At 70.1% G+C, this 54,539-nt stretch carries 55 protein-coding genes and 1 pseudogene (2 of these 56 cut by a window edge); 28 read left to right on the forward strand and 28 right to left on the reverse strand.

Annotation, left to right across the window (positions count from 1 at the left end):
• A protein-coding gene (locus ACIA8X_RS11360) for a MarR family winged helix-turn-helix transcriptional regulator (RefSeq protein WP_393448694.1) crosses the window boundary here: on the reverse strand, positions 1–281 show its 5' portion. The gene continues 244 nt to the left of window position 1, outside the view; 281 of the gene's 525 nt are visible here — the first part of the coding sequence; the start codon lies at positions 279–281; the stop codon falls past the left edge of the window.
• Between the two features lie 262 nt (positions 282–543).
• Here ACIA8X_RS11360 and ACIA8X_RS11365 point away from each other — a divergent pair, with 262 nt between their 5' ends.
• Positions 544–1,377 (forward strand): lysozyme, encoded by an 834-nt coding sequence (locus ACIA8X_RS11365; RefSeq protein WP_399458228.1) that lies wholly within the window; start codon positions 544–546, stop codon positions 1,375–1,377.
• Positions 1,378–1,437: 60 nt separating this feature from the next.
• Here the strand turns inward: ACIA8X_RS11365 and lon are convergent, their stop codons facing one another.
• Complete coding sequence (gene lon / locus ACIA8X_RS11370; RefSeq protein ID WP_393448688.1) at positions 1,438–3,852, reverse strand: endopeptidase La; 2,415 nt, start codon at positions 3,850–3,852, stop codon at positions 1,438–1,440.
• Positions 3,853–4,022: 170 nt separating this feature from the next.
• Here lon and ACIA8X_RS11375 point away from each other — a divergent pair, with 170 nt between their 5' ends.
• Entirely contained in the window at positions 4,023–4,817 is a 795-nt protein-coding gene (locus tag ACIA8X_RS11375) for a GNAT family N-acetyltransferase (RefSeq protein ID WP_393448685.1), read from the forward strand.
• Here ACIA8X_RS11375 and ACIA8X_RS11380 read toward each other — a convergent pair.
• Positions 4,800–5,666, reverse strand: coding sequence for a rhomboid-like protein (locus ACIA8X_RS11380; protein WP_399458229.1), 867 nt, complete (start codon positions 5,664–5,666; stop codon positions 4,800–4,802). The genes ACIA8X_RS11375 and ACIA8X_RS11380 overlap by 18 nt on opposite strands.
• A 211-nt stretch (positions 5,667–5,877) precedes the next feature.
• On the opposite strand from ACIA8X_RS11380, the gene ACIA8X_RS11385 reads away from it, so the two are divergent.
• From ACIA8X_RS11385 to ACIA8X_RS11405, 5 genes are all read left to right on the forward strand, one after another.
• Positions 5,878–6,555, forward strand: a complete 678-nt coding sequence (locus ACIA8X_RS11385; RefSeq protein ID WP_399458230.1) for a spermidine synthase — start codon at positions 5,878–5,880, stop codon at positions 6,553–6,555.
• 132 nt (positions 6,556–6,687) lie between these two features.
• Positions 6,688–7,425: a response regulator transcription factor gene (locus ACIA8X_RS11390; protein ID WP_003997964.1), complete on the forward strand. Its 738-nt coding sequence runs from the start codon at positions 6,688–6,690 to the stop codon at positions 7,423–7,425.
• A complete protein-coding gene (locus ACIA8X_RS11395; RefSeq protein WP_393448675.1) occupies positions 7,422–8,528 on the forward strand; it encodes an ATP-binding protein in 1,107 nt (368 codons plus the stop codon). Before ACIA8X_RS11390 ends, ACIA8X_RS11395 begins: the two co-directional genes overlap by 4 nt.
• A 293-nt stretch (positions 8,529–8,821) precedes the next feature.
• Complete coding sequence (locus ACIA8X_RS11400; RefSeq protein WP_399458231.1) at positions 8,822–12,622, forward strand: multifunctional oxoglutarate decarboxylase/oxoglutarate dehydrogenase thiamine pyrophosphate-binding subunit/dihydrolipoyllysine-residue succinyltransferase subunit; 3,801 nt, start codon at positions 8,822–8,824, stop codon at positions 12,620–12,622.
• A gap of 149 nt (positions 12,623–12,771) precedes the next feature.
• Entirely contained in the window at positions 12,772–13,104 is a 333-nt protein-coding gene (locus tag ACIA8X_RS11405) for a CU044_2847 family protein (protein WP_393448669.1), read from the forward strand.
• A gap of 119 nt (positions 13,105–13,223) precedes the next feature.
• Here the strand turns inward: ACIA8X_RS11405 and ACIA8X_RS11410 are convergent, their stop codons facing one another.
• The gene (locus ACIA8X_RS11410) at positions 13,224–14,213 is read right to left on the reverse strand and encodes a hypothetical protein (protein ID WP_399458232.1); all 990 of its coding nucleotides are present in this window, start codon (positions 14,211–14,213) and stop codon (positions 13,224–13,226) included.
• Positions 14,214–14,339: 126 nt separating this feature from the next.
• Between ACIA8X_RS11410 and ACIA8X_RS11415 the strand changes: the two genes are divergently transcribed.
• A complete protein-coding gene (locus tag ACIA8X_RS11415; protein WP_003997970.1) occupies positions 14,340–14,522 on the forward strand; it encodes a DUF6104 family protein in 183 nt (60 codons plus the stop codon).
• Between the two features lie 145 nt (positions 14,523–14,667).
• Here ACIA8X_RS11415 and ACIA8X_RS11420 read toward each other — a convergent pair whose 3' ends face one another.
• On the reverse strand, positions 14,668–15,510 hold the full coding sequence (locus ACIA8X_RS11420; protein WP_399458233.1) for a hypothetical protein: 843 nt from the start codon (positions 15,508–15,510) through the stop codon (positions 14,668–14,670).
• A 170-nt stretch (positions 15,511–15,680) separates the two neighbouring features.
• On the opposite strand from ACIA8X_RS11420, the gene ACIA8X_RS11425 reads away from it, so the two are divergent.
• The gene (locus ACIA8X_RS11425) at positions 15,681–16,661 is read left to right on the forward strand and encodes a DUF4097 domain-containing protein (protein WP_393448660.1); all 981 of its coding nucleotides are present in this window, start codon (positions 15,681–15,683) and stop codon (positions 16,659–16,661) included.
• 1 nt (position 16,662) lies between these two features.
• Positions 16,663–17,712, forward strand: coding sequence for a helix-turn-helix transcriptional regulator (locus tag ACIA8X_RS11430; protein ID WP_393448657.1), 1,050 nt, complete (start codon positions 16,663–16,665; stop codon positions 17,710–17,712).
• Positions 17,713–17,999: 287 nt separating this feature from the next.
• Here the strand turns inward: ACIA8X_RS11430 and ACIA8X_RS11435 are convergent, their stop codons facing one another.
• From ACIA8X_RS11435 to ACIA8X_RS11445, 3 genes are all read right to left on the reverse strand, one after another.
• Positions 18,000–18,563: a Clp protease N-terminal domain-containing protein gene (locus ACIA8X_RS11435; protein WP_393448654.1), complete on the reverse strand. Its 564-nt coding sequence runs from the start codon at positions 18,561–18,563 to the stop codon at positions 18,000–18,002.
• Positions 18,563–18,772 (reverse strand): helix-turn-helix domain-containing protein, encoded by a 210-nt coding sequence (locus ACIA8X_RS11440; protein WP_003997975.1) that lies wholly within the window; start codon positions 18,770–18,772, stop codon positions 18,563–18,565. The genes ACIA8X_RS11435 and ACIA8X_RS11440 overlap by 1 nt, the downstream gene beginning before the upstream one ends.
• 112 nt (positions 18,773–18,884) lie before the next feature.
• Positions 18,885–19,847, reverse strand: a complete 963-nt coding sequence (locus ACIA8X_RS11445) for a zinc-binding dehydrogenase (RefSeq protein ID WP_393448650.1) — start codon at positions 19,845–19,847, stop codon at positions 18,885–18,887.
• Between the two features lie 297 nt (positions 19,848–20,144).
• On the opposite strand from ACIA8X_RS11445, the pseudogene ACIA8X_RS11450 reads away from it, so the two are divergent.
• Positions 20,145–20,448, forward strand: a pseudogene (locus ACIA8X_RS11450) (transposase); the annotation flags it as partial.
• Between the two features lie 44 nt (positions 20,449–20,492).
• Here ACIA8X_RS11450 and ACIA8X_RS11455 read toward each other — a convergent pair.
• Both ACIA8X_RS11455 and ACIA8X_RS11460 read right to left on the reverse strand, forming a co-directional pair.
• The gene (locus ACIA8X_RS11455; protein ID WP_399458234.1) at positions 20,493–21,239 is read right to left on the reverse strand and encodes a phosphotransferase family protein; all 747 of its coding nucleotides are present in this window, start codon (positions 21,237–21,239) and stop codon (positions 20,493–20,495) included.
• Positions 21,240–21,593: 354 nt separating this feature from the next.
• Positions 21,594–22,817 carry an NADP-dependent malic enzyme gene (locus ACIA8X_RS11460; RefSeq protein ID WP_393448644.1) on the reverse strand — a complete coding sequence of 408 codons (1,224 nt, stop codon included), beginning with the start codon at positions 22,815–22,817 and terminating at the stop codon, positions 21,594–21,596.
• Positions 22,818–23,461: 644 nt separating this feature from the next.
• On the opposite strand from ACIA8X_RS11460, the gene ACIA8X_RS11465 reads away from it, so the two are divergent.
• The 3 genes from ACIA8X_RS11465 to ACIA8X_RS11475 are packed head-to-tail and all read left to right on the forward strand — an operon-like array spanning position 23,462 to position 26,182.
• Positions 23,462–24,427 (forward strand): ABC transporter substrate-binding protein, encoded by a 966-nt coding sequence (locus ACIA8X_RS11465; RefSeq protein ID WP_393448641.1) that lies wholly within the window; start codon positions 23,462–23,464, stop codon positions 24,425–24,427.
• 32 nt (positions 24,428–24,459) lie between these two features.
• On the forward strand, positions 24,460–25,419 hold the full coding sequence (locus tag ACIA8X_RS11470) for an amino acid ABC transporter permease (protein ID WP_393448638.1): 960 nt from the start codon (positions 24,460–24,462) through the stop codon (positions 25,417–25,419).
• 1 nt (position 25,420) lies between these two features.
• The gene (locus ACIA8X_RS11475) at positions 25,421–26,182 is read left to right on the forward strand and encodes an amino acid ABC transporter ATP-binding protein (RefSeq protein WP_393448635.1); all 762 of its coding nucleotides are present in this window, start codon (positions 25,421–25,423) and stop codon (positions 26,180–26,182) included.
• A 114-nt stretch (positions 26,183–26,296) separates the two neighbouring features.
• Here ACIA8X_RS11475 and ACIA8X_RS11480 read toward each other — a convergent pair whose 3' ends face one another.
• Positions 26,297–27,067, reverse strand: a complete 771-nt coding sequence (locus tag ACIA8X_RS11480; RefSeq protein WP_399458235.1) for a class I SAM-dependent methyltransferase — start codon at positions 27,065–27,067, stop codon at positions 26,297–26,299.
• Positions 27,068–27,165: 98 nt separating this feature from the next.
• Here ACIA8X_RS11480 and ACIA8X_RS11485 point away from each other — a divergent pair, with 98 nt between their 5' ends.
• Positions 27,166–27,795, forward strand: a complete 630-nt coding sequence (locus ACIA8X_RS11485) for a CGNR zinc finger domain-containing protein (RefSeq protein WP_393448629.1) — start codon at positions 27,166–27,168, stop codon at positions 27,793–27,795.
• Here ACIA8X_RS11485 and sodX read toward each other — a convergent pair.
• Positions 27,699–28,133, reverse strand: a complete 435-nt coding sequence (sodX, locus tag ACIA8X_RS11490; protein ID WP_393449004.1) for a nickel-type superoxide dismutase maturation protease — start codon at positions 28,131–28,133, stop codon at positions 27,699–27,701. The genes ACIA8X_RS11485 and sodX overlap by 97 nt on opposite strands.
• Before the next feature lie 145 nt (positions 28,134–28,278).
• On the opposite strand from sodX, the gene sodN reads away from it, so the two are divergent.
• Positions 28,279–28,674, forward strand: coding sequence for a superoxide dismutase, Ni (gene sodN, locus ACIA8X_RS11495; RefSeq protein WP_005480378.1), 396 nt, complete (start codon positions 28,279–28,281; stop codon positions 28,672–28,674).
• 374 nt (positions 28,675–29,048) lie between these two features.
• Positions 29,049–30,509 (forward strand): hypothetical protein, encoded by a 1,461-nt coding sequence (locus tag ACIA8X_RS11500; protein ID WP_399458236.1) that lies wholly within the window; start codon positions 29,049–29,051, stop codon positions 30,507–30,509.
• Between the two features lie 111 nt (positions 30,510–30,620).
• Here ACIA8X_RS11500 and ACIA8X_RS11505 read toward each other — a convergent pair whose 3' ends face one another.
• A complete protein-coding gene (locus ACIA8X_RS11505) occupies positions 30,621–30,851 on the reverse strand; it encodes a hypothetical protein (RefSeq protein WP_393448625.1) in 231 nt (76 codons plus the stop codon).
• Positions 30,852–30,880: 29 nt separating this feature from the next.
• Positions 30,881–32,035, reverse strand: coding sequence for an anion permease (locus tag ACIA8X_RS11510; protein ID WP_393448622.1), 1,155 nt, complete (start codon positions 32,033–32,035; stop codon positions 30,881–30,883).
• A gap of 193 nt (positions 32,036–32,228) precedes the next feature.
• On the opposite strand from ACIA8X_RS11510, the gene ACIA8X_RS11515 reads away from it, so the two are divergent.
• Positions 32,229–32,978, forward strand: coding sequence for a VOC family protein (locus ACIA8X_RS11515; protein WP_399458237.1), 750 nt, complete (start codon positions 32,229–32,231; stop codon positions 32,976–32,978).
• 18 nt (positions 32,979–32,996) lie between these two features.
• On the opposite strand, the gene ACIA8X_RS11520 is transcribed toward ACIA8X_RS11515, so the two are convergent.
• The 6 genes from ACIA8X_RS11520 to ACIA8X_RS11545 all read right to left on the reverse strand — a co-directional run bounded on the left by ACIA8X_RS11520 (position 32,997) and on the right by ACIA8X_RS11545 (position 36,207).
• A complete protein-coding gene (locus ACIA8X_RS11520) occupies positions 32,997–33,230 on the reverse strand; it encodes a hypothetical protein (RefSeq protein WP_399458238.1) in 234 nt (77 codons plus the stop codon).
• Positions 33,227–33,559, reverse strand: coding sequence for a DUF952 domain-containing protein (locus tag ACIA8X_RS11525; protein WP_399458239.1), 333 nt, complete (start codon positions 33,557–33,559; stop codon positions 33,227–33,229). Before ACIA8X_RS11525 ends, ACIA8X_RS11520 begins: the two co-directional genes overlap by 4 nt.
• 9 nt (positions 33,560–33,568) lie before the next feature.
• Positions 33,569–34,795: an RNA polymerase sigma factor gene (locus ACIA8X_RS11530; RefSeq protein WP_399458240.1), complete on the reverse strand. Its 1,227-nt coding sequence runs from the start codon at positions 34,793–34,795 to the stop codon at positions 33,569–33,571.
• A 25-nt stretch (positions 34,796–34,820) separates the two neighbouring features.
• Entirely contained in the window at positions 34,821–35,234 is a 414-nt protein-coding gene (locus ACIA8X_RS11535) for a YciI family protein (protein ID WP_393448607.1), read from the reverse strand.
• Positions 35,235–35,329: 95 nt separating this feature from the next.
• Positions 35,330–35,596, reverse strand: coding sequence for a hypothetical protein (locus ACIA8X_RS11540; RefSeq protein ID WP_399458241.1), 267 nt, complete (start codon positions 35,594–35,596; stop codon positions 35,330–35,332).
• 26 nt (positions 35,597–35,622) lie between these two features.
• A complete protein-coding gene (locus ACIA8X_RS11545) occupies positions 35,623–36,207 on the reverse strand; it encodes a dihydrofolate reductase family protein (RefSeq protein WP_393448601.1) in 585 nt (194 codons plus the stop codon).
• 132 nt (positions 36,208–36,339) lie between these two features.
• On the opposite strand from ACIA8X_RS11545, the gene ACIA8X_RS11550 reads away from it, so the two are divergent.
• A complete protein-coding gene (locus ACIA8X_RS11550; protein ID WP_393448598.1) occupies positions 36,340–36,930 on the forward strand; it encodes a TetR/AcrR family transcriptional regulator in 591 nt (196 codons plus the stop codon).
• A 163-nt stretch (positions 36,931–37,093) separates the two neighbouring features.
• Here ACIA8X_RS11550 and ACIA8X_RS11555 read toward each other — a convergent pair whose 3' ends face one another.
• The 3 genes from ACIA8X_RS11555 to ACIA8X_RS11565 form a co-directional block, all read right to left on the reverse strand.
• Complete coding sequence (locus ACIA8X_RS11555; RefSeq protein ID WP_393448595.1) at positions 37,094–37,702, reverse strand: GNAT family N-acetyltransferase; 609 nt, start codon at positions 37,700–37,702, stop codon at positions 37,094–37,096.
• Positions 37,703–38,214: 512 nt separating this feature from the next.
• Positions 38,215–39,300, reverse strand: a complete 1,086-nt coding sequence (locus ACIA8X_RS11560; RefSeq protein WP_399458242.1) for a family 2 encapsulin nanocompartment cargo protein polyprenyl transferase — start codon at positions 39,298–39,300, stop codon at positions 38,215–38,217.
• A 113-nt stretch (positions 39,301–39,413) separates the two neighbouring features.
• A complete protein-coding gene (locus tag ACIA8X_RS11565) occupies positions 39,414–40,820 on the reverse strand; it encodes a family 2B encapsulin nanocompartment shell protein (protein ID WP_393448589.1) in 1,407 nt (468 codons plus the stop codon).
• A 303-nt stretch (positions 40,821–41,123) separates the two neighbouring features.
• Here ACIA8X_RS11565 and ACIA8X_RS11570 point away from each other — a divergent pair, with 303 nt between their 5' ends.
• A complete protein-coding gene (locus ACIA8X_RS11570) occupies positions 41,124–41,714 on the forward strand; it encodes an N-acetylmuramoyl-L-alanine amidase (protein WP_393448586.1) in 591 nt (196 codons plus the stop codon).
• Positions 41,715–41,787: 73 nt separating this feature from the next.
• The gene (locus ACIA8X_RS11575) at positions 41,788–42,705 is read left to right on the forward strand and encodes a 1-aminocyclopropane-1-carboxylate deaminase/D-cysteine desulfhydrase (RefSeq protein ID WP_393448583.1); all 918 of its coding nucleotides are present in this window, start codon (positions 41,788–41,790) and stop codon (positions 42,703–42,705) included.
• A gap of 33 nt (positions 42,706–42,738) precedes the next feature.
• Here ACIA8X_RS11575 and ACIA8X_RS11580 read toward each other — a convergent pair whose 3' ends face one another.
• Positions 42,739–44,334, reverse strand: coding sequence for a Na+/H+ antiporter (locus ACIA8X_RS11580; RefSeq protein ID WP_393448580.1), 1,596 nt, complete (start codon positions 44,332–44,334; stop codon positions 42,739–42,741).
• A gap of 150 nt (positions 44,335–44,484) precedes the next feature.
• Between ACIA8X_RS11580 and ACIA8X_RS11585 the strand changes: the two genes are divergently transcribed.
• From ACIA8X_RS11585 to ACIA8X_RS11595, 3 genes are all read left to right on the forward strand, one after another.
• Entirely contained in the window at positions 44,485–44,745 is a 261-nt protein-coding gene (locus ACIA8X_RS11585; protein ID WP_393448577.1) for a UBP-type zinc finger domain-containing protein, read from the forward strand.
• Positions 44,746–45,015: 270 nt separating this feature from the next.
• Entirely contained in the window at positions 45,016–45,429 is a 414-nt protein-coding gene (locus tag ACIA8X_RS11590; RefSeq protein WP_004925829.1) for an anti-sigma regulatory factor, read from the forward strand.
• A gap of 17 nt (positions 45,430–45,446) precedes the next feature.
• Positions 45,447–46,577 carry an RNA polymerase sigma factor SigF gene (locus tag ACIA8X_RS11595; RefSeq protein ID WP_393448574.1) on the forward strand — a complete coding sequence of 377 codons (1,131 nt, stop codon included), beginning with the start codon at positions 45,447–45,449 and terminating at the stop codon, positions 46,575–46,577.
• A gap of 43 nt (positions 46,578–46,620) precedes the next feature.
• On the opposite strand, the gene ACIA8X_RS11600 is transcribed toward ACIA8X_RS11595, so the two are convergent.
• Positions 46,621–47,070: a hypothetical protein gene (locus tag ACIA8X_RS11600; protein WP_393448571.1), complete on the reverse strand. Its 450-nt coding sequence runs from the start codon at positions 47,068–47,070 to the stop codon at positions 46,621–46,623.
• A 300-nt stretch (positions 47,071–47,370) separates the two neighbouring features.
• Here ACIA8X_RS11600 and ACIA8X_RS11605 point away from each other — a divergent pair, with 300 nt between their 5' ends.
• Positions 47,371–48,339 carry a diacylglycerol/lipid kinase family protein gene (locus ACIA8X_RS11605; protein WP_393448568.1) on the forward strand — a complete coding sequence of 323 codons (969 nt, stop codon included), beginning with the start codon at positions 47,371–47,373 and terminating at the stop codon, positions 48,337–48,339.
• A gap of 319 nt (positions 48,340–48,658) precedes the next feature.
• Positions 48,659–48,916 (forward strand): WhiB family transcriptional regulator, encoded by a 258-nt coding sequence (locus ACIA8X_RS11610; protein ID WP_016639615.1) that lies wholly within the window; start codon positions 48,659–48,661, stop codon positions 48,914–48,916.
• A gap of 276 nt (positions 48,917–49,192) precedes the next feature.
• Here ACIA8X_RS11610 and ACIA8X_RS11615 read toward each other — a convergent pair whose 3' ends face one another.
• Positions 49,193–50,659 (reverse strand): sensor histidine kinase, encoded by a 1,467-nt coding sequence (locus tag ACIA8X_RS11615; RefSeq protein ID WP_393448998.1) that lies wholly within the window; start codon positions 50,657–50,659, stop codon positions 49,193–49,195.
• A gap of 432 nt (positions 50,660–51,091) precedes the next feature.
• Entirely contained in the window at positions 51,092–51,733 is a 642-nt protein-coding gene (locus ACIA8X_RS11620) for a TetR/AcrR family transcriptional regulator (protein ID WP_393448565.1), read from the reverse strand.
• A 97-nt stretch (positions 51,734–51,830) separates the two neighbouring features.
• Between ACIA8X_RS11620 and ACIA8X_RS11625 the strand changes: the two genes are divergently transcribed.
• Positions 51,831–52,583: an SDR family oxidoreductase gene (locus ACIA8X_RS11625; protein ID WP_393448563.1), complete on the forward strand. Its 753-nt coding sequence runs from the start codon at positions 51,831–51,833 to the stop codon at positions 52,581–52,583.
• 226 nt (positions 52,584–52,809) lie between these two features.
• Here ACIA8X_RS11625 and ACIA8X_RS11630 read toward each other — a convergent pair whose 3' ends face one another.
• On the reverse strand, positions 52,810–53,898 hold the full coding sequence (locus ACIA8X_RS11630) for an SIS domain-containing protein (protein ID WP_393448560.1): 1,089 nt from the start codon (positions 53,896–53,898) through the stop codon (positions 52,810–52,812).
• A gap of 473 nt (positions 53,899–54,371) precedes the next feature.
• On the opposite strand from ACIA8X_RS11630, the gene nagB reads away from it, so the two are divergent.
• A protein-coding gene (gene nagB, locus ACIA8X_RS11635) for a glucosamine-6-phosphate deaminase (protein ID WP_393448557.1) crosses the window boundary here: on the forward strand, positions 54,372–54,539 show its start. It continues 618 nt past the right edge of the window; 168 of the gene's 786 nt are visible here — the first part of the coding sequence; it begins with the start codon at positions 54,372–54,374; its stop codon lies off the right edge, out of view.

Below are 54,539 nucleotides of genomic sequence, written 5' to 3' on the forward strand. Positions count from 1 at the left end.
CCGACCCCGATATAGGCGGCGAGCTCGGTGGCCCGCTGACGCCCGCTTTCACCCAGCCGGACCAACAGCCCGTACGCCGCTGACTCCAGATCCGGATGGACCTCGCGGGCCATCTCGCCCTGCTTGGCCCTGGCGCGTCGGAAGAGGACCGTCAACTCGCGTTCCAGGTCGAGGAATTCGGGCCGGCCCGGGCCACTGTCGGACCCTCCTCCAGTGGGAGCGCCCCCAGATTCGACTCGCGGCCCGTCGCCGATTCCGTCGCCGATTCCGTCTTCGTGCACGTCAGCCCCTGCCTCGTGTTTCCGGTCCGGTTTCCCGGTCCGGAAAGTTTCCGCCCACCGCCGTCATCGCCGCAGCTCCGCCAGTATTTCGCAGGCTCAGACCAAAGGCAGCCTCCGGACCCCCTTCCACCTGCGCTTCTCCATGCCTAGCTTGCCTGACAGAGGTTTACTGGCATGCACACGCCGTGATCACGGACCGCAACGGCAGCCGCACCACCGCGCGTTTCCCCACCGAGCACCACCGAGCCTGCGGAGGCACGCTATGCCCGTGCACAGATCCGAACAGCTCCGTCCCCGGCGCCCGCACCTCACCGGGCTCCTCCTCACCGCGATCCTCTCCCTCACCCTCGCCGGCCAGCCGTCCCCCGCGTCCGCCGGCGACGACACCCCGCCCCGCGGCTCCGCCCACATGGGCATGGGCGTCGCAGCCCACGACGGCGTGCACGGCCTGCCCAACGACACCCTGGCCACCCAGACGGAGGGCGTCGACGTCTCCAGCCACCAGGGCAACGTCGCCTGGTCGACGCTGTGGAAGAGCGGGGTGAAGTGGGCCTATACGAAGGCCACCGAGGGGACCTACTACACGAACCCGTACTTCGCCCAGCAGTACAAGGGCTCCTACAACATCGGCATGATCCGCGGCGCCTACCACTTCGCGACCCCGGACACCACCAATGGAGCAACCCAGGCCAACTACTTCGTCGACCACGGCGGCGGCTGGTCCCGCGACGGCAAGACCCTGCCCGGCGTCCTCGACATCGAGTGGAACCCGTACGGCGACGCCTGCTACGGCAAGACCCAGAGCCAGATGGTCACCTGGATCCGCGACTTCCTGAACCGGTACAAGGTCCGCACCGGCCGTGCCGCCGTCATCTATACGGCGACGAGCTGGTGGAAGCAGTGCACCGGCAACCACAGCGGCTTCGCCACCGTCAACCCCCTGTGGATCGCCCGGTACGCCGCGGAGGTGGGGGAACTGCCTGCGGGCTGGAGCTACCACACCATGTGGCAGTACACGTCCTCCGGACCGACCGTCGGGGACCACAACCGGTTCAACGGGGCGCTCGACAGGGTCGTGGCGCTCGCCAAGGGATAGCACGGCGAAGGCCCAGGCCTCCCTCACGGGACCCGGGCCCTGCCTGTCCGGTCGCGTCCGTCACGCCGCGATCGGAACCTCGGTGGCCGCGCCGTCGGTGGCCGGCGACAGGGCCAGTTCCAGGACCTGGCGGACGTCGGTCACGGCGTGGACGTCGAGCTTGTCCAGCACCTCCGCGGGGACGTCGTCCAGGTCGGGCTCGTTGCGCTTGGGGATGACGACGGTCGTGACGCCCGCCCGGTGGGCCGCCAGCAGCTTCTGCTTGACGCCGCCGATCGGCAGCACCCGGCCGGTCAGCGAGACTTCGCCCGTCATCGCCACGTCCGTGCGGACCAGGCGGCCCGACAGCAGCGACGCGAGGGCCGTCGTCATCGTGACGCCGGCGCTCGGGCCGTCCTTGGGCACCGCGCCCGCCGGGAAGTGGATGTGCACGCCCCGGTCCTTCAGGTCGGCGACCGGCAGCTCCAGTTCGGCGCCGTGCGAGCGGAGGAAGGACAGGGCGATCTGCGCGCTCTCCTTCATCACGTCACCCAGCTGGCCGGTCAGCGTCAGGCCCGCCGCGCCCGTCTCCGGGTCGGCCAGCGACGCCTCCACGAACAGCACGTCTCCGCCGGCTCCCGTGACCGCGAGGCCGGTCGCCACGCCCGGCACCGCCGTACGGCGCTCCGCCGGGTCCTGGGCAGACTCGGGCACGTGGTGCGGCCTGCCGATCAGGGAGCGCAGGTCGGCGTCCGTGACCGTGAACGGCAGCTCGCGCTCGCCCAGTTCGTGCTGGGCCGCGACCTTGCGCAGCAGCCGCGCGACGGACCGCTCCAGGTTCCGCACGCCCGCCTCGCGTGTGTACTCGCCGGCGAGCTTGCGCAGCGCGCTCTCGTCGAGGGCGACCTCGTCCTTGTTCAGACCCGCCCGCTCCAGCTGGCGCGGGAGCAGGTGGTCACGGGCGATGACGACCTTCTCGTCCTCGGTGTAGCCGTCCAGGCGGACCAGTTCCATACGGTCGAGCAGGGCCTCGGGGATGGCCTCCAGGACGTTGGCGGTGGCCAGGAAGACCACGTCCGACAGGTCCAGCTCCACCTCCAGGTAGTGGTCCCGGAAGGTGTGGTTCTGTGCCGGGTCCAGCACCTCCAGCAGGGCGGCCGCCGGATCGCCCCGGAAGTCCGACCCCACCTTGTCGATCTCGTCGAGCAGGACCACCGGGTTCATCGACCCGGCCTCCTTGATGGCCCGCACGATCCGGCCGGGCAGCGCGCCGACGTAGGTACGGCGGTGGCCGCGGATCTCGGCCTCGTCGCGGACGCCGCCGAGGGCGACCCGGACGAACTTGCGGCCCATGGCGTGGGCGACGGACTCGCCGAGCGAGGTCTTGCCGACGCCGGGCGGGCCGACGAGGGCCAGGACGGCACCGCCACGGCGGCCTCCCACGACCCCCAGCCCCCGGTCGCTGCGCCGCTTGCGCACCGCCAGGTACTCGGTGATCCGCTCCTTCACGTCCTCCAGACCGGCGTGCTCGGCGTCGAGGATCGCCTTGGCGCCGAGGATGTCGTACGCGTCCTCGGTCCGTTCGTTCCACGGCAGTTCGAGCACGGTGTCGAGCCAGGTCCGGATCCACGATCCCTCGGGCGACTGGTCGGAGGACCGCTCCAGCTTGTCGACCTCCTTGAGGGCGGCCGCGCGGACGTTCTCGGGGAGATCGGCGGCCTCGACACGGGCCCGGTAGTCGTCGGACTCCTCGCCGTCCTGCTCGCCGTTGATTTCACGCAGTTCCTTGCGTACGGCTTCGAGCTGACGGCGCAGCAGGAACTCGCGCTGCTGCTTGTCGACGCCCTCCTGGACGTCCTTGGCGATGGTCTCGGCGACGTCCTGCTCGGCGAGGTGGTCGCGCAGTTGCTGGGTGGCGAGTTTGAGGCGGGCGACCGGGTCGGCGGTCTCCAGGAGCTCCACCTTCTGCTCGGTGGTCAGGAACGGCGAGTAACCGGAGTTGTCGGCAAGGGCGGAGACGTCGTCGATGGCCTGCACCCGGTCCACGACCTGCCAGGCGCCGCGCTTGCGCAGCCAGGCGGTGGCGAGGGCCTTGTACTCCTTCACCAGGTCAACGACCTGTCCGGGCAGCGGCTCGGGCACGCTCTCGTCGAGCCGCGCCCCCTCCACCCACAGCGCGGCACCCGGCCCGGTCGTCCCGGCACCGATCTTCACGCGCCCGCGACCGCGGATCAGGGCGCCCGGGTCACCGTCGGCCAGCCGGCCGACCTGCTCGACGGTGCCGAGCACTCCGGTGCCCGCGTACGTACCGTCGATACGCGGCACCAGCAGCACCCTCGGCTTCCCCGGCTGCGACCGCGCGGCGGCCTCAGCGGCCTCCACCGCGGCCCGCACATCGGCGTCGTTCAGATCCAGCGGCACCACCATTCCGGGCAGCACGACCTCGTCGTCGAGCGGCAACACGGGCAGGGTGAGCGGTGCGGACGTCGAAGCCATGATCTCCCCTTCGGCAGTCAAGTTGAGTTATGCCGACTCAATGCACGGGGCGGCACGAATGTTCCCCCGCCCCCGTTCGCTGTGAGCGATCACCATCCACACACGCTGTGACCTCGGGTTTCGCGAATATCCGGTTGTGCGGACCCCAGCCCGTCCCGCACGGTCTCCCCGTGACAGACACAGAGATCCTTCTCGCGGCCTACGACGAGCAGATGCGCGGCGCGCCCCCGACCCCGCCCTCAGGTGTGACGTATGAACAGGACGGCCCGCTGCTGCGGATCGTCGGCGGATTCCGTGGCCTCGTCAGCGGCCCGCGCTCCCTCGGCGTGCGCGGCACCGAGCTCGACCGGCTCATCGCCCGGCAGCGCGACTACTTCGCGGCGCGCGGCGAGGCGGTGGAGTGGAAGACCCGGTCCCACGACGACCCCGCCGACCTCACCGACCGCCTCCGCGCGGCGGGCTTCGCACCCGAGGACGAGGAGACGGTCCTGGTCGGGCGCGCCGCCGACATGGCCGTACGAGAGCCCGTCCTGCCCGAGGGCGTGACGTTGCGCCGGGTCACGGCGGACGCCGACATGCGCCGGATCGCCGCGATGGAGTCGGTGGTGTGGGGCCAGGACTGGAGTTGGCTCGCCGACGATCTCATCGGCCGGGTCGCGTCCGCGCCGGACGAGATCTCCGTCCATGTCGCCGAAGCGGACGGCGAGGTCGTCTCGGCGGCCTGGCTGGTCTTTCGCGAGGGCACGGAGTTCGCGAGCCTGTGGGGCGGATCGACGCTGGCCGAGTGGCGCGGCCGCGGCATCTACCGCGCGCTCGTCGCGACGCGCGCCGCCCTGGCCGTAGCCCGCGGCGTCACGTACCTCCATGTCGACGCCTCCGACGACAGCGCACCGATCCTGCGGCGGCTGGGCTGCGAGGCGGTGACCACGACCACGCCGTACGTGTGGTCACCCGAGGGCGACTGACTCCGAGGCGCGCCACCGCCGCACCACCGGCCACATCCCGACCCCGATGACCAGGGCGATCAGATGCCCCCAATTGGTCAGCGGATCCGTCAGGTTGACCAGGTCCTGGAGCAGCATCCCGCCGAACAGCGCCAGCACCGGCCACCGCAGCCACGGCCGCAGCAGCCCGCCCAGCGCGCCGATGCTCGTCGCCACGCCGAAGCTGATGCCGTAGTCGAAGCGGTGCAGCGAGCTGGCGGGAAGGTGGCCGACCAGCACCGCGAGCCCGACGGGGACCTCGGTCGCGAGGGTCGCCAGGACGTGCCCCGCCAGGAAGACGAGGGCCGTGCGGACGCCGCCGATGCGCCGCTCCAGCGCGGTGAGCACCAGCAGGAAGCAGAGCGTGTACGGCGCCACGACCCCGCCCGCGACCCACAGCGCACTGGCGAGCAGCACCAGCACGGGCGTCTGCACGAGGTGCGCGACATCGGTGCTGGAGCCCTGGTGCAGGGCGTGCACGAGGTCGGGTTCGGCGTAGGTGGTGATCAGGGAGGTGACGGTCAGTACGGCGGCGTAGGCGAAGGTGAACGGGGTGCCGGTGGGAGTGGGGAGCAGCCGCCAGGGGCGGAGGGGATGGGGGCGGGGAGCGGCGACCTCCGTGATGACCGGCGCGGGGAGCTGCGTCGTGGCGGCGCTCGTCGCGGTGGCGCCGGTCGCCGGGGTGATGGTCGCCGGGGCGCTCGTCGCGGTGGCGCCCACCGGCCCGCGCTGCCGCGGCATACCGTCCAGCAGCCCGGCGACATCGGGCAGGCCCGCCTCACCGGACTCCGGAACCGAGCCCGTCACACCCCCAGCCGCAGTCCGTTCCAAGGTGAAGCGCTCCTTCCGTTTCCCCCACCCTTCGCCTGCGGCCCGCCCATGTCTGTGACCTGCGCCACTCGGTAGCGGATTCTCAGGAACCTCTCAACTGGCACCCGGGCGCCCTGGTTCCGGACCTCTTCACCCCATAGGGGGACCCCGTGCCCCGCCAGAACCTACAAATCCGCTCGGCCCCGCCGGCCTCACCTGCCAGGATGGCCGGATGCCCACTTCGTACGACATCCCCGAAGTACTGGACCGTCACGAAGGCCCCCACGGCGAGGTCGTGCTGCGGCGGCACGGCGAGTTGCTCCAGATCATCGCGAACGGCTGCTTCCTGATGGACACCTCCGACGGCCGTTCGGAGCGCCTGCTGGTCGATGTGGCGCTCGGCGCGCTGGACGGGCGACCGGAGCCCCACCTGCTGATCGGCGGGCTCGGAGTGGGGTTCTCGCTCGCACATGCCGCCGCCGATCCCCGCCCGGGACGGATCACCGTCGCGGAGCGCGAGAGCGCGATTATCGGCTGGCATCTTGACGGACCCTTGTCGCAGTTCTCGGCCCGCGCCCTCGCCGATCCGCGCACCGAGATTCTGGAAACGGATCTCGTGGCGTACGTACATGAGACTTCCGACACGTATGACGCCCTGTGTCTCGACATCGACAACGGGCCCGGCTGGACTGTCACCGAGGGCAACGACAGCCTGTACTCGCCGGGTGGACTGGCAGCCTGTGCAGGGGCGTTGAGGCCAGGCGGGGTGCTGGCCGTATGGTCCGCCCAGCCTTCTCCGGAATTCGAAGAAACCTTGCGTAATGCCGGATTCCAACAGGTGCGTACCGAAGAGATCCCCGTTGCCCGGGGCGTTCCGGACGTCGTGCACCTCGCCGTACAACCTGGATAGCCGTGGCGCCGTGACTCCCCGTACTCTGCTCACCTGACGCGGATCATTCAAGCGTCAATCGCAAGCATGAGCAGGCATAGCCAGTCAGAGGAATCACCCCACGGATTCCGGAAAGCAACTTTGGGGCGGGCGATGGAGCAGACACACACCTCCCACAACGGCACGGCGGCGACCCCGGGCGCACAGCGCCGGGTCCTGGTGGTCGAGGACGATCCGACCATCGTGGACGCCATCGCGGCCCGCCTGCGCGCAGAGGGATTCCTCGTGCAGACCGCGGGTGACGGGCCGGCGGCGGTCGACACGGCCGAGGCCTGGCAGCCTGACCTGCTGATCCTCGACATCATGCTGCCGGGCTTCGACGGCCTGGAGGTATGCCGCCGGGTGCAGGCCCAGCGGCCGGTGCCGGTGCTGATGCTGACCGCACGTGACGACGAGACCGACATGCTGGTCGGGCTCGGCGTCGGCGCCGACGACTACATGACCAAGCCGTTCTCGATGCGGGAGCTGGCGGCACGCGTGCATGTGCTGCTGCGCCGCGTCGAGCGCGCCGCCCTGGCCGCCACGACCCCGCGGTCGGGCATCCTGCGCCTCGGCGAGCTGGAGATCGACCACGCGCAGCGGCGCGTGCGGGTGCGCAGTGAGGACGTTCACCTCACGCCGACCGAGTTCGACCTCCTGGTGTGCCTGGCGAACACCCCGCGCGCGGTGCTCTCCCGTGAGCAGCTGCTCGCCGAGGTGTGGGACTGGGCGGACGCCTCCGGCACCCGGACCGTCGACAGCCACATCAAGGCGCTGCGCCGGAAGATCGGTGCCGAACGCATCCGTACCGTGCACGGCGTGGGCTACGCCCTGGAGACCCCGACGCCATGAGCGACGGCCCGGCTCCGCGGAGAGGCCCCGGGGAGCCCTGGGGCGGTGTACGTCCGTTCTCGATCAAGACCAAGCTGGGCGCGCTCGTCGTCATCGCGGTGCTGATCACCACGGGGCTGTCGGTGAACGCGGTGCGGTACCAGACGGAGCTGCGCTTCATCATGGTCTTCTCGATGATCGCCACCCTGCTGGTCACCCAGTTCGTGGCCCACTCGCTGACGGCCCCGCTGGACGAGATGAACACGGTGGCCCGGTCCATCTCGCAGGGCGACTACACGCGCCGGGTGAAGGAGAACCGCCGGGACGAGCTGGGCGACCTGGCCGAGACGATCAACCTGATGGCCGACGAGCTGGAGGCCCAGGACCAGCAGCGCAAGGAGCTGGTGGCGAACGTCTCGCACGAGTTGCGCACCCCGATCGCGGGCCTGCGGGCCGTCCTGGAGAACGTGGTCGACGGCATCGCCGAGGCCGACCCCGAGACGATGCGCACGGCGCTGAAGCAGACCGAGCGCCTCGGCCGGCTCGTGGAGACGCTGCTGGACCTGTCCCGCCTGGACAACGGCGTCGTACCGCTGCGGCTGCGGCGCTTCGAGGTGTGGCCGTACCTGTCCGGCGTGCTGAAGGAGGCCAACATGGTCGCCTCCGCGCGCAGGGGCATGGCGTCGGGTTCGGGCAGCCACACCCGTACGGACGTCCATCTGCACCTCGACGTGTCCCCGCCGGAGCTGACCGCGCACGCCGACCCCGAGCGCCTCCACCAGGTCGTCGCCAACCTCATCGACAACGCGATCAAGCACAGCCCGCCGCACGGCCGCGTGACGGTCAAGGCGCGGCGCGGGGCGTATCCGGAGTCGCTGGAGCTGGAGGTCCTGGACGAGGGGCCGGGCATCCCGAAGTCGGAGTGGCACAAGGTCTTCGAGCGCTTCAACCGGGGCGCCGTCCGCCGTCCGCACGGACCGGGCAGCGACGGCGGTACGGGGCTCGGGCTGGCGATCGCACGCTGGGCCGTCGATCTGCACGGGGGCCACATCGGCGTGGCCGAATCCGATCGAGGTTGCCGGATTCTTGTCACACTTCCTGGGCAGCCATCTGTTCCAAGTTGACGTAAAGTTCGAAGCGGAGCCACAAGATCCACGTCTGTCCTGGCTGACGGACACGTGTGATCAGGTACAGGCCCGCGCCGTTGGCGTGCCGGGCCCCGGTCGAGGCATCCCATCTGCGGTCTTCCGAAGCGGAACCACGCTTGTTTCCCGCCATTTCCAGGCCCGAAACACGCTTTCCAATGTGACTTACACGACGATGACCTTGCTCAGCCTCACCTTCCCGGCCATGGAGGCGTAGCCTTTATTCCCGCTGTCCATCACCTTGTGAGAAGCGGAAGAGGGCGGTTGCCGCCGTGTCGCCACAGTCCCCCAGTAACTCGAGCATCTCGACCGACACCGACCAAGCGGGGAAGAACCCCGCGGCCGCGTTCGGTCCGAACGAGTGGCTCGTCGACGAGATCTATCAGCAGTACCTCCAGGACCCCAATTCGGTAGACCGAGCCTGGTGGGACTTCTTCGCCGACTACAAGCCCGGCGTCGGCGCCGCGGCTCCGGCGGGTACTGCGGCCGCGGGGGCCGCAGGGACCACCAGTCCGGCTCCGGCGGCCCCCGCTGCCCCGGCCACCCCCTCGGTCCCGGCGCCGGCCCCGGCCGCCCCGAAGCCCGCTGCTGCTGCGCCCGCCGCCGCGGCCCCGGCTCCGGCGAAGCCCGCCGCCCCCGCCCCGGCCGCGAAGCCGGCTCAGCCGAAGAAGGCCGAGCCCGCCGCCGCTGCCGCCGCGTCCTCGGACGGTCCCGCGCTCGTGACGCTGCGCGGCCCCGCCGCCGCGGTCGCGAAGAACATGAACGCCTCGCTGGAGGTGCCCACGGCCACGTCCGTGCGCGCGGTCCCGGTGAAGCTGCTCTTCGACAACCGCATCGTCATCAACAACCACCTGAAGCGCGCCCGGGGCGGGAAGATCTCCTTCACGCACCTGATCGGCTACGCGATGGTGCAGGCCATCAAGGCCATGCCGTCGATGAACTACTCCTTCGCGGAGAAGGACGGCAAGCCGACCCTGGTCAAGCCGGAGCACGTCAACTTCGGCCTCGCCATCGACCTGGTGAAGCCCAACGGCGACCGCCAGCTGGTCGTCGCGGGCATCAAGAAGGCCGAGACGCTGAACTTCTTCGAGTTCTGGCAGGCCTACGAGGACATCGTCCGCCGCGCCCGCGACGGCAAGCTGGGCATGGACGACTTCACCGGCGTGACGGTCTCCCTGACCAACCCCGGCGGCCTCGGCACCGTCCACTCGGTCCCGCGCCTCATGCCCGGCCAGTCGGTCATCATGGGCGTCGGCTCCATGGACTACCCGGCCGAGTTCCAGGGCACCAGCCAGGACACCCTCAACAAGCTCGGCATCTCGAAGGTCATGACGCTCACGTCGACCTACGACCACCGGGTCATCCAGGGCGCCGCGTCCGGCGAGTTCCTGCGGATCGTCGCGAACTTCCTCCTCGGCGAGGGCAACTTCTACGACGAGATCTTCGAGGCGCTGCGCATCCCCTACGAGCCGGTCCGCTGGCTCAAGGACATCGACGCCTCGCACGACGACGACGTCACGAAGGCCGCGCGCGTCTTCGAGCTGATCCACTCCTACCGGGTCCGCGGCCACGTCATGGCCGACACCGACCCGCTGGAGTACCGCCAGCGCAAGCACCCCGACCTGGACATCACCGAGCACGGCCTCACCCTGTGGGACCTGGAGCGCGAGTTCGCGGTCGGCGGCTTCTCCGGCAAGTCCCTGATGAAGCTGCGCGACATCCTCGGCGTACTGCGCGACTCGTACTGCCGCACCACCGGCGTCGAGTTCATGCACATCCAGGACCCCAAGCAGCGCAGGTGGATCCAGGACCGCATCGAGCGCGGGCACACCAAGCCCGAGCGCGAGGAGCAGCTGCGCATCCTGCGCCGGCTGAACGCGGCGGAGGCCTTCGAGACCTTCCTGCAGACGAAGTACGTCGGCCAGAAGCGCTTCTCCCTGGAGGGCGGCGAGTCCGTCATCCCGCTGCTCGACGCGGTGCTGGACTCGGCTGCCGAGTCCCGCCTGGACGAGGTCGTCATCGGCATGGCCCACCGCGGCCGCCTGAACGTCCTCGCCAACATCGTCGGCAAGTCGTACGCCCAGATCTTCCGCGAGTTCGAGGGCAACCTCGACCCGAAGTCGATGCACGGCTCCGGCGACGTGAAGTACCACCTGGGCGCCGAGGGCACCTTCACCGGCCTGGACGGCGAGCAGATCAACGTCTCGCTGGCCGCGAACCCGTCCCACCTGGAGACGGTCGACCCGGTCATCGAGGGCATCGCCCGTGCCAAGCAGGACATCATCAACAAGGGCGGCACGGACTTCACCGTCCTGCCGGTGGCCCTGCACGGTGACGCGGCCTTCGCGGGCCAGGGCGTGGTGGCCGAGACCCTGAACATGTCGCAGCTGCGCGGCTACCGCACCGGCGGCACGGTCCACATCGTCATCAACAACCAGGTCGGCTTCACGGCGGCTCCCGAGTCGTCGCGCTCCTCGATGTACGCCACCGACGTGGCCCGCATGATCGAGGCCCCGATCTTCCACGTGAACGGCGACGACCCGGAGGCGGTCGTCCGCGTTGCCCGCCTGGCCTTCGAGTTCCGCCAGGCGTTCAACAAGGACGTCGTGATCGACCTCATCTGCTACCGCCGCCGCGGTCACAACGAGTCGGACAACCCGGCCTTCACCCAGCCGCTGATGTACGACCTGATCGACAAGAAGCGCTCGGTGCGCAAGCTCTACACCGAGTCCCTCATCGGTCGCGGCGACATCACCCTGGAAGAGGCCGAGCAGGCGCTGCAGGACTACCAGGGCCAGCTGGAGAAGGTCTTCACGGAGGTCCGCGAGGCTGTCTCCCAGCCGAGCGCCGGCCCGGTGTCGGACCCGCGCGCGGAGTTCCCGGTCGCCGTGAACACCGCGATCTCCGCGGAGGTCGTGAAGCGGATCGCCGAGTCCCAGGTCAACATCCCCGACACGTTCCACGTGCACCCGCGTCTGCTGCCGCAGCTGCAGCGCCGGGCGGCGATGGTCGAGGACGGCACCATCGACTGGGGCATGGGCGAGACCCTCGCGGTCGGCTCCCTCCTCCTGGAGGGCACCCCGGTCCGGCTGTCCGGCCAGGACTCCCAGCGCGGCACCTTCGGCCAGCGTCACGCGGTCCTCATCAACCGCGAGACGGGCGAGGAGCACACCCCGCTCCAGTACCTCGCCGAGGACCAGGCCCGCTACAACGTCTACAACTCCCTGCTGTCCGAGTACGCGGTCATGGGCTTCGAGTACGGCTACTCGCTGGCCCGGCCCGACGCGCTCGTGATGTGGGAGGCGCAGTTCGGTGACTTCGTCAACGGCGCGCAGACGGTGGTCGACGAGTACATCTCGGCGTCCGAGCAGAAGTGGGGCCAGACGAGCGGCGTCACGCTCCTGCTCCCCCACGGCTACGAGGGCCAGGGCCCGGACCACTCCTCGGCCCGTGTCGAGCGCTTCCTCCAGCTGTGCGCCCAGAACAACATGACGGTCGCGATGCCGACCCTGCCGTCGAACTACTTCCACCTCCTGCGGTGGCAGGTGCACAACCCGCACCACAAGCCGCTGGTGGTCTTCACCCCGAAGTCGATGCTGCGCCTCAAGGCCGCCGCGTCGAAGACGGAGGAGTTCACGTCGGGCCAGTTCCGCCCCGTCATCGGCGACTCCACGGTCGACCCGGCCGCGGTCCGCAAGGTCGTCTTCGTCGCCGGCAAGCTGTACTACGACCTTGAGGCCGACCGCCAGAAGCGCGGCGTCACGGACACGGCGATCATCCGCATCGAGCGCCTGTACCCGCTGCCGGGTGCCGAGCTCCAGGCCGAGATCGCCAAGTACCCGAACGCCGAGAAGTACCTGTGGGCCCAGGAGGAGCCGGCGAACCAGGGTGCGTGGCCGTTCATCGCGCTCAACCTGATCGACCACCTGGACCTTGCGGTCGGCGCCGACATCCCGCACGGCGAGCGCCTGCGGCGGATCTCCCGTCCGCACGGCTCGTCCCCGGCGGTGGGTTCGGCCAAGCGCCACCAGGCCGAGCAGGAGCAGCTGGTGCGTGAGGTGTTCGAGGCCTGAGCCTTCGAACAACGGGTCTGATCGGAAGGCCCGGCTCCGAGTCCGCGTGACTCGGAGCCGGGCCTTCCGGCGTTTACGGCCAACTCGCCCGCCACACCAGTAAATTGAGACACCGGTGAAGTGAGAAGGACGGACACACGGGGGCACCAATGGCCGAGCTGCTGCGGATCGCCATGGACGACGAGGACGGCGCGGGACAGCTGGTCGTCGAGGTCGAGGACGACGAGCCAGGCATGGTCCGCGCCTCACGCGTCGGCGACCGCATGCGCGAGGCCTCGGTCTCCCTGGAGGAGGCCCTGGCCCCCATCCGCCGGGCCGCGGAGGCAACCCTGCGCACCTTCCAGGCGGCCCAACCCGACACGGTGGAGCTGGAGTTCGGCGTGAAGCTGAACGCGAGCGCCGGGGCCGTACTGACCAAGACCGGGGTCGAGGGCCACATCGTCGTCAAGCTCGGCTGGGAGAAGAAGCACCCCCAGGCGTGAGCCGCCGTCAGCCGGCCAGGGCCTGTCGTTTGGATCAGGCCGGCTGTGAGATTCGGCGCCTTTCAGCCGACCCGTGCGTGCCAGACCCCGCGACGCCGGGATGATCCAAACGACGGGCCCTAGCTCAACGCCTCCGCGAGCCGGGCCAACGACCGCACGGTGGACCGCACCTCCAGCAGGTACTTCGTCGCGGTGAACCGCTGCGGAGGCATCCCGGCGACCGCCCCCGGCGCGTTCCCCACGGTGTCCACCTCCACCCCGAACGGCAGCTTCAGCATCCGCACGGCGGCGGCGTGCTGGGCCGGCACATAGATGGCCGTGCTCACCAGCAACAGCCGCTCCCCCGGCTGCAACGCGGCGACGCGCCCGGCGAAGAACGCATAGCTGTCCGGCGTGTCCGCACGGCGCCGCGCAGGCTCGCTGGAGGGCGCGGCCACGACCTGGAGGGGCATCCCGTCGGCCGTACGGTAGTGGCGCACTCCCCAGGTGCCGCCCGGGAGCTCGGACTCCTCGCCCTCGACGGACTCCGGCGCACCGAGCCCGAAGGCCCTGCGCGTGCCGGAGTCCATCGCCTCGTACTCCTCGGCGAGTTCGGGCGCCCCGGCCTGCGCGGCGAGCTCGAACTCGTCGCCCACGAAGGGCCGGTGGCCGCCGAGGGCGGTGACCGAACCGGCGGAAACCTGTCCGCTCCGGATCAGCTGGGCGGCATGCGCCGTGCGCACCAGGCAGGCGCGGACGAGCCCGCCGAGGATGAGGACGTGGTCGTAGCGGTCGTACCGCAGCCGCGTACCGCCGCACATGCCGAGCGCCTCCGCAGCCGCCGTCACCAGCTCCTCCTGGTCCGGGCGCATCGCCAGCTCGTCGGCCTGGTTGCGCTCCCGGCCCCGGCGCGTGTCCCACCGGTCGGTGAACGCGTCGAGCCGCGCCAGCCGCTCGACGACGTCGCCCTTCTCGGCGGCCAGATCGCGGGCCAGTTCATGGTCCTGCCCGGTCCTGGAGAACGCCTCGACCAGGGCGCGCACGGGCGCGGAGGCCAGCCAGCCGTCAATGTCCCCGGCCGGGGCAAGCCCCGTTCCGACAAGGGGTACTTGGTCGAATCGCGTGCCCATGAGACCCGTCTCCGTATGGTGGACAACCTCTCGCCGACCCAGTGTTCCACGGGGCCGCACAGGCGCCTCGCCCGCACGGTGCGGGCCCGGCACGCACGCGTGGCGGACAGGACATATCCTCACTGCATGTACTTCACCGACCGAGGCATCGAAGAACTGGAGAAGCGGCGCGGCGAGGAGGAGATCACCTTCGAGTGGCTGGCCGAGCAGCTGCGCACCTTCGTCGACCTGAACCCGGACTTCGAGGTACCGGTGGAGCGGCTGGCGACCTGGCTGGCACGGCTGGACGACGAGGACGACGACGTGTAGTCGAGTAGTCGAGCCGGAGGAGATCGAACTGCCCTCTCATGCTGAGCGGGCTGTTCCCGGGGCGCCCTGATGGGGGCGCCCTTTTGCCTTGTACGGCAACCTGCACGGCCGCCGGTCCTGCTCTGTACGGCGACCCGCGCGGCCGTCAGTCCAGCGGCCGCACCGCGCTGTACGCCAGCCCCAGCACGCCGTGGGCCAGCAGCACCGTGCCCGCGACGATCCAACCGCCGCTGCGGCGCCGTAGACCCCAGACGGTGAGGGGCAGACCGGCCGCCACCTGGGCGAGGGCGAGTACGCGGGCCTTGGGGCCGCCCGCCCAGGGCAGCCAGGGGCCGAGGTGTCCGCCCTCGATGGCGTCGAGTTCGGCGCGGAAGGCGTCACGCCAGCCCGACCACTCGATCCGTACGTGCGGCTGGTCGCGGACGGCCTCGTGGAGGCTCTCGGCGCTTTCGCCGGGGGTGAGACCGGGCGGCAGGGACACGCCCGCGCGCGTGAGGACGGCGATGAGGCCACGCATGCGTGCCCGTGCGTCGGCCGCGCTGTCGGAGCGGGTCAGCTCGTCGAGGGACTGCATGTCGAGGACCGGATCGAGGCCGAGCCGGCCGGCGAAGGTGCGCATGGCCTCGTCCTCGCCGGCCGGGGTGCCGTTGGCGAGCCAGACGTAGCCGACGGGTCGGCGGAAGCCTGAGGCGAGGGTGAATCCGGCGCGGTCGGCGTCCCACCAGAGGGCGAGGACGGGCCAGGGATGGGCGACGGCGAGGGCGGTGGCCCAGCCGGTGAGCACGCGGTCGACCGGTTCGCCTCCCTCTTGCCAGGGCCCGCCCTCGGGGACGAGCACGCTCCACTCCCCGCCGGCTGAGGCCAGCAGCATGTGCTCGCGCAGCAGCTGGGCGGCGGAGGCGACGGTCTCGGGCTCCGCGCGGCAGAGCAGCAGGGCGCCCGGGGCGGGTCGGGCCTGGCGGGCGGACCTGGACTCTTCCGTCGACATATCAACACGCTAGGCCCGTTTGTCCACCTCACGTGACTTGTGATCACCAGAACGAGTGCCTTGACTTTCCGAGTCCGCGATATATCGTGAATTACGTATGACGCGATATGGCGCGTCGTGTTCAGATCCGGCCCGTGCGGCCGCGTCCGGTCGCCCAGGAGGTCCGCACCATGTCCGAGTGGTCCGTAGCCGAGCCCAGGAAACTCACCTTCGACGAGCCGGTGAGCGAGCTCCACGTGCGCATCGTCAACGGAACGGTGAACGTCGTGGGGACGGACGAAGGTTCCGCCCGCCTGGAGGTCTCCGAGATCGAGGGCCCACCCCTGGTGGTGACCCAGCGGGGCGGCACGCTGACGGTGGCCTACGAGGACCTGCCCTGGAAGGGCTTCCTCAAGTGGCTCGACCGCAAGGGCTGGCGGCGCGGCGCGGTGGTCTCCGTGGCGGTGCCGGCCGACACCCGCGTCGAGGTGGGCGTGGTCGGGGCCGGGGCGGTGGTCTCCGGGATCCGCGGCCCGTCGGTCGTCAAGGGCGTCACCGGCGACACGACCCTGGTCGGCCTGTCCGGCCCGGTCCGCGCCGACACCGTCTCCGGGAACCTGGAGGCCCAGGCCGTCACCGGCGACCTCCGCTTCAACTCCGTCTCCGGCGACCTCACGGTCGTCGAGGGTTCCGGCTCCTCGGTGAAGGCCGACTCCGTGAGCGGCGCCATGATCGTCGACCTCGACCCGGACGGCCCGACCGACGTCCGGCTGACCAGCGTCTCCGGCGAGATCGCCATCCGCCTGCCGTCCCCGGCCGACGCGGACGTCGAGGCCAACACCGCGAGCGGCACGATCTCCAACGCCTTCGAGGGCCTCCGGGTGCACGGCCAGTGGGGCGCCCACAAGATCACCGGCCGCCTCGGCGCGGGCACGGGCAAGCTCCGCGCGACGACGATCTCCGGCTCGATCGCCCTGCTGCGCCGCCCGCCCAAGGAGGACGAGCCGTGGGAGGCGGAGGCGTGGGAGGAACCAGGGCCGGTCACGGACTCGACGACCGACCCGGTGATCGGCACCCAGCACAGCTCGGGGGACAATTCCGTCTCCGGCCAGGGCGATGACCCGACCGACACCGCCCCGGCCGACGGCACGACCGACAAGAAGGTGCTCTGACATGCCCCCCGTCTTCGCCCATGGCCGCCTCCGTCTCTATCTGCTGAAGCTGCTGGACGAGGCCCCGCGCCACGGCTACGAGGTGATCCGCCTCCTCGAAGAACGCTTCCAGGGGCTGTACGCACCGTCGGCCGGCACCGTCTACCCCCGTCTGGCCAAGCTGGAGGCCGAAGGCCTGGTCACCCACACCACGGAGGGCGGCCGCAAGGTGTACGCGATCACGGACGCCGGCCGTGCGGAACTGGCCGACCGCAGCGGCGAGTTGGCCGATCTGGAGCTGGAGATCAGGGAGTCCGTCGCCGAACTCGCGGCCGAGATCAAGGCCGATGTGCGCGGCGCTGCGGGAGACCTGCGGCGCGAGATGCGCGCGGCGGCGTCCGAGGCCCGCAGGGGGAACGGCGCCGCGGCGGAGACACCCTACGGCGACTTCTCGGAGTACACCGACAAGGAGGCGTGGCGCGCCGCCAAGGAGGAGATGCGCCGCGCCAAGCAGGAGTGGAAGGAACAGGCCCGCCGAGCCAAGGACGAGAGCCGCCGCGCCCGCGAGGAGGCACAGCGCGCCCGACGCCAGGCCAAGGAGGCCCAGGACCGCGCCCGGGCCCAGGCCCAGGAGGAGGTCCAGCGCATCGCCCGCCGGGTCCAGGAACAGGTACAGGACCACTTCGTCCGCGGCGACTGGCCGACGGGCCTGCGGGAGGGCCTGACGGAACTGGCCAAGGAGTTCGGCGACTTCGGCAAGGACTACGGGAAGGAGTTCGGCAGGGACTTCGGCTTCGGCCGCCAGGACTCCCCCAAGTCGGCGCAGCAGCACCCCGACTACTCGGAGACCCCGGAGGACTTCCCCGCCGGCTACGAACCCAGCTGGGCCCACGAGGCCCCCGGCGACGACCCGGCCCGCGACCTGGACCGCCTGCTCGACCGCTTCCGCGACGACATCCGCGACGCGGCAAGGGACCACGGCGTGACGCCGGACCAACTCCGCGACGCCCGCCGCCACCTGTCGACGGCGGCGGCCCATATCGGAGCGCTACTGCGTACACCGAGGCCCTGACGCCGCTCTGCTGGGCGGGTACGTCGCCCTGGGCGGTACGGCGACGCCTTGGGCGGTACGGCATCGCCGCCTTGCGCGGCACAGCACCGCCCAACGCGCCACGGCACCGCCCTACGCCGGCACGGCCGCCTCATCGGTGATGCCGCCCAGGACCGAGCCCGGACACAACCGGGGCGACGCGCCCGCCTCCTTGAGTCGGGGGCCACACGTGATCCCTTGAGTCCGGGTCCGCGCCCGCCCCCTTGGGCAACGCGCCTGCCTCCTCGGGCGACCCACCGGCCCCCTCCTCAACCGGCCTTGGCCTCTCCGCCGCCATACAGCACGCGGGTCAGGGACTCGTAGGTCACCCCGTGATCGGCGAGTACCTCGGCGGGCACGCCGGGTCGGCTGGTCATGGCCAGCAGGATGTGCTCGTCACCAACGTGCCGGTCCCGACGGGCGACGGCGATGCGCAGCGCCTGCTCCAGCACCTCCTTGGCGCCCCGACTGAACGAACGGTGCCCCGACCACCACCTCTTGTCCTTCCGATCCCCGGACATCGCCCCGACACCGTGCGCTTCCTCGACCCGGGCGACGATCTCCCCGACATCGATCCCCAACCCGGCCAACGCCTCGGCCTCGGCCTGCGACAACCCGCCCCGCCGCCGAGCCTCACCCAAGGCCGTCCGTACGGACTCCGGCCAGTTCCCGCCACCGAGCGCGGCAAGGGCGAACGAGGCCCGGCTGCCCTCCCGATCGAGCAGGGCGAGCAGCATGTGCTCGGCGTCGACGGCCTGCGCCCCACCCCGCTCGGCATGCTCCACGGCACCCGTCACCACCGCACGGGCATCCTTCGTGAACCGCTCGAACATCAACGCCTCCCGTACTTCTTGTGCACGGCCTGCCTGCTGACCCCGAGTTCCGCGGCGATCTCCTGCCAGGACCACCCCTGATTGCGCGCACTGCGCACCTGCACGGCTTCCAGCTGCTCCAGCAACCGGCGCAGGGCGGCAACGGCCCGCAGTCCGACCCGCGGATCGCGATCACCCGCCCGCTCGGCGAGATCTGTTGCTTCGGTCATGATGTCAACGTACATTGACACGCAACCCGCGTCAACCTTAGTTGACAAGCAAAACGGCGGGCCCGAGGCAATGCCCCGAACCCGCCGCAAGATCGATCTGCCGACAGAACCCTCAGTTGGTGAGCACGATCTTCCCGAACTGCTCCCCCGACTCCATCCGCTGGAAGCCCTCCCGGGCCCGATCCATGGGAAGCACCTCATCGATCACGGGCCGCACACCAGTGGCAGCACAGAAGGAGAGCAGATCCTCAAGCTCGTCCTTGGTCCCCATGGTCGAGCCGACGACCTTCAACTCCAGGAAGAAGATCCGGGTGAGCTCGGCGTGCGAGGGCCGGTCCCCACTGGTGGCACCGGAGATGACCAGAGTGCCCCCCGGCTTCAGCGACTTGACCGAATGCGACCAGGTGGCGGCGCCGACCGTCTCGATCACGGCATCGACCCGCTCAGGCAGCCGAGCCCCCGACTCCAGGGCCTCCAGGGCCCCCAACTCCACGGCACGCTTGCGCTTGGCCTCATCCCGGCTGGTGGCGAAGACACGCAGACCGGCGGCCTTCCCGAGCACGATGGCTGCCGTGGCGACTCCACCGCCGGCGCCCTGCACGAGCACGGAGTCGCCGGGGCGCACCCCAGCGTTGGTGAACAGCATCCGGTACGCCGTCAGCCAGGCGGTCGGCAGACAGGCGGCCTCCTCGAAGGAGAGTTCCTTGGGCTTGGGCAGGATGTTCCAGGTCGGCACGGCGACCTGCTCCGCGAACGTGCCCTGATACCGCTCGGTGAGAATGGAACGCGGCTCTCTGGGCCCCACCCCGTGCCCACTCTGGCCGATCACGGAGTGCAGGACGACCTCGTTGCCGTCCTCGTCGACGCCGGCGGCGTCACACCCGAGGATCATCGGCAACTTGTCCTCTGCGAGGCCCACGCCCCGCAGCGACCACAGGTCGTGATGGTTGAGGGAGGCGGCCCTGACATTGACGGCACTCCAACCGGGACGGACCTCGGGAGCCGGCCGCTCCCCCAACTCCAGTCCGGAAAGCGGCTGGTCGCGGTCGATTCGGGCGGCGTAGACAGCGAACATGACGTTGACGATAGGCTCCCCCGCCACCCGACGGAACCAAGCCCCCCTGTGAGACACGCCCTCTTGTCAACGCACCCGGCGTTGGTGCGGGCCCCACTGGGGGCTGCCGCCCCCAGACCCCCGCTTCGGCCCTGAAGGGGCCCCGCCCTCAAACGCCGGACGGGCTGAAAATGCCTGGACCGGCACCGAGAAGTTGCCGTGTCACCCACAGCCATAAGGCGATCCGGCGTGCGGCGATGGCGCGTACCCCTACGGGCCTGCAGTCGCGTACGGCGGCAAGGGGACGCGTCAATCACCACCGGCGGCAACCGTGGGCGACGTCACCCAACTGATCCCGCTGATCCAGGCCGTCCCGCCGATCCTCGGCAAGCGCGGCCAGCCACTGCGCCGCCCCAGGTATCTGTAGGCCGACCGCGGCTATGACCACGAGGTCTACCGGGACAAGGTCCCCCGGTTCCAGATCACCCCGCACCTCGCCCGGCGCGGCACCGGGCACGGCTCCGGCCTGGGCGTGTACCGCTGGGTCGTGGAAGGAGCGATCGCGCTGCTGCACTGGTTCCGCCGCCTGCGCATCCGCTGGGAGATCCGCGACGACATCCACCACGCGTTCGTGAACGCATTCGTAGCAGTCGGGCCCGCGCAGCCTCACATCCGGGATCTCAGCACGTCGACCTCACAGCCCGGCGCGAACGGGTCGAAGCCGTGCTCGATCAGCCAGCGAACTGCCAGCAGGCTTCGCAACGACCACCACGCGTGGATCACGTCGAGGTCGATGTCGGTGCCATAGCCGGCGACGACGTCGCCGAGGTGCTCCTCGTGTCCGAGCGTGAAGGTGGCGAGGTCGTACAGGGCATCACCGTGGCCCGCCTCGGACCAGTCGATGATGCCCGTGACCTCGTCGCCTTCGACGAAGACGTGCGCGATCTGCAGGTCGCCGTGCGTGAACGCCGGAGTCCACGGCCGGAGCGCGGCCTCGGCGACCTGGCGGTTGTGGGTGACCAGGTCAGCGGGCAGGACGCCGTTCGTCACCAGCGACTCGCACTCGTCGTCGAGTTCCGCCGCCAGCGCGACGATGCTCCGACCGGCCCGGCCGGGCCGGGGCGGGAGCGGCGCGTCGTGCAGCTTCCGGATGGCGGCGCCCGCCGCGGCCCACGCCGCGGGCGACCCGGTCGACGGCCCGCCGAGGCGCCCAATCGTCGTCCCCGGGAGTGCGGCGATCGCGAGCACGGGCGGCTTGCGCCACAGGACCTCCGGGGTCGGGACCGGCGCGAGGGACATCGCCTCGACCTCGACGTCGATGCGCGCCTGATCGGCGTCCACCTTCAGGAACACGTCGCCGACGCGCAGGGTCGCGCGCTCGGAATGGGCGACAACGACTTCGACCTCATCCATGGGCGAGAAGTATTCCGGGGATGATCGCCGACGTCGCCGGGTTTATCGCGTGCGATTACGCGGCTGACTGCATCCCGACACCCGGCGGCCTCGTGCGCGACACCGACCTCTGACCAGGTCAAGTCCACCACTCTTGTCAGGAGTCCTAAGTCCAGCCGCCGGTCCGAGGACGGACACCCCCGACGCGGCCCCGACCCACCCACCACACCGCAGGCGCTACGCGCACCCCCACCACACCCGCACAGGCCGCCGCAGGCATCCCACCCACAACCGCCAGAGGCAAAGGCAACCGCCACACAAACAAATGACCCCGCCCAACCCGGACGGGGCCATTCAACGACACGACACCAACCGTCAGCGCCGAGCAACACCCTCCGCCCGGGCCGCAGCAGCAACCGCCGCCGTAACCGCAGGCGCCACCCGCTCATCGAACGGCGACGGAATCACATAGTCCGCAGCGAGATCGTCACCCACGACAGCCGCCAACGCCTCCGCCGCAGCGATCTTCATCCCCTCGGTGATCCGAGAGGCCCGCACCTGCAGCGCCCCCGCGAAGATCCCCGGAAACGCCAGCACGTTGTTGATCTGGTTCGGGAAGTCCGACCGCCCGGTGGCGACAACCGCCGCGTACTTGTGCGCGACATCCGGATGCACCTCCGGATTCGGGTTGGCCATGGCGAAGACGAACGCGCCCGAGGCCATGGAAGCCACCGCCTCCTCCGGCACCGTACCGCCGGACACGCCGATGAAGACGTCCGCACCCTCCAGAGCCGCCTCCAGCGGCCCGGTGATACCGGCCTTGTTCGTGAACCCGGCAAGCTCCCGCTTGACCGACGTCAGGTCCTCCCGGTCGGCGGACACGACGCCCTTGCGGTCCGCGACGGCCACATCCCCGATACCGGCCTCGACCAGCATCTTCGCGATGGCGACACCAGCCGCACCGGCACCCGAGATGACGGCCCGCAGATCCCCGATGGACCGCCCGCTCAGCCGCGCGGCGTTCCGCAGGGCCGCCAGCGTCACGACCGCCGTGCCGTGCTGGTCGTCATGGAAGATCGGAATGTCGAGCCGCTCCTGGAGCTTGCGCTCGATCTCGAAGCACCGCGGCGCCGAGATGTCCTCCAGGTTTACGCCACCGAAGGACGGCGCGAGCCGCACCACCGTCTCGACGATCTCGTCGACGTCCGTGCAGTCGAGCGCGATCGGGACCGCGTCCACGCCGCCGAACTGCTTGAACAGAATCGCCTTGCCCTCCATCACCGGAAGGGAGGCCTCCGGACCGATGTCCCCGAGCCCGAGCACCGCCGTGCCGTCGGTGACCACGGCCACGACGGACGACTTCCACGTGTAGTCGTGGACGAGGTCCGGCTGCTCGGCGATCGCGGTGCACACGCGCGCGACGCCGGGTGTGTATGCGAGGGACAGGTCGTCCTTGTCACGGATCGGCACGGTGGCCTGCACGGCCATCTTGCCGCCGCGGTGCAGCGCGAACGCCGGATCGAAAGATTCGACGGGCTCGGCCTCGCCGTCCTGATCCGTATTGCTGTCGCTGCGAGGATTGACGATCTCCGCTGCCACTTTGTTTTACCCCTTAAATCTTCATTGGTTGAGGGTGACCACTCCTGGTGAGGGGTGGGCGGGACCGCGCAGACCCGATCTGTTGATGCGTACGGGTCATACGCGACGGCGCGCCGCACACGCGCCCTGAGCCCCGGATGAGGGGTGTAAAGAACCTTCTTACCGGACGGGCGAGCCGACGACGAGTCCAATACGTGCAAGATCACATGACGGGAAGGGAAACATGCACAGCGACAACACGAATCGGACACGACCCGGCGACGGAATCGCTGTGATTCATGACCGAATAAGCGGACAATCGGCACCAGAAACCGCGAACAACTACCAGCAGCAACAAACACCGCACGCGACCGGCCCGCATCGCGAGATACGCCGAAGATCTTCCGGCCGGAAGGTCAGATTCCCATAGAAGGTCCGGTCGTGATGTACCGACCTGAGGCGGTTCGGGGGTAACCCGTTATCCGATTTTGACATGGCGGGCATCCTGAATGGCTCAGTCCGAATGGCAAGATGCCGTAATCACACGAGGTCGCGACACTCGAAGGCGTGTGTTCCCGTCGACCTAGGAAACCAAGGCATCTGCCGATCCCATCGACAGGTGTCGCCCCATCGGCAACTCCACCCATCCGCCGGAGGAACCCACCATGACCGCAAGCTCCACCCGCCGTAACTCCGCCGCGCGCTCCAGGGCAGCCGCGGTAGGTGCAATCGCGGTCGCAGGCGCCCTGATTCTCACCGGTTGCGGTGACCAGACCGAGGGCGGCGGCAACGGCGGCACGAGCGAGACGGGGAAGTCCAGCGCGGCCCCCCTGTTCGACAAGCTCCCCAAGAAGATCCAGGACGCGGGCGTCATCAAGGCCGGCACGAACGCCGAGTACGCCCCGATGGAGTTCCAGGAGGGCGGCAAGATCGTCGGCGTCGACCCCGACATCGCCGCCGCGGTGGGCGAGAAGCTGGGTGTCGAGGTCCAGTTCACCTCCGGCTCCTTCGACGGCCTGATCACCGCCCTGAACTCCGGCCGCTACGACATCGCCATGTCCTCCATCACGGACAACAAGCAGCGCCAGGAGGGCCTGGACGACAAGGGCAAGAAGCTCGGCCCGGGTGTCGACTTCGTCGACTACTTCGTCGCCGGCACCGCCGTGTACGTCCAGAAGGGCAACCCGAAGAAGATCAACTCGATCGAGGACCTGTGCGGCCAGACGGCGGCCGTGCAGCGCGGCACGACGTACGAGAAGGCCCTGCAGACCCAGTCCAAGGCCTGTACGGACGGCGGCAAGAAGGCGATCAACATCGAGTCGTTCGAGAACGACACCGAGGCCCAGACCCGCGTGAAGTCGGGCGGCGCGGTCGCCGGCGTCAACGACTACCCGGTCGCGGTCGACCTGGCCCGCAAGGCCGGCGGCGGCAACGACTTCGAGGTCGTCGGCGAGCAGGTCGACGCCGGTCCGTTCGGCATCGCGGTGAACAAGGACAACAAGGAGCTCACCGCGGCCCTCGAAGAGGCCGTCAACGCAATCATCGAGGACGGCACGTACAAGAAGATCCTCGAGAAGTGGGGCGCCGAGTCCGGCGCCATCGACAAGGCCGCGATCAACGGCGGCAAGTGACCGTCCCGGGCAAGTACTGAAGGGCAGTCACAGTGACTGACAAGTTCGACAAGGAGCCGGCCGACGCGGAGCCGTCGGCCGCCGTCTCCAAGGACGGCGGGGACATCCCGCCCGAGGCGATCAAGGCCATCCCGATCCGCCACTACGGCCGCTGGGTCAGTGGTGTCATCGTGCTGGCCCTGCTGGCCCTGCTGATCAACGCGTTCGCCACCGCCAAGAAGATCCAGTGGAGTGCCGTCGGCGACTACGTCTTCGACTCCACGGTCGTGGCGGGCGCCGGCCGCACCCTACTGATCAGCGTCCTCGCGATGATCATGGGCGTGGTCCTGGGCGTCATCCTGGCCGTGATGCGGATGTCCAAGAACCCGGTGACCAGCTCGGTCGCCTGGCTCTACATCTGGATCTTCCGCGGCACTCCGGTCTACGTCCAACTGCTCATCTGGTTCAACCTGGCGCTGGTCTTCGAGTACCTGAACCTCGGTCCGATCTACAAGGACGAGATGGTGCAGGTCATGACCCCGTTCATGGCGGCCCTGCTGGGTCTGGGTCTGAACGAGGCGGCGTACATGGCCGAGATCTGCCGTGCCGGTCTGATGGCCGTCGACGAGGGCCAGACCGAGGCCGCGCACGCGCTCGGCATGAGCCACGGCAAGACGCTGCGCCGCATCGTGATCCCGCAGGCGATGCGGGTGATCGTGCCGCCGACCGGCAACGAGTTCATCAACATGTTGAAGACCTCGTCGCTGGTGTACGCGGTGACGTACCCCGAACTACTGCGCGCCACCTCCACGATCGGCTCCACGTCGTACGCCGTGATGGAGATGCTGTTCGTGGCGTGCATCTGGTACCTGGTCATGACCAGCGTGTTCAGCGTCTTCCAGTACTACCTGGAGCGCCGTTACGCCCGTGGGTCGCTGCGGAACCTGCCGGCGACTCCGTGGCAGAGGATCAAGGTCAACCTGATGGCCTTCAGCCGCGAAAGGGGCGTGTGAGATGACCGCCATGGTGAAGGCCGAGGGCGTCCACAAGTCCTTCGGCGCCGTCAAGGTCCTCAAGGGCATCGACCTGGAGGTGCAGACCGGCGAGGTGTTCTGCCTCATCGGCCCCTCCGGCTCCGGCAAGTCGACTTTCCTGCGGTGCATCAACCACCTGGAGAAGATCAACGCCGGCCGGCTGTACGTCGACGGCGACCTGGTCGGCTACCGCCAGAAGGGCGACAAGCTGTACGAGCTCAAGGACAGCGAGGTCGCGCAGCAGCGCCGGGACATCGGCATGGTGTTCCAGCGGTTCAACCTGTTCCCGCACATGACAGCCGCGGAGAACGTCATGGAGGCGCCGATCCAGGTCAAGGGCACGAGCAAGGCCCAGGCCAAGGAGCGCGCGCGGGAGCTGCTCGACCGCGTCGGCCTGGCCGACAAGGCGGGCGCCTACCCCGCACAGCTCTCCGGCGGCCAGCAGCAGCGCGTGGCGATCGCCCGGGCCCTGGCGATGGACCCGAAGCTGATGCTCTTCGACGAGCCGACCTCGGCCCTCGACCCGGAGCTGGTCGGCGACGTCCTCGACGTCATGCGCGACCTGGCCGAGTCCGGCATGACGATGGTCGTCGTCACCCACGAGATGGGCTTCGCCCGCGAGGTCGGCGACAGCCTGGTCTTCATGGACGGCGGCGTGGTCGTCGAGTCCGGCGACCCGCGCGAGGTCCTGACCAACCCGCAGCACGAGCGGACGCAGGCGTTCCTGTCCAAGGTGCTCTGACGGTACGACGGTGAAGGGGCGGTACGAGGTTGTCGTACCGCCCCTTCACCCTGTGCTCCCCCCATGGATCCTGCCGGTTCCGGGCGGCAGCAGCTTCGCCGGCCGTTTCTCCCTCTACTTCAGGGCCAGCAACAGCGTGTCCGAAGGCGAGCACCACACCGGCCGCAACTCCCCGAACCCCTTCTCGCGCAGTACGCGCGCGTGCCACTCGGCGGACGGCATGTCGCCGTCGGCGTGCTCGCCGTAGATCTCGAAGCGGCGGGCCGTGGGCCCGGCCAGCACCGGGTCCTTGGCCGCCAGCTGCCACCACTCGGCCCAGTCGAGGACACCGGACTTGGCCTGATCCATACGGGCGTGGCGCAGGGCGCGCTCGGCGGCGTTGATGCGGGGCGTCGAGTCGTCGATCATGTGGTCCGCGTTCAGGAAGACACCGCCGTCGCGGACGAGCTCCGCGACCTGACCGTAGAGAGCCGCGAGGGGTTCGCTGTGCAGCCAGTGCAGGGCCGTGGCCGTCAGGACGGCGTCGTAGGAGTCGTACGGCAGCTTCGCCGGCCACTCGGGGTCCGTGAGGTCGGCCGCGACGAACGTGACCCGGTCGTCGCCCGCGAAGGTGCCCTCGGCGATGGCCAGGAGCGCCGGGTCGAGGTCGACGCCCGTGCTGGTGGCCTTCGGGAACCGCGCGAAGAGCCGGGCCGTGATACTTCCCGTGCCGCACGCGAGATCGAGCACGCGCGGGGCGGGGCCGACGAGGGCCTCGACCATGTCGAGCATGATCCGGAAGCGTTCCTCGCGGTCGGGCATGTACCACTCCTGCTGCCGGTCCCAGCTCTCCTGCCAGGCAGCCCAGTCGGCTCCGATCGTGGTGGTGATGTCCGTGTCCGTCATGGAAACCCTCCATCGCGCATTCACGTAATACCCTGGAAGCACGATCAGCTGTTACCCGACCGCACCACGACGATAGAACGCCTCCGTAAGGACTACAAGTGGAACTGGCCTATTACTCGGACTACGCCGTACGACTCGTCAACAGCGAGGACCCGGCCCGGGGCAAGGACTCGCTGACCTCGGTCGAGGCCGTCCGCGATCTGTTCGGCGTCAGCCAGGAGGCCGCACGTCGCGCCACCGACGCCGACGTCACCCGCTTCCGCTCGGTCCGTGCGCGCCTCAGGGCGGTCTTCGAGGCGGCGGACGACGGCGACGAGGCGCTGGCGGTGAACCTGCTGAACTCGCTCCTGCTGGAGTTCCCGGTGAGCCCGCAGATTTCCGGCCATGACTTCCGGGACGACGACGGCCGCCCCCTGTGGCACATGCATCTGGCGGACCATCCGTCGAACGCGACCTCGGGCTACGCGGCGATCGCGGCGATGGGCCTGGCGTTCCACCTGACGGAGTTCGGCGTCGACCGGCTGGGCCTGTGCGAGGCGGCCCCGTGTCGCAACGCCTACCTGGACACGTCCACCAACCGCTCCCGGCGCTACTGCTCCGACCGCTGCGCGACCCGCGCGAACGTGGCCGCCTACCGCGCCCGCAAGCGCCTGGAGGCCGACCGGTCGGCGAACACGGGCCGCACGGCCGACAGCGCCCAGCGCGCCAGCGCGAACGGCGAGCGCTGATCGGGCTTGCGCGGCCGGTACCGGAAGCAGACCCTGCCCAGGATCAGCTCATCCGGCACGACCCCGTAGTCGGTGCTGTCGCCCCCGGCGTAGGTGTTGTCCCCGAGCACCCACCATCCACCGTCCCGCCGCTCCGCGGCACGCTTGACGACGAGCAGGTCCTGCTGGAACGGATGCCGCAGGATGACGACGTCACCGGCCCTGATCCGCCCCCGGTGCACGACCAGGAGCAAGTCCCCGTGATACAGCGTGGGCACCATCGACGGCCCGGTCACCTCGGCCCACCCGAAGGGCCGACCCGCGCGCCCGCGCTCGGTCTCCTGCGACAACTCCGGCATCCCCGGCACCTCCCCGGTACGGTCCTCCACCAGTCTCAGTCTGACCCTGGACTTTTGTCCTAAGCCCATGGGGGCACTCGCGAAAACCCGTCTTGCAGGGAGTAATGTCCCACCTGAGAAGACGATCACGAGGAAGGAATGCTCCATGCTTTCCCGCCTGTTTGCCCCCAAGGTCAAGGTCAGCGCGCACTGCGACCTGCCCTGTGGCGTGTACGACCCGGCCCAGGCCCGCATCGAGGCGGAGTCGGTGAAGGCCGTCCAGGACAAGATGGCCGCCAACGACGACCCGCACTTCCAGGCGCGTGCCACCGTCATCAAGGAACAGCGCGCCGAGCTCGCGAAGCACCACGTCTCGGTGCTCTGGAGCGACTACTTCAAGCCCCCGCACTTCGAGAAGTACCCGGAGCTGCACCAGCTGGTCAACGACGCCCTGAAGGCCCTCTCTGCCGCCAAGGCGTCCACCGACCCGGCGACCGGTCAGAAGGCTCTGGACTACATCGCCCAGATCGACAAGATCTTCTGGGAGACCAAGAAGGCCTGACCCAGGGCACTTTCGTCCGGCCTCCCGAAGGGGCCCAGCCGCTACCCCGGCTGGGCCCCTTCGACGTTCCGGCGATGGCAAACCGTCAATAAGTGGCGAATGAGATCTATGGGACACCCCAACGGGCTCAAGGTTCCCCCAGATCCCGGTGATTGTGTTCACGCCACCGACGGTGGCTGCGGGCCGCCCCGTCCCGTAGGTTCTGGCATGTCCACCCCGTCGGCCGATCTGCGACGCGGGTGGTTCACGGGGGAGGAAGAGCAACGCTCGATCCCGTCTCGGCCCAGTCGGCCGAGGCGTTCGTCGGTGTGCTGCTCTGCTGCAGCGGGCGAGTGGGACCACATCACCCGGCGGGCTGTCCCCCGCCGTATCGGATGTCGATCCCCCGGGAGAAACCCCTGCGCCGCCGCCCGCCCCTCTGGCCGATCCCGCTGTTGTGGACCCTCGCCCTCGGCCTGTGGGGACTGTCCCGGCAGCACAGTGTGTGGCGGGACGAGGCCGCGACCTGGCAGGTGGCCCGGCGGTCCGCCGGCGAGATCTGGCACATGCTGGGGCAGGTCGACGCCGTGCACGGGCTCTACTACCTGCTGATGCACGGCCTCTTCGAGTGCTTCGGGGCCGGTACCGCCACTCTGCGGCTGCCCTCCGTCCTGGCCACGGCCGTCGCGGCGGCCTGCGTCACCGTCATCGGCCAACGGCTGGCCGGGGTCTGGGCGGGCCTGGCGGGCGGACTGGCGTTCGGGCTGCTGCCGACGGTGCAGTTCTACCTCCAGGAGGGCCGCCCGTACGCACTCGTCGCGGCCGGGGCCGGGATCTCGACCCTGTTGCTGGTGACCGTTCTGCAAGGCCGTGGCCGAGCGGTGCACTGGGTCGCGTACGGCAGCACGGTCGCGGTGTGCGGGCTGCTGAACTGGCTGTCGCTGCTGATCCTGCCCGCGCATCTGGCGACGCTCCTCTGGACGCGGGCCCGGCGCGGCACGTACACACGCTGGACGGTGGCCTCGACCGCCGCCGTCGCCGCCGTACTGCCGTTGATCCTGTTCAGCCGGAGCCAGTCCGACCAGGTCTCCTGGATACCGCCGCTGACCTGGCACATGCTGATCGGCCCCGCGATCCTGCTGGCCCTCGGTGGCCTCGGGGCCGTGCTGGACCGGCCGCGAGCGGGACGGCTGTCCGCCGCGGCCGTCGGGCTGCCGCTGCTGGCGGTACCGCAGGTCGCCCTCATCGGCCTGTCCCTGATCAAGCCCCTGTTCCTGGACCGCTACGTCCTGTTCAGCATGCTCGGCCTGGCGCTGCTCATCGGCACGGCGCTGGGCACGGCCGTACGGGCGACCCGGCCGCGCTTCCCGAGAGCCTCGCTGTGGCTGGTCCCGGTGGTGGTCGCCGTGGCGGTGACGGCGTTGTCGCCGCAGTCGCTGGCCAAGCGCTCCCCGGCCAGCCGGGTGGACGACGTCCTGGCGGTGGCGGCCGACGTGCGACGGCTCAAGGAGAACGGGGACGCGGTCGTGTTCATACCCGCCGCCCGGCGCGACACCGCGCTCGTCTCCCCCGGTCACTTCTCCGGCCTGCGGGACGTCGCGCTGGCGGAAGGCCCGGTGGCGTCGGGGACGTTGAAGGGCGAGGAGGCGGATCCGGCCCGGATACGGGCGGCGATGCTGGCACAGCGCCGGATACTGCTGGTCACCGACATGCCCGACGTGGCCCGGCCCTTGTCGAACCGGCGGGACAGGGCGAAGACGGCCGTGCTGGAGGAGCACTTCACGGTGGTGGCGGACGAGCAGGTCCGCGGGCGACGGGTGACGGTGTACGAGCGGATCGGACCGGCGCAGCGGTAGGGCCTGTCGTAGCAGAAAGGCCTGATGCAGCAGTAGGGCTGGTCGGCTGGTCGTGGGGGCCCGGCCGACTCTCCGGCCGGGCCCCCACCGCTGTCCGCGGGATCGGATCCGTCAGTGGAACTGCGGCACGATCAGATAGATCCCGTACGCCACCACCGCCGCGCAGGCGAGGAAGCACAGCCCGGCCTGGGCGGAGCCCAGGGTGGATGTGCCGCCCTCCTCACACGCCCCTTCGTGGCGGGCCAGGCCCAACACGCCGAGGGCGAAGACGGCGACCACGGCCACCGTGACGGCGAGGCTCACCGCGGCGACCTGGCCGAGTGCGGTCCAGTCGAGGTTCATGATGTGAACTGCCCTTTCTCAGGAGACTGTCAGGCGGCCGTGCCGACCGGCGTCGGCTCCTCGCTGCGGATCGAGACCTCATGGGCGTCGTTGACGTTGTGCGCGGACACCGGGTTGCGGCGGGAGATGAGCACGATGCCGGCGGCCACGGCGGCGCCGATCAGGGCGACCACGGCCGTACCGACGTTGCCGCCGTGCTTGACCGCGCTCGCCGAGACACCGCCCACCAGCGCCGCCGCGGGCAGGGTGATCAGCCAGGCCACGACCATGCGACCGGCGACACCCCAGCGGACCTCCGCGAGGCGGCGGCCCAGGCCCGCGCCGAGGATGCTGCCCGAGGCGACCTGAGTGGTGGACAGGGCGAAGCCGAGATGGGCCGAGGTGAGGATCACCGTCGTGGAGGCCGTCTCGGCGGCGAAGCCCTGCGGGGACTGGATCTCGGTCAGGCCCTTGCCCATCGTGCGGATGATCCGCCAGCCGCCCAGGTAGGTGCCGAGGCCGATGGCCAGACCTGCCGAGGCGATCACCCACAGGGGCGGGCCCGCGTCATGGCCGAGCGCGCCCGCCGAGATGAGGGTGAGCGTGATGACGCCCATCGTCTTCTGCGCGTCGTTGGTGCCGTGGGCCAGGGAGACCAGCGAGGCCGAGGCGATCTGGCCGACGCGGAAGCCCTTGGTGACGGACTCCTTGCGGGCGCGGGCGGTGAGCTTGTACGCCAGGTACGTGGCCAGCAGCGCCGCGATCCCCGCCACGAGCGGCGAGGCGACGGCCGGGATCAGTACCTTCTCGACAACCTTGTCGAAGTGCACGCCGTGCGACCCCGCACCCACCCAGACGGCCCCGATCAGCCCGCCGAACAGCGCGTGCGACGAACTGGACGGCAGCCCGACCAACCAGGTGAGCAGATTCCACAGAATGGCCCCGACGAGACCCGCGAAGATCATGCCCGGGGAGACGAGTGTGTCGTCCACGATGCCGCCGGAGATCGTCTTGGCGACCTCGGTGGACAGGAAGGCACCGACGACGTTCAGAACGCCGCTGATGAGCACTGCGGTCTTCGGTTTGAGCGCCCCCGTGGCGATGGACGTGGCCATCGCGTTCGCCGTGTCGTGGAATCCGTTGGTGAAGTCGAAGGCAAGGGCCGTCACAATGACGACCGCCACCAGGAACGTGATGTGGTCCATTCCCCAATGCAAACAAGCGCGGACCAATTCGCGACGAACCAACGGCAAAGCATGTCTCAGGAACAGGCGCGCGGTTGGTAAGGGTCCTGCAAAGCCGGCGTGGTGAAGCTTGAGGACGCCACGCGGCTGCGGCAGCCGGCCACCGCGCGACGGATTTACGGCGCCCCGCTCCAGGCGACTCTACGATCACCCCATGAGCATCCGCTGGACCTACGCCTTCGTCGACCGTCCCGCCGGGTCCTTCGCCCGGGCCCACGCCTTCTGGACCACGGTGACGGACACCCGGCTGTCCGAGTTCCGCGGCGAGCAGGGGGAGTTCGTGACGCTGCTGCCGGGCGGCGGGGCCGACCCCTGCGTCAAGGTCCAGGGCGTCGACTCGGGCGCCGGCGGCGCACATCTCGACTTCGCCGTGGACGACGTACCGGACTTCCTGAAGTCGGCGCTTCGGCTGGGGGCGGGCATCGCCGCCGAGCACGAGGGGTGGGCCGTACTGCGCTCGCCCGCCGGAAAGCTGTTCTGCGCCGTGCCCTGGCACGGCGAGTCGGTACGGCCGCCCGTGGTGCACGGCAGCCGGCTCGACCAGGTCTGCGTCGACCTACCGCCCTCGCTGTACGACGCCGAAGTCGCCTTCTGGAGCGCCCTGTTGGCCGACTGGACGTCGGTGCCCGGCTCCCGCCCCGAGTTCCATGTGCTCAAGCCGCCGACCGGGCTGCCCCTCCGCATCCTGCTCCAGCGACTGGACGACGAACGCCCCACCTCGGCACACCTCGACCTCGCCTGCGCTGACGTCGACGCGACCCGCGCCCGGCACGAGGAGCTGGGGGCGGCCTTCGTCGCCCAGGGCGCCCACTGGACCGTGCTGCGCGACCCCGCGGGCGGCACGTACTGCCTGACCGGCCGCGATCCGGAGACGGGCGGGCTGGCCGGCCAGGGCCAGTCCTGAGGACGGCCAGCGCCTGCCCTAAGGGCGGGTCCTGATGAAGCAGAGCGAGCGGCCGTTCTCGTCGGGCGTGGCACCCGTGCACGCCGACTCCCAGCCCTCCGGAAGCGACGGTGTCGGACTGGCCTCCTCCCAGCCGTAGGGCCCCGAAGGCTCGGCGGCGTCCCGCATCCACAGCGTCGCCCCGCCCGCGACCGCCACGAGGACGACCCACACCACCACGACCCACCGCCATAACCGGCGGCGACCCGTCACCTCCACACCTCCACGTCCACCACCGCGTCCACCGGAATCGGCCCGTACACATGCGGGAACTCCTCGCTCCCGGGCTCCGGCGCCTCGTACTTCAGCGGCACGTCGAGTCGCGCCGGGTCCACGACCAGCACCACGAGCTCGTCGGGGCCGTCGTAGGAGCCGTACAGGAAGGCCGCCACGGTCGGGAGTTGGGCGCGGGTGGAGCAGTGGACGAAGCCCTCCTCCGCGAGGGTGCGACCACGCGTCGACATCTCGTACGTGCCGTGCTCGCGGGCCGCGTCCCACAGGGAGCGCTCGGTGATGTGGAGGATGTACGTGCGTTCGGGCATGGGCCCACGCTACGGGCTCAGTCGCGCCGCCCGCGCGTGCAAATAGCGCTGCTCCGGCAGGCTCAGGGTCTTGGCGGCAGCGGCCTCGTAGGCGGCGCGGGCCTCGTCGTGCGCCCCGGCTCGCTCCAGAAGGTGGGCGCGGACCGCGTCCAGACGGTGCCCGGCACCCAACTCTCCCTCCAGCTCGGCCAGTTCGCCCAGCCCCGCACGCGGGCCCCGGACCATGGCGACGGCGACCGCGCGGTTGAGGCGCTCGACGGGACCGGGAACGAGACGGATCAGGACGTCGTAGAGGCCGAGGATCTCCTGCCAGTCGGTCTCCTGCGCGGACGGCGCCTCGTCGTGGACGGCGGCGATGGCGGCGCGCAGTTGGTACGGACCGGCGCGGCCCTGGGAGAGGGCTCGGGTGACCAGGGCGACGCCCTCGTCGATCGCGGCCTTGTCCCAGCGGTCGCGGTCCTGTTCGTCGAGGGGGACGAGCTCCCCCTGCGGGCCGGTGCGCGCGTCGCGGCGGGCGTCGGTGAGCAGCATCAGGGCGAGCAGGCCGGCCACCTCGCCGTCGCCGGGAAGCAGGCGCTGGACCTCGCGGGTCAGCCGGATCGCCTCGCCGGCGAGGTCCCGGCGCGTCAGGCTGGCGCCCGAGGTAGCCGTATAGCCCTCGTTGAAGATCAGATACAGGATCTGCAGGACCGCGGGCAGCCGGTCGACCCAATTGTCGGGACGCCCGAAACGCACCCCGCGGACCTTCTGCTTGGCCCGGCTGATTCGCTGGGCCATGGTCGCCTCGGGGACCAGATACGCGCGGGCGATCTCCGCCGTGGTCAGACCGCCGACCGCGCGCAGGGTGAGGGCGATCTGGGCGGGCGGGGTCAGGTCCGGATGGCAGCACAGGAAGAGCAGGGTGAGGGTGTCGTCCTCGCGGGGAGCGCGGTCCGCCCCGGGCGGCGGGGCAGTGAAGGCGTCGCGCGGTGTCAGCGCCGCGACCTTGTCCTCCCGGGCCCGGCGGGCCTCCTCCGCGCGCAGGGCGTCGGTCAGCCGGCGTGCGGCGACCTTGATCAGCCAGCCGCGCGGATTGTCCGGGACACCGGCCCGCGGCCACTGCTCGGCCGCCGCGAGCAGTGCCTCCTGTACGGCCTCCTCGGCGGTGTCGAAATGGCCGTACCGCCGCACCAGCGCGCCGAGGACCTGCGGCGCGTGGCGGCGCAGCAGGTCCTCGGTCTCGGGTGAGGCGCGCATCTACGGCTGTCTCGGGTTCTACGGCTCAGACGTCCCCGGAGCCGTCGTCGATGGGCCGGATCACCACCGGGTACGCGGGGGCGCCCGCGGGCTGGGGGCACTGCAGAACGCGCTCGGCGATCTCGGTGACCCGCTCAAGGCTCGCGCAGTCCAGCACCCAGTAGCCGGCGAGCAGTTCCTTGGTCTCGCTGTACGGCCCGTCGGTGATCACTGCCTTGCCGTCCGCGCCCAGGCTGACGTGCCGGCTCTTCGCGGGCGCGGCCAGCCCCTGCCCGTCGACCATCTCGCCGCTCTCCGCGAGGTCGTTGTTGAGGGCGCCCATGAAGGCGTACATCGCCTGGACGTCTTCCTGACTCCAGGCCGGCGACTGCTCGGACGCCTTCCCCTGCATCGCCTCGTAGTCCGCCTGCGTGCCCTGCACCATGACCAGGTACTTCATGACTGAACTCCTTCGGTTTCCGTCGGCTCGGGCCACCCTCGTGGGCGGCTTTCACAGGGGACGTCGGAGCCGGTCCGGGTTTCTCGACACAGGGCTCAGGAATTTTTCGCGGTGGGCGTGGAGGGTGTCGTGGGGCTTGCGGGACTCGTGGGGCTTGTGTGGCTGGCAGGGCTCGTGGGGGCGTCAGGCTGCTCGTGCTTCTCCTCGTGCTCGGCGCCCTCTTCGGCGTACGCCTCGCAGTCAGGGTTCCGGCACGGGCCGGCCACCCATGTGGGGACCCAGGCACCCAGCGTCTTGTGGCGCCGGACGACCGTATCGACGGGCTGTCCGCAGTGGGGACAGACGTGCTCTTGGCTGCCCATGTCCTCAGAGTAGGGCGGGAGACCGCTCAGCGCTTCCTGCTGTACGTACGAACCAGGGCGCCGTTGCCGAACGTCCGCACCGCGTCGAGGCTGAACTCCGTGATGGCGAAGTCGGAGCCGAACATCGGCATGCCCGTGCCGTACACGAGGGGGTAGGTCTTGATGACGAGTTCGTCGATCTCGTCGAGCAGCTCACCGGCGAGCTGTGAACCGCCGCAGAGGTAGATGCCCAGTTCGCCGTCCTCCGCCTTGAGTTCACGGACCTTGCCGACCAGGTCGTCCGAGACGATCTCGACCTGCGGATCGGGTGACTCGGTCAGGCTGCGCGAGGCGACGTACTGGCGCAGATGGGCGTACGGGCTGGTGATGCCCTCCTTCAGGGCCAGGTCGTAACTGCCCCGGCCCTGGATGATGGTGTCGAACCGCCGGTTGGCCAGGTCGTCGCAGCCGAGGGCACGGCGGCCGTGAGTCGCGATGGTCTCCGGATGCTCCGCCTTGAGGAACTCCAGGAACTCCGCGTCGAGGAGGGCCATCATCGCCGTCCCGTCGCCGCTCGGGTCCCCGATGAAGCCGTCGATGGAGCAGGCGATGAAATAGGTGAGCTTTCGCAAGCCGGTCTCTTTCCGTAGGCTGGTCAACCACTCCGGTTGTAGTGCTTCAGTTGTAGTACTTCGCTTGTAGTGGCTGCAAGGGCATTTCAGAAATACTTCCGGGCCGGATGGAAGTGAGAGAGGGGATTCCGAATGGCGGGTAATCCGGAGCGCAGGGCCGCCCTCGTCGACGCGGGCGTCGAGGTGCTCGCCCGCGAGGGGGCGCGCGGGCTGACGTTCCGTGCGGTGGACGCCGAGGCAGGGGTGCCGGTCGGCACCGCCTCCAACTACTTCACCGGGCGCGACGACCTGCTCCGCCAGATCGACGCCCGGCTGCACGTGCGGCTGGCGCCCGACCCCGAAGTGCTGGCCGGGCTGCTGACGCGACCGAAGGACCGCTCTCTGGTCACCGCGTTCATGCACGACCTGATGGCCCGCGCGACCCGCGACCGCACGGGCTATCTGGCCCTGCTGGAGATGCGCCTGGAGGCCACCCGACGCCCCGAACTCCGGGCCTCCTTCACCAAGTCGGTACGCGGCGACCTGGAGTACGGCATGCAGTTCCACCGGGACGCCGGCCTGCCCGGCGGCGACGAGACCGTCACCGTGCTCTATCTCGCGATGCTCGGCCTGATCCTGGAGCACCTGACCCTGCCGGGGGTACTGGACGGCGCACTGCCCGGGGTAGGCGTACCGGAAGGGCTGGTCGAGCGGATCGTGGCGACGGTCGTGCCGGAGGGGTAGGGCGCGGAGGGACGGGCCGGGGGCGCGGGGAGACGGGATGGGGTCGCGCACGGACAGGCCCGGGCCGCGAAGAGACGGGCTCGGGCCGCGGAGAGACAGGCCGAGGTCGCACACGGACGGGCCGGGGCCGCGGAGAGACGGACCCGGGCCGCCGGGTGCGGGCTCAGCCGCGCGGCTCCCGCCACATCGGCCACATCCGAGGGCCGTCCGGGAGGTCGAGGGGACGGTCCTTGAGGTCGAAGCCGAGGCGCTCGTACAGCTTCCGGCTGCGGGCGTTGCTCGCCTGTAGGTAGGCGGGCCGACCGTCCTGGTCGCAGCGGTCGAGGACCGAATTGATCAGCGCGGTGCCGAGCCCCTGGCCCTGGCACTCGGGGGCGACGGCGATCATCCACAGGTACTCGTGAGCGGCGCCGGAGGGGTGGATGCCGTCGGTCAGCCGGGCGATCTGCTCCACCCGCTCGTTGTCCGGGTCGACCTCGGCGCGCAGCCGGGCGGGGCCTTCGTCGTCGGCGTGCTCGGGATCGAGTCCGTGGTCCTGCGCGGGTATGGACAGCCACAGCGCGCAGGCCGTGCCGTCCTCCGTGACATCAATGCGGCCCTCTTCGAACACGATGTCGGCGAAGGCGGCCATGAGCCTGGGGTGCCTGCTACGACGCCGCTCCTCACCCGGAAACACCCAGCCACTGACCGGATCGTCCTGGAAGGCCGCGTCCAGCAGACGCACCACCAGCTCCCGGTCCCCCTCGCCCGCCGCCCGGATCGCCACGCCCATGCCTACCCGCCCCTTCGTCTCAACCGGCCTTGATCGTAGGGGGATTGAGGCGCGTGCGCCGTCCGGCAAACCGGTTTGTCGAGATCTGACCGGTGGACCGGGAGGGCAGCCCCGGTACGCAGGGACGGGCCCCGCGCACCGTGGGGATGCGCGGGACCCGTCAGCCCGAAGCCCACCGGCGGCCGCACGGGGTCAGGAACCGTACGGCCCCGTGACTCCGGGGTCTGAACGACCGATGGCCGCCGTGGCCTTGGTCGTACGGCCGTCGGCCGCATTGCCTTTGGTTGTCCGGCCATCGGCCGCGGTGCCTGTCGTCGAACGGCGGTCAGCCGCGGTGCCTTTAGCCATACGGCCGTCAGCCGCGGTGCCTATGGCCATACGCCGTCAGCCGCAGCGCCTTTCGCCCTACGACCGTCAGCCGCACCGCCTCTCACCGAACGGCCATCGGCTGCCGGGAACTGTCCGGCGCCGCGGCCTCGGTCAGTTCGGTCAGTGCGGCCGTCGGCCACCGCTCAGTTGCTGCGTCGGGTCACGAACTCCGCCAGGGACAGGAGTCCGCCCGCCTCCTCCGGGTCCGGGACCGCGCGGGCCAGTTCCTGCATGGCGCGGGCCATCCGGTCGGCGGCCTGGGCCTGCGCCCAGTCGCGTCCGCCCGCCCGCTCGACGGCGAGCGTGGTCCGCACGACGTCCCCGTCGTCCTCCTTGTCGTACGGCGCCGCGTACAACGCGGCCAGTTCCGCCGCCGCCGGACCACCGGAGGTCAGCGCGGCAACGACCGGCAGGGACTTCTTGCGGGCGGCGAGGTCCGCGCCGGCCGGCTTGCCGGTGTGGCTGGGGTCGCCCCATATGCCGATCACGTCGTCGATGAGCTGGAAGGCGAGGCCGGCCTCGCGGCCGAACGCGTCCAGCGCAGCCACGTCCTCGTCCGCCGCCCCCGCGTACAGCGCGCCGAGGGCGCAGGCGCACCCCAGCAGGGCGCCGGTCTTGGCCTCCGCCATGGCGAGCACCTCGTCGAGGCCGACGTCGCCGGGGCCCCGCTTCTCCATGGACGTGTCCGCGTGCTGGCCGGCGCACAGCTCGACCACGCAGGCCGCGAGCCGGGCGGCGGCCGCCGCGGACGCCGGGTGCGTGTCCTCGGCGAGCAGCCGCAGGGCCAGCGCCTGGAGGGCGTCACCGGCGAGGATCGCGTCGGCGTCGCCGAACACGGTCCACACGGTGGGCCGGTGCCGACGGGTGGTGTCCCGGTCCATCACGTCGTCGTGCAACAGCGTGAAGTTGTGCACCAGTTCCACCGCGACGGCCGCCGGTACGGCCGCCGCACGCGCGCTCGGTCCGCCTAGCGCGGCAGCCGCGGTCAGGACGAGGGCGGGACGGATCGCCTTGCCCGCGTTGCCCGCCGCCGGCGTACCGTCCGCGTGCTCCCAGCCGAAGTGGTAGCGCACGATCCGGCGCAGGGAGACGGGCAACGACTGGACGGCGGCGCGCAGTTCGGGGTCGACCGAGGCCCGGGCCCGCTCCAGGATCACCGCCGCCTCGGGCCCGTCGAGCGAACCGGTCACGCTGGCGTGCCGCGTCGTTCGCGTCGTCGACTCGGCCATGGGATCCCCCTCGGAGAGTCCGCGGACGGTGGCGCCTGCGCCGCGGCTGGGCGCATACGACGGAGGTCTACCCGCCCTGCCGCGTGCAGACACGGCCCCCAGGTGCGGAAACGTCACCTCCAGCGCCCGATCTCGACGTTCTCCAGCACACCGAGGGCGTCCGGCACCAGGACCGCTGCCGAGTAGTAGGCGGTCACCAGGTACTTGATGATGGCCTGTTCGTTGATGCCCATGAACCGGCAGGACAGGCTCGGCTCGATCTCGTCCGGGATGCCCGCCTGCTGCAGCCCGATGACGCCCTGCTCCGCCTCGCCCGTACGCATGGCGATGATCGAGGTCGTACGGGCCTCGGTGACCGGGATCTTGTTGCACGGGTAGATCGGCACACCGCGCCAGGTGGGGATGCGGTTGCCGGCGACCTCGATGGTCTCGGGGACGAGTCCGCGCTTGTTCAGCTCGCGGCCGAACGCGGCGATCGCGCGCGGGTGGGCGAGGAGCAGCTTGGTGCCGCGGCGCCGGCTGAGCAGCTCGTCCAGGTCGTCGGGGCTGGGCACGCCGTCGTGCGGCTGGACCCGCTGGTCGTACTCGCAGTTGTTGAGAAGCCCGAACTCGCGGTTGTTGACGAGCTCGTGCTCCTGGCGCTCCTTCAGGGCCTCCACGGTCAGCCGGAGCTGCTGCTCGGTCTGGTTCATCGGCTGGTTGTAGAGGTCGGCCACGCGCGTGTGGATGCGCAGCACGGTCTGGGCGACGCTCAGTTCGTACTCACGGGGCCTGGCCTCGTAGTCGACGAAGGTGTGCGGGATGTCGGGCTCGCCGCTGTGGCCGGCGGCGAGGTCGATCTCCTTCTCGCCGTACTTGTTGGTGCGCTGCTCGGGGATCGCCCGCAGCTGCTCGATGTGCTCACGCAGGGAGTCGGCTCGCTCAGCGACCTGCTCGACGTCCTGGCGGGGCAGCACCAGCACGGTGCAGGCGGTGACCGCCCGGACCGTGTACTCCCAGATGGCGTCGGAGTCGAGCAGCGCCTGCTCACCGAGGTAGGCGCCGTCCGCGAGGACGCCCAGGGACTCGTCCTCCCCGTAGGGGCCGGTGCCGAGCTTCTCCACCCTGCCGTGCGCCAGCAGGTACACCTCGTCGGTCCGGCTGCCGAACGAGGCGATCAGGGCCCCCGCGGCGAACTCGCGCTGCTGGCAGCGCTGGGCGAGCTCCGACAGCACGTCCTCGTCCTCGTACGACCGCAGCGCCGGGAGTTCGGACAGCTCGGCGGGGATGACCTCCACACGATCGCCGGTCTTCACGAACGTGATGCGTCCGTCCCCGACGGCGTAGGTCAGACGCCGGTTCACGCGGTACGTGCCGCCCTGCACGTTCACCCACGGCAGCATGCGGAGCAGCCAGCGGGAGCTGATCTCCTGCATCTGGGGTGCGGACTTGGTCGTGGTGGCCAGGTTCCGCGCGGCCGCAGTGCCGAGACTCTGCTGCGGCGTGCCCTGCTCCGTGCGGACCTCTTCGCCTACCGACATAAGGAATTGCCCTCCAGGTCATGCCCCGGCGCCGATCTGGCGCCGCGCATCGCGATCTGCATGCACGAGCCTTCCATCACGGAGTGCGTCTGTGCTATTACCCGAAAGAGCGGGAATGGATCATCGATTCACTGGGCAAATAGGGGCCGCTTGTCCACTCCCACCGCTCCAGCCGACCCTTCACTTGGCCGAAACAGCTCGCACACCGTGCGATTCGAGGAGTCCCGTCCGGCCGATGTCGGTAAAGCACGGATACGGGGCGGCTGCGTAAGGCGGCCGACGCACACTGCGAAGGAGGCGGTCATGGCCACACCCATGTCCGCGAGCAGATTCCTGGAGAGACTCCAAGCCGAGGGCGCCAAGGTCGTCGAGGTCGGCGACTGGGAGCACCACAACCGCAACCACGTGGGCCCTTGGGGCCCTGTCCACGGTGTGATGATCCATCACACCGTGACCAAGGGCAGCGCGCACACGGTGGCGCTGTGCCGCGACGGCTACGAGGGATTGCCGGGGCCGCTGTGCCACGGCGTGATCACCAAGGACGGACGGGTCCACCTGGTCGGCTACGGCCGCGCCAACCATGCCGGCCTCGGCGACGACGACGTCCTGCGCGCGGTCATCGCGGAGACCGCTCTGCCGCCGGACAACGAGGCGAACACGGACGGCAATCGGCACTTCTACGGCTTCGAGTGCGAGAACCTGGGGGACGGCCAGGACCCTTGGCCGGAGCCGCAGTTGGACGCGATCGAACGGGTCTCGGCGGCGATCTGCCGACATCACGGCTGGACGGAGCGGTCGGTGATCGGGCATCTGGAGTGGCAGCCGGGGAAGGTGGATCCGCGGGGGTTCACCATGGCCTGGATGCGGGAGCGGATTCGGGAGCGGTTGCAGTAGGGCGGCTTCTGCGGGATGCCCGGCGTACCCCGACGGCACCGCGGCCCCCGTGCCTCCGGGCGACAATGTGCATGTGACCAGCCCCGACCCCGTGCCCGACCTGACCGCCGCCCTCCGGCCCCGGCTCCCCTCCCCGTTGCAGGAGGCGGCCGACGAGCGGTTCGGCAGTCGTGGGGTCCGGCTGTTCCTCAAGCGCGACGACTTGATCCACCCTGAACTCATCGGCAACAAGTGGCGCAAGCTCGCGCCGAATCTGGCTGCTGCGGCGGGGCGCACCGTGGTCACCTTCGGCGGGGCCTACTCCAATCACCTGCGCGCCACCGCCTCTGCCGGGCGCCTCCTCGGGCTGTCCACGGTGGGTGTGGTGCGCGGCCAGGAGTTGGGCGATCGACCGCTCAACGCTTCGCTGGCGCGGTGTGTGGCCGACGGTATGCGGCTGCATTTCATCGACAGGTCGACGTATCGGCGTAAGGCCGAGCCGGAGACGTTGGCCGGCATTCTGCGCGGTATCGGCGCCGAGGGCGCGTACGTCGTCCCCGAAGGCGGCAGCAACGACCTTGCCGTACGAGGGTGCCAGGCGCTCGGTGCGGAGTTGCGCGGGTCGGCCGATGTGGTCGCGGTCGCCTGCGGTACGGGCGGGACGTTGGCGGGGCTCGCTGCCGGGCTCGATCCCGGTCAGCGGGCCTTGGGCGTGCCCGTCCTCAAGGGGGGCTTCCTGGGTGCGGACGTGCGGGAGCTGCAGGGCTCGGCGTTCGGAGGTCCTCGGGGTGACTGGTGGCTGGACGAGCGGTTCCACTTCGGGGGGTACGGCCGTACGACCCCTGCGCTGGAGTCCTTTGCCGCGGACTTCGAGGAGCGGCACGGGGTGGCCGTCGAGCGTCTCTATGTCGCCAAGTTGCTGTATGGGCTTGTCGCCCTTGCCGAGGAGGGCGCCTTCCCGAGCGGGACGGTGATCGCGGCGGTCGTCACGGGCTCTCCTTTCAGTGAGTGACCGGGCCTGGTGACCAGGCCCGGTGACCAGGCCTCACTGGGCCTCCCGATAGGCCGCCGCCTCCTCCAGGTCCAGCCGTCGCAGCAGCGTCCGCAGCATCTCGTCGTCGATATAGCGACCGTCCCGCAGCCGCACGAACACCGTGCGCTCGGCGCCGATCACCTCGCGGGACAGGCGGCGGTAGGTGTCGTCGACGGACTCTCCAGTGATGGGGTTGGCCTGGCCCAGGCGTTCCCAGACGGAGTTGCGGCGGCGTTCCAGGACCGCTCGCAGACGGTCGGCGAGGGGGTCGGGGAGGGCGTTGCGTTCGTCGGAGAGGAGTTCTTCGAGGCGTCGTTCGGCCGCGCGGGAGGCCTGCGCCTGGGCGTTGGCCTCGGCCAGGGTCTCGGCCTGGAGGTCGCGGGCGGGGAGCTTCAGGACGCGGATCAGCGGGGGCAGCGTCACGCCCTGGACGACCAGCGTGCCGATGACCGTCGTGAAGGTCAGGAAGAGGATGAGGTTGCGCTCGGGGAACGGCTCACCGCCGTGCACCGTGAGCGGGATCGAGAAGGCGATCGCCAGTGAGACCACGCCCCGCATGCCGGCCCAGGAGATGACGAACGGCCCCTTCCAGGTCAGGGGCCCCTCGCGCTCGCGGATCCGGGCCGACAGCATGGGCGGCAGGAAGGTCGCCGGGTAGACCCATACGAAGCGCGAGACGACGACCACCGCGAAGACGGCGATCGCGTACCAGGCGGCGCGGCCGCCCTCGTACTCGCCAAGGCCCTTGAGCACCACCGGCAACTGCAGTCCGATCAGCGCGAACACCGCCGACTCCAGCACGAACGCGACCATCCGCCACACCGCCTCCTCCTGGAGCCGGGTGGCGAAGTCGACCTCCCACGCGCGGTGTCCCAGGAACAGCGCGACGACCACGACCGCCAGCACACCGGAGGCATGCACCTGCTCGGCGGCGGCGTAGGCGACGAACGGGATCAGCAGGGAGAGCGTGTTCTGCAGCAGCGCCTCCTTGAGGTGCGTGCGCAGCCAGTGGATCGGCACCATCAGCACCAGCCCGACGACAACGCCGCCGACCGCGGCGAGCAGGAACTCGCCGATGCCGCCGACCCAGGTGGCGCCCTCGCCGACGGCGGCCGCCAGGGCGACCCGGTAGGCGGTGATCGCGGTGGCGTCGTTCACCAGGGACTCGCCCTGCAGGATCGTGGTGACCCGGGACGGCAGACCCACCCGGCGCGCGACCGCCGTCGCCGCGACCGCGTCCGGGGGCGCGACGACCGCGCCCAGCACCAGCGCCGCGGTCAGGGGCAGGCCCGGGACGACGAGATACGCGATCCAGCCGACCGCGAAGGTCGCGAAGAGGACGTAGCCGACCGACAGCAGCATCACGGGCCTCAGCTGCGCCCGAAGATCGAGGTACGAGCTGTCCGTCGCCGCGCTGTGCAGCAGCGGGGGCAGCACGAGGGGCAGGACGATGTGCGGGTCGAGGGTGTAGTCGGGCACGCCCGGCACGTAGGAGACAGCAAGTCCTGCGGCGACCAGCAGCAGCGGCGCCGGCACGGGCGTCCGCCGCGCCGCCGCGGCCACGACCGCGCTCCCCGCCACCAGCAACAGCAGCGGCATCACATCCATACGCCTCGCCCACCCATCACCGCTCGCCCGAATCCGCGCCGCCCAACCGGCGACCCGTTCATGGTCTTCGCCCGCCGTAGTTCATCGTCACCGAGGCCCGCCCTCGATTTTCCGCGCCCTCGCGCGCGTGGCCGTCGTAACCTGGCAATCATGAAACAGTGCACGCACGCCGACACGCTGCCGCACCCGGAACCCGATCCGCTCAGCGAGACGTGTCCCGAGTGTCTGGCGGAGGGCTGGCACCCGGTGCAACTGCGGTTGTGCCTCGTCTGCGGTCACGTCGGCTGCTGCGACTCCTCGCCGGGACGGCACGCCACGGATCACCACAAGCAGTCCGGGCACCCGGTCATGCGGACGTTCGAGCCCGGCGAGGCCTGGCGCTGGTGCTTCATCGACCACGTATTGGTGTGACGGGGACGTACGCTGGACGACTGAGGATCCGGACGGTTCGACCGTCTGACGCCTGGGTACGTCAAACCGGCGCGCGCTCTTCCCAATTGGGCCCGCAGACCCCCTAGCCACGGAGCGTATCCGTGTGTTTACTATGAGTGACAGCAAGGGGTTGGGGTCCTGGGGACAGGAATGTTAAGGGCGCGATAGCGTCACCGCTGAACCACACATCGCGTTACCCCGGGGGGCAACCCTCGGCCCCGAGAAGCTTGTACCACCTTGGAGGTGAGGGTGTCCCAGATCGCAGGCGAGCCCGCGACCCAGGACTTCGTGGAAGTCCGGCTGCCGGCTGCGGGTGCCTACCTGTCGGTGCTGCGTACGGCGACTGCCGGTCTCGCGGCCCGTTTGGACTTCACCCTCGACGAGATCGAGGACCTGCGCATCGCGGTCGACGAGGCCTGCGCGATCCTGCTCCAGCAGGCCGTGCCCGGCTCGGTGCTCAGCTGCGTCTTCCGACTCGTCGACGACTCGCTCGAGGTCACCGTCTCGGCCCCGACCACGGACGGCCACGCCCCCTCCAGGGACACCTTCGCCTGGACCGTCCTGTCCGCCCTGGCGGGCAAGGTCTCCTCCGCCGTGGACGAGGACAAAACCGTTTCGATCAGCCTCTACAAACAGCGCGGCGCGGGACCCGGGCCGGCGTGAGGAACGGGGACGGGCCGGTGCGGGACGAAGAGCGCGGCACACGGGAGCTGCCGGAAAGCACTCCCCCCTGCTCGGACGGAGCCGAGAGCCTGGGGGCGGGCCCGAGCGGCCCGAGCGGATCCCGACGCATGGTCGACGGCATCGACGGCATCCCCGAGCAGGCCCGGCCGCACCCGGAGGACGACTCCGTGGAGGCAGGCCTCCTGGTCGACGGACGAGATGACGAAGGTGCCGCGCAGGGCGCGCCTCTGGGCGGGCGAATCGGGGTCTCCCCTGCCCGAGTAGTGGCGAGGGCTCGGGAGAGGGCGACGGGCAGGACGATGAGCGAGCACGAGCGAAACGCCGAGGACGGGGCGATGGGCGCCCACAGCGCGCAGGCCACACAGCACGGCCCTCAGGACCGCAGCGGGGCGCGCGCCCTGTTCATCGAGCTGCGCAAGCTGAAGGACGGCAGCCCGGAGTACGCGGAGCTGCGCAACAAGCTGGTCCGTATGCACCTGCCGCTCGTCGAGCACCTCGCGCGCCGCTTCCGCAACCGCGGCGAGCCGCTCGACGACCTCACCCAGGTCGCCACCATCGGCCTGATCAAGTCGGTCGACCGGTTCGACCCGGAGCGCGGCGTCGAATTCTCGACGTACGCGACCCCGACGGTCGTCGGCGAGATCAAGCGGCACTTCCGCGACAAGGGCTGGGCGGTACGGGTACCGCGGCGCCTCCAGGAGCTGCGCCTCGCCCTGACGACGGCCACCGCCGAGCTGTCCCAGCAGCACGGGCGCTCCCCCACCGTCCATGAACTCGCCGAGAAACTGGCGATCTCGGAGGAGGAGGTCCTTGAGGGCCTGGAGTCCGCCAACGCGTACTCCACGCTGTCCCTGGACGTCCCCGACACTGACGACGAGTCCCCCGCGGTCGCCGACACCCTCGGCGCGGAGGACGAGGCGTTGGAGGGCGTCGAGTACCGCGAGTCCCTGAAGCCGCTGCTCGAAGACCTCCCGCCGCGCGAGAAGCGGATCCTGCTGCTGCGCTTCTTCGGCAATATGACCCAGTCGCAGATCGCGCAGGAGGTCGGCATCTCCCAGATGCACGTCTCCCGGCTGCTGGCCCGCACGCTGGCTCAGCTTCGGGAGAAGCTACTGGTGGAGGAGTGACGGCCTCCTGAGAACCGATCATTCGATCGTTCTCAGGAACCGCTCACTGCTTCTGATCCGGTGCGCTGCCGGGCCCGCGGATCCCGAGGGCCTGGGTCGTCGCCGGGTTGACCAGGAACACCAGCGTGGCGATCGCGACCGCTGCAATCACGATCCCCGCCGGGATGGCGATGCTGTCGGCCTGCAGCAGGCTGTAGGCCACAGGCAGCGCCAGGATCTGCGTGATGACGGACGGACCCCGACTCCAGCTGCGCTGAGCGAACAGCCCCCGAGCGGCGAGCAACGGCAACAGGGCGAGCGCGACCAGCGTCACCCCGAGCGTGACGGCCTGCTGCCGATCATCCGGATCCCCGGCAAGCCCCAGCACGAGCACCCAGACACCCCCGACAGCGAGCCCCACCCCTTCCAGCGCGGTGAGCACCGCGGCATACGTCAGCCGCCGCGGACGCGGACCGGGGGTTTCAGGGATGGTGGGGGTCTGCTCCTTGGTCACCCCTGAAGGGTAGCCCCAGGCAACATCGCGTTCGTTGAGCGAGGGCACCTTCTCGGCGCCGGCCAGCAATGTCAGCCCGTCCGGCGTTTGAGGACGAGGCCTCTCAGGGCCGAAGCGGGGGTCTGGGGGCGGCAGCCCCCAGTAGGCCCCGCACCAACGCCGGGCACCCCCGAAAACCAGCCGCACCAAACCCACGGCCAAGCCGACGCAGTCCCCCCGTGTCGAGACTCACGCCCGATCTCTTACTAGATCCCAACCTCGACCTGTGCCCGGTACCCCCCAGTAGGTACGCTGCCAGTCATGCGTGCACTTCTCGTGGTCAATCCGGCAGCAACCACCACAAGCGCACGTACGCGCGATGTCCTGATCCATGCGCTCGCCAGCGAGATGAAACTCGAGGCGGTCACCACCGAGTACCGCGGCCACGCCCGCGACCTGGGCCGGCAGGCGGCCGAGAGCGACGATGTCGACCTGGTGGTCGCCCTCGGCGGCGACGGCACGGTGAACGAGGTCGTCAACGGACTGCTCCACAACGGCCCCGACCCGGACCACCTCCCCGGCCTCGCCGTGGTCCCCGGCGGTTCCACCAACGTCTTCGCACGCGCCCTCAACCTGCCGAACGACGCCGTGGAGGCGACCGGCGCCCTGCTCGACGCCCTGCGCGAGGGCAGCGAGCGCACGGTAGGCCTGGGGCTCGCCTCCGGCACGCCGGGCACGGAGGACGAGGCGGTACCGGGACGCTGGTTCACCTTCAACGCGGGGCTCGGCTTCGACGCCGGCGTGGTCGGACGCGTCGAGCAGCAGCGCGAGCGCGGCAGGAAATCCACACACGCTCTCTACGTCCGCCAGGCCCTGCGCCAGTTTTTCGGCGAGGCGCACCGCCGCCACGGGACGATCACTCTGGAGCGTCCGGACGCGGAGCCGGTGACCGATCTGGTCCTCTCCATAGTCTCGAACACGTCCCCGTGGACCTTCTTGGGCAATCACCCGATGTACGCGTCGCCTAAGGCCTCGTTCGATAAGGGCCTCGACGTACTCGGTCTCAGCCGTATGACGACCACCGCGGTTGCCCGATATGGCACCCAGTTGCTCACTTCGTCCCCCGAGCGCGGCCCCCATGGAAAGCACGCCGCCTCGTTGCACGACCTGGACCAGTTCACCTTGCATTCGAAGGTCCCGTTGCCCCTTCAGATGGACGGCGACCACCTCGGGCTGCGTACGAGCGTGACGTTCACAGGCGTACGCCGTGCACTGCGTGTGATTGTGTGAGCGGAACGGGCGAAAGTCCTTTCACTCGAACGTTTAGGCCAGGATCCACCCCATGGAAGTACGGCTGTGACCTAGTCGACACCGAGGAATCAAAAAAAACTTTCCGGAAGGGGTTGTATCCGTCGCTGAGGTTTGCGAGTCTCTACGTGGCGATCGGGACGGCCCGCAACACCAGCCTCCACTGATCACCGGAACCCCTCTTCGAATCACAGGACCTCGCCAGGGAACCTGGCGGTCGGCCCTTCACTTGTTGAGGGATTCGTGAAAGCGTTCACATTCACAAGCAACTTGCACGTAATATCAAGGAGAGGTAGCAGCCATGGACTGGCGTCACAACGCCGTTTGCCGCGAGGAAGACCCCGAGCTCTTCTTCCCTATCGGCAACACCGGTCCTGCGCTGCTGCAGATCGAGGAAGCCAAGGCCGTCTGCCGCCGCTGCCCCGTCATGGAGCAGTGCCTGCAGTGGGCGCTTGAGTCCGGCCAGGACTCCGGCGTCTGGGGTGGTCTCAGCGAGGACGAGCGCCGCGCCATGAAGCGCCGCGCCGCCCGCAACCGGGCCCGTCAGGCCTCCGCCTGACAACACCCGCCCCGCAAGCCTGAGCTTGGCGGCGCGTACAGCGAGTACGCATCTCCCGCCCCCGAGCCGCAGCGCGCAGTACCCCCGATGCGCAGCGAATGCTGGCAACGAGCATGTTGAGCCCCAGCCCCCTGAACGGGCTGGGGCTCTTTGCTGTCCAGGGACTTTCAGGCTGTTCAGGGACCTTGAGCAGCAGCGCCGGTGCGAGGCTCCTCGTGAACAAGCGTCATCGAGGCGTCCTGGCACGGCAGTTGGTCTCGATGCCCTCGCCCGCGCCTACTTGTGGGCCCGCACCGGGATGTCGAGGATCACCCGAGTCCCCCGCTCCGGCGCCGGGACCATGTCGAACGTGCCGCCCAACTCGCCTTCCACCAGGGTCCGTACGATCTGCAGACCGAGGTTGCCCGCGGTGTGCGGGTCGAAGCCCTCGGGGAGGCCCACGCCGTCGTCCTGGACCGTGACCAGGAGGCGGGACTGCTTCGTCGTATCGCCACGGACCGCCGCGACCTCGACCGTGCCGGTCTCGCCCTCACGGAAGCCGTGCTCCAGGGCGTTCTGGAGGATCTCGGTCAGGACCATCGACAGCGGGGTGGCCACCTCGGCGTCCAGGATGCCGAAGCGGCCGGTGCGCCGGCCGTGGACCTTGCCGGGCGAGATCTCGGCGACCATCGCCAGCACCCGGTCGGCGATCTCGTCGAACTCGACGCGCTCGTCGAGGTTCTGGGAGAGGGTCTCGTGCACGATCGCGATCGAGCCGACGCGCCGTACCGCCTCTTCGAGGGCTTCGCGGCCTCGGTCGGATTCGATGCGCCGGGCCTGGAGGCGGAGCAGGGCGGCCACGGTCTGGAGGTTGTTCTTCACCCGGTGGTGGATCTCCCGGATGGTCGCGTCCTTCGTGATCAACTCGCGCTCGCGGCGGCGCAGTTCGGTGACGTCCCGGAGGAGGACCAGCGAACCGATGCGGGTGCCCTTGGGGCTGAGGGGGATCGCGCGGAACTGGATGACCCCGTCGCCCGACTCGATCTCGAAGTTGCGGGGCGCCCAGCCGCTGGCGACCTTGGCGAGCGCCTCGTCGACCGGGCCGTGGGTCGGGGCGAGTTCGGCGGTGGTCTTGCCCAGGTGGTGGCCGAGGAGGTCGGCGGCGAGACCGAGGCGGTGGTAGGCGGACAGCGCGTTCGGGGAGGCGTACTGGACGAGGCCGTCGGCGTCGAGGCGGATCAGGCCGTCGCCGACGCGCGGCGAGGCGTCCATGTCGACCTGCTGGCCCGCGAACGGGAACGAGCCGGCCGCGATCATCTGCGCGAGATCCGAGGCGCTTTGGAGGTACGTCAGCTCCAGGCGGCTCGGGGTGCGGACGGTCAGCAGGTTGGTGTTGCGCGCGATGACACCCAGGACGCGCCCTTCCCGCCGTACCGGAATCGACTCGACGCGGACCGGCACCTCCTCGCGCCACTCGGGGTCGCCCTCCCGCACGATGCGGCCCTCGTCGAGCGCGGCGTCCAGCATCGGGCGACGGCCGCGCGGGACGAGGTGGCCGACCATGTCGTCCTGGTACGAGGTCGGGCCGGTGTTGGGCCGCATCTGCGCCACGGAGACATAGCGGGTGCCGTCGCTGGTGGGGACCCACAGCACGAGGTCGGCGAAGGAGAGGTCGGAGAGCAGCTGCCACTCCGAGACCAGCAGGTGGAGCCACTCGAGGTCGGAGTCGCCGAGGGCCGTGTGCTGGCGTACGAGTTCGTTCATGGAGGGCACGTGGCGAGCGTACCTGGCGGTACGGACATGGCTGGAAACCAGCCACCGCGGAGGGGATCCAGCGCGCCAAACGGCCTGGAAAACACCCGCGGGCCGCGGCGCCTGAGAGGGACCCTCAACCCTCCCGGCACCGCAGCCCGGAGCAACATCGGCCGTGGGGTGTGCGGTCCCGGTCGGCCGAAGGATGAGGATCCGGGGCAGTCAGGGCAGAGAGCTCCGGTTCCTCGTCCGCCTTCCTGTGCGGGGAAGACGGAAGTCGGTGCGTTCTTCTCCTACGCACTCCTTCGCCATTGTGGACTAGACCACTCTCGTGTGTCCATGCGTTGGAGCCTGTTTGCTGTTGACGCTTCTTCGAGGGCTCCGACCAGTCGAACAACCGGTAGGACGCCCTGGTATCCACCACGCAGCCTAACCCGTGTGGGTTCATGTGCGGGGCCAGTTGGCCATGGCAATTTCCGCGAGCGCCTCCAGTTCCTCCCGGCTCGCCCCGTCGCGCGCCTGTTGTGACATGCCCTGGATCATCGCGCCGGTGTGCCGGGCGAGGACGGCCGCGTCGGTGCCGGGCGGGAGGGCGCCGGTGGCGATGTCGGCCTCGATACGGCTGCGGATGGCGGCGATGTTGGCGTTGCGCCGTCCCCGCAGGGACTCCTCGACTTCCGGTGTCGAGCAGTTGGTCGCCGCGTGGACGACGAGGCAGCCGTGCGGATGGGCCGGATCGGTGTACTCCACGGCGGCCTCGCGCAGTATCCGCGCCACGGCGTCGCGGGCGGTGGACTCCTCGGCGAGGGCACGATCACTGAAGGAGCCGTACCGCACGCCGTACTCGCGGACGACCTCCTCGAAGAGGGACTGCTTGTCACCGAAGGCGGCGTACAGACTCGGGGCGCCGATGTCCATGACGCGGGTGAGATCGGAGACGGAGGTCGCCTCATAGCCGCACTCCCAGAAGGCGAGGATCGCCTTCTCCAGGGCGGTCTCACGGTCGAAGGAGCGGGGACGGCCACGGGATTTGGACGCCGGACGGGCCTTCACCCTGGTCTCCTCGGTCTCCTTGCTGCTCACCATGGGGTGCATTTTATAGCGGACGCTAGACAAATGTCGGCGGTGTGATCTACGGTCATTTCTGTAGCGACCACTAGAGAATTGCGAAGGGGGCGCCGGCATGGGTGCGCTTACGGGCAGGACTGCTCTGGTCACGGGGGCGAGCAGGGGGATCGGGCGGGGAATCGCCGAGCGGCTGGGGCGCGACGGCGCGCGGGTCGGCGTGCACTACGGCAGGAACGAGACGGCGGCGAAGGAGACGGTCGCCGCGATCGAGGCGGCGGGCGGCTCGGCGTTCGCGATCGGCGTCGAGCTGGGGCGGCCGGGGGACGCGCAGGCGTTGTGGGAGGAGTTCGACCGGCACGCGGAGGGGGTGGATGTGCTGGTCAACAACGCGGGGATCGGCACGTCGTCGGCCCTTGGGCAGATCGACGAGGAGGAGTACGACAAGGTCTTCGCGGTGAACGTGAAGGCGCCCCACTTCATCGTCAAGCGCGGCCTCGGCCGACTGCGCGACGGCGGGCGGGTCATCAACATCTCCTCGGGGCTGGCGCGCACCGCGGCGATGCCGGACCTGATGGCGTACTCCATGACCAAGGGGGCGCTCGACGTCTTCACACGCGACCTGTCCAAGGTGCTGGGCCCTCGCGGAATCACGGTGAACTCGGTGGCGCCGGGGATCATCGACACGGACAACACCGCCGAGCTCCTGCACGGCACCGAGGGCGGGTGGGCCCAGGCCGAGGCGATATCGGCACTTGGCCGGGTGGGGGTGCCGGCCGATGTGGCGGATGTGGTGGCGTTCCTGGCGTCGGATACGGGGCGGTGGGTGACGGGGAGCTGGGTGGACGCGACGGGCGGCTCGCTGACGTAGCGACCTGACCCGTCTCGGACGCCGGCCTGGGGACAGCACCCTGGGGGACGCCGGTCCGGGGGCACCACCCCGGGGACGCTGGCCCAGGGAAACCACCCCGGTGCGCCGGCCCGGGGAACACCACCCCCGGTGACGCCGGCCCGGGGAACACCACCCTCGGGAGACCGCCCTGGGGACCGTCCCCTCGTGACGGCGCCCTCTGGACACCGCCTCCGGACACGCAGGGTCAGCGCGTCTCCGTCACCTTGGCCAGCGCTCGCGGCGCGTCCGGGTCCTGGCCCCGGGCGATGGTGACCTCGTAGGCCAGGAGCTGGAGCGGGAGGATCTCCAGGACCGGCTGAACCTCCTCGGCCACGCTCTCGGTGGGCAGGACGAATCCGGCCGAGGCCTGTTCGACCTGGTGCCGGGGACCGATGACGACCAGGTCGGCGCCGCGGCCACGGAGTCGGTCGAGGACCGGCTGCAGGGCCTCGCCGCCCTTGCCGTCGGTGACGACCGCGATGACCGGGGAGACGTTGTCGACCATGGCGAGCGGGCCGTGCAGGAGGTCGGCGCCCGAGTAGGCGAGCGCCGGGATGTAGCTGGTCTCCATCAGCTTGAGGGCGGCTTCCTTGGCCGTGGGGTAGCCGTAGCCGCGGGACGTGATCACCATGCGCTCGGCGAAGCGGTAACGGGCGGCGAGGGCGCGGACCTCGTCCTGCCGGGCGAGCAGCTTCCCGGCGAGGTCCGGGAGTACCTGGGCGGGGGCACCGTCGCCGCCGCGCAGACCCTCTACGAAGAGGTACAGGGCGAGAAGGGAGGCCGTATAGGTCTTGGTCGCGGGGAGGGCCCGCTCGGGTCCGGCCATGATGTCGAGGTGGTACTCGGAGACGCCGGCCAGCGGGGAGTCGGGGTTGTTGGTCACCGCGAGCGTGATCGCGCCGGCCTGGCGGGCGGCCCGGGTCGAGGCCACCAGGTCCGGGGAACCGCCGGACTGGCTGACGGTGATGACGAGGACGTCGGTGAGGTCGGGGCGGGCGCCGTAGGCGGTGGTGGTCGACATCGAGGTCAGGCCGCAGGGCAGGCCGAGGCGGATCTCCAGGAGGTACTTGGCGTAGAGCGCGGCGTTGTCGGAGGTGCCGCGGGCGGTGAGCAGGACGAAGCGGGGTGCGCGGGCGGCGATCTCCTGGGCGACCTTGCGGATGGCGGGGGCGCCCTCGGAGAGGATCCGGCGCAGCACGGTGGGCTGTTCGGCCATCTCGCGGGCCATGATCCGGCCGGGTACGTCGTTGTGGGGGGCGTGCGGGTCGGGAGGGTAGGGGGTCGTGGTGGTCATGGGGCCCTTCCTGCTCTCGCGGTGGTCGTGTGGGGCATTCGCGTTCGTCGCGCTAGGCGTTCGCGCCGGTCGTGCCGGGCCTTCGCGTTGGTAGCGCCAGGCCTCCGCGTTGGTCGTGCCGGGTTCTCGCGCCGGTCGTGTCGGACTCTCGCGTTCCTTGAGCCGGACTCTCGCGCTCGGCGTTCCCGGCACGGTGGGCACCGGTGGGCGCAGCGCACCGGCGGAGCGCGTCGGTCGCTTCGGTCGCTTCGGTCGCTTCGGTCGCTTCGGTCGCTTCGGTCGCTTCGGTCGCTTCGGATGGACAGTCTCCATTCCACTCCCCCACGGGGAATGACGCCTGCCCGACGGTCTCCGGAAATGTCCACAGGGCTTGAGTTCACCTGGGCCCGGGAGCCCCGCTCTGTTAGATTGGTCTAAACCACATGCCCGTTCAGGGTGCCCTTCGAGTCCCTCTTCAGATCGGCAGGCCCAGCGTGGAAGTTGTCATCGTTCCGGACGCCAAGGCGGGTGGCGAGCTGATAGCCGAGGCCATGGCCCAGCTGCTCGGGCGCAAGCCCGGCGCCCTGCTCGGCGTGGCCACCGGGTCGACGCCGCTGCCCATCTACGCGGCGCTCGCGGCAAAGGGGCGGGCCGGTGCCGTG

The organism is Streptomyces sp. NPDC051738, from assembly GCF_044453205.1.
Classification (GTDB): Bacteria; Actinomycetota; Actinomycetes; order Streptomycetales; family Streptomycetaceae; genus Streptomyces.

Excerpts from the sequence above, each read along its gene's own strand:
- ACIA8X_RS11415 (WP_003997970.1), top strand. The coding sequence starts at position 14,340 with ATGTACTTCACCGACCGAGGCATCGAAGAACTGGAGAAGCGGCGCGGC.
- ACIA8X_RS11515 (WP_399458237.1), top strand. The coding sequence starts at position 32,229 with ATGAGCATCCGCTGGACCTACGCCTTCGTCGACCGTCCCGCCGGGTCC.
- ACIA8X_RS11630 (WP_393448560.1), bottom strand. The coding sequence starts at position 53,898 with ATGACCACCACGACCCCCTACCCTCCCGACCCGCACGCCCCCCACAAC.
- ACIA8X_RS11510 (WP_393448622.1), bottom strand. The coding sequence starts at position 32,035 with ATGGACCACATCACGTTCCTGGTGGCGGTCGTCATTGTGACGGCCCTT.
- ACIA8X_RS11410 (WP_399458232.1), bottom strand. The coding sequence starts at position 14,213 with ATGGGCACGCGATTCGACCAAGTACCCCTTGTCGGAACGGGGCTTGCC.
- ACIA8X_RS11405 (WP_393448669.1), top strand. The coding sequence starts at position 12,772 with ATGGCCGAGCTGCTGCGGATCGCCATGGACGACGAGGACGGCGCGGGA.
- ACIA8X_RS11550 (WP_393448598.1), top strand. The coding sequence starts at position 36,340 with ATGGCGGGTAATCCGGAGCGCAGGGCCGCCCTCGTCGACGCGGGCGTC.
- ACIA8X_RS11475 (WP_393448635.1), top strand. The coding sequence starts at position 25,421 with ATGACCGCCATGGTGAAGGCCGAGGGCGTCCACAAGTCCTTCGGCGCC.
- ACIA8X_RS11425 (WP_393448660.1), top strand. The coding sequence starts at position 15,681 with ATGTCCGAGTGGTCCGTAGCCGAGCCCAGGAAACTCACCTTCGACGAG.
- ACIA8X_RS11580 (WP_393448580.1), bottom strand. The coding sequence starts at position 44,334 with ATGGATGTGATGCCGCTGCTGTTGCTGGTGGCGGGGAGCGCGGTCGTG.
- ACIA8X_RS11615 (WP_393448998.1), bottom strand. The coding sequence starts at position 50,659 with ATGAACGAACTCGTACGCCAGCACACGGCCCTCGGCGACTCCGACCTC.
- ACIA8X_RS11525 (WP_399458239.1), bottom strand. The coding sequence starts at position 33,559 with ATGCCCGAACGCACGTACATCCTCCACATCACCGAGCGCTCCCTGTGG.
- ACIA8X_RS11465 (WP_393448641.1), top strand. The coding sequence starts at position 23,462 with ATGACCGCAAGCTCCACCCGCCGTAACTCCGCCGCGCGCTCCAGGGCA.
- ACIA8X_RS11505 (WP_393448625.1), bottom strand. The coding sequence starts at position 30,851 with ATGAACCTCGACTGGACCGCACTCGGCCAGGTCGCCGCGGTGAGCCTC.
- lon (WP_393448688.1), bottom strand. The coding sequence starts at position 3,852 with ATGGCTTCGACGTCCGCACCGCTCACCCTGCCCGTGTTGCCGCTCGAC.
- ACIA8X_RS11540 (WP_399458241.1), bottom strand. The coding sequence starts at position 35,596 with ATGGGCAGCCAAGAGCACGTCTGTCCCCACTGCGGACAGCCCGTCGAT.
- ACIA8X_RS11455 (WP_399458234.1), bottom strand. The coding sequence starts at position 21,239 with ATGGATGAGGTCGAAGTCGTTGTCGCCCATTCCGAGCGCGCGACCCTG.
- ACIA8X_RS11385 (WP_399458230.1), top strand. The coding sequence starts at position 5,878 with ATGCCCACTTCGTACGACATCCCCGAAGTACTGGACCGTCACGAAGGC.
- ACIA8X_RS11365 (WP_399458228.1), top strand. The coding sequence starts at position 544 with ATGCCCGTGCACAGATCCGAACAGCTCCGTCCCCGGCGCCCGCACCTC.
- ACIA8X_RS11430 (WP_393448657.1), top strand. The coding sequence starts at position 16,663 with ATGCCCCCCGTCTTCGCCCATGGCCGCCTCCGTCTCTATCTGCTGAAG.
- ACIA8X_RS11605 (WP_393448568.1), top strand. The coding sequence starts at position 47,371 with ATGCGTGCACTTCTCGTGGTCAATCCGGCAGCAACCACCACAAGCGCA.
- ACIA8X_RS11560 (WP_399458242.1), bottom strand. The coding sequence starts at position 39,300 with ATGGCCGAGTCGACGACGCGAACGACGCGGCACGCCAGCGTGACCGGT.
- ACIA8X_RS11570 (WP_393448586.1), top strand. The coding sequence starts at position 41,124 with ATGGCCACACCCATGTCCGCGAGCAGATTCCTGGAGAGACTCCAAGCC.
- ACIA8X_RS11480 (WP_399458235.1), bottom strand. The coding sequence starts at position 27,067 with ATGACGGACACGGACATCACCACCACGATCGGAGCCGACTGGGCTGCC.
- ACIA8X_RS11435 (WP_393448654.1), bottom strand. The coding sequence starts at position 18,563 with ATGTTCGAGCGGTTCACGAAGGATGCCCGTGCGGTGGTGACGGGTGCC.
- ACIA8X_RS11620 (WP_393448565.1), bottom strand. The coding sequence starts at position 51,733 with ATGGTGAGCAGCAAGGAGACCGAGGAGACCAGGGTGAAGGCCCGTCCG.
- ACIA8X_RS11610 (WP_016639615.1), top strand. The coding sequence starts at position 48,659 with ATGGACTGGCGTCACAACGCCGTTTGCCGCGAGGAAGACCCCGAGCTC.
- sodN (WP_005480378.1), top strand. The coding sequence starts at position 28,279 with ATGCTTTCCCGCCTGTTTGCCCCCAAGGTCAAGGTCAGCGCGCACTGC.
- ACIA8X_RS11625 (WP_393448563.1), top strand. The coding sequence starts at position 51,831 with ATGGGTGCGCTTACGGGCAGGACTGCTCTGGTCACGGGGGCGAGCAGG.
- sodX (WP_393449004.1), bottom strand. The coding sequence starts at position 28,133 with ATGCCGGAGTTGTCGCAGGAGACCGAGCGCGGGCGCGCGGGTCGGCCC.
- ACIA8X_RS11440 (WP_003997975.1), bottom strand. The coding sequence starts at position 18,772 with ATGACCGAAGCAACAGATCTCGCCGAGCGGGCGGGTGATCGCGATCCG.
- ACIA8X_RS11445 (WP_393448650.1), bottom strand. The coding sequence starts at position 19,847 with ATGTTCGCTGTCTACGCCGCCCGAATCGACCGCGACCAGCCGCTTTCC.
- ACIA8X_RS11500 (WP_399458236.1), top strand. The coding sequence starts at position 29,049 with ATGTCGATCCCCCGGGAGAAACCCCTGCGCCGCCGCCCGCCCCTCTGG.
- ACIA8X_RS11390 (WP_003997964.1), top strand. The coding sequence starts at position 6,688 with ATGGAGCAGACACACACCTCCCACAACGGCACGGCGGCGACCCCGGGC.
- ACIA8X_RS11535 (WP_393448607.1), bottom strand. The coding sequence starts at position 35,234 with ATGAAGTACCTGGTCATGGTGCAGGGCACGCAGGCGGACTACGAGGCG.
- ACIA8X_RS11395 (WP_393448675.1), top strand. The coding sequence starts at position 7,422 with ATGAGCGACGGCCCGGCTCCGCGGAGAGGCCCCGGGGAGCCCTGGGGC.
- ACIA8X_RS11565 (WP_393448589.1), bottom strand. The coding sequence starts at position 40,820 with ATGTCGGTAGGCGAAGAGGTCCGCACGGAGCAGGGCACGCCGCAGCAG.
- ACIA8X_RS11420 (WP_399458233.1), bottom strand. The coding sequence starts at position 15,510 with ATGTCGACGGAAGAGTCCAGGTCCGCCCGCCAGGCCCGACCCGCCCCG.
- ACIA8X_RS11585 (WP_393448577.1), top strand. The coding sequence starts at position 44,485 with ATGAAACAGTGCACGCACGCCGACACGCTGCCGCACCCGGAACCCGAT.
- ACIA8X_RS11530 (WP_399458240.1), bottom strand. The coding sequence starts at position 34,795 with ATGCGCGCCTCACCCGAGACCGAGGACCTGCTGCGCCGCCACGCGCCG.
- ACIA8X_RS11555 (WP_393448595.1), bottom strand. The coding sequence starts at position 37,702 with ATGGGCGTGGCGATCCGGGCGGCGGGCGAGGGGGACCGGGAGCTGGTG.